General features: G+C 51.7%; 41 protein-coding genes. 19 read left to right on the top strand and 22 right to left on the bottom strand.

Going from position 1 to position 42,889, the window contains the following annotated elements:
• Together PsW74_RS23690 and PsW74_RS30165 are read right to left on the bottom strand one after the other, a co-directional pair.
• Nucleotides 1–424: RsmD family RNA methyltransferase (locus PsW74_RS23690; protein ID WP_244277899.1), on the bottom strand; the 424-nt coding region annotated here is incomplete at its 3' end.
• On the bottom strand, nucleotides 421–2,661 hold the full coding sequence (locus tag PsW74_RS30165; RefSeq protein WP_082830692.1) for a pseudouridine synthase: 2,241 nt from the start codon (nucleotides 2,659–2,661) through the stop codon (nucleotides 421–423). The genes PsW74_RS23690 and PsW74_RS30165, both read right to left, overlap by 4 nt.
• A gap of 509 nt (nucleotides 2,662–3,170) precedes the next feature.
• Here PsW74_RS30165 and PsW74_RS23680 point away from each other — a divergent pair.
• Complete coding sequence (locus PsW74_RS23680) at nucleotides 3,171–3,602, top strand: nucleoside deaminase (RefSeq protein WP_063287174.1); 432 nt, start codon at nucleotides 3,171–3,173, stop codon at nucleotides 3,600–3,602.
• 850 nt (nucleotides 3,603–4,452) lie between these two features.
• Here the strand turns inward: PsW74_RS23680 and PsW74_RS23675 are convergent.
• A complete protein-coding gene (locus PsW74_RS23675; protein ID WP_063287175.1) occupies nucleotides 4,453–5,037 on the bottom strand; it encodes a class I SAM-dependent methyltransferase in 585 nt (194 codons plus the stop codon).
• A gap of 81 nt (nucleotides 5,038–5,118) precedes the next feature.
• Nucleotides 5,119–6,009 carry an EamA family transporter gene (locus tag PsW74_RS23670; RefSeq protein ID WP_063287176.1) on the bottom strand — a complete coding sequence of 297 codons (891 nt, stop codon included), beginning with the start codon at nucleotides 6,007–6,009 and terminating at the stop codon, nucleotides 5,119–5,121.
• Nucleotides 6,010–6,217: 208 nt separating this feature from the next.
• Here PsW74_RS23670 and PsW74_RS23665 point away from each other — a divergent pair, with 208 nt between their 5' ends.
• The 3 genes from PsW74_RS23665 (at nucleotide 6,218) to PsW74_RS23655 (ending at nucleotide 9,047) form a co-directional block, all read left to right on the top strand.
• Entirely contained in the window at nucleotides 6,218–6,967 is a 750-nt protein-coding gene (locus PsW74_RS23665; protein ID WP_063287177.1) for an AraC family transcriptional regulator, read from the top strand.
• Between the two features lie 129 nt (nucleotides 6,968–7,096).
• Complete coding sequence (locus PsW74_RS23660; RefSeq protein ID WP_063293716.1) at nucleotides 7,097–7,726, top strand: NAAT family transporter; 630 nt, start codon at nucleotides 7,097–7,099, stop codon at nucleotides 7,724–7,726.
• A gap of 211 nt (nucleotides 7,727–7,937) precedes the next feature.
• A complete protein-coding gene (locus tag PsW74_RS23655; RefSeq protein ID WP_082596673.1) occupies nucleotides 7,938–9,047 on the top strand; it encodes a PLP-dependent cysteine synthase family protein in 1,110 nt (369 codons plus the stop codon).
• A gap of 59 nt (nucleotides 9,048–9,106) precedes the next feature.
• Here the strand turns inward: PsW74_RS23655 and PsW74_RS23650 are convergent, their stop codons facing one another.
• Both PsW74_RS23650 and PsW74_RS23645 read right to left on the bottom strand, forming a co-directional pair.
• Entirely contained in the window at nucleotides 9,107–9,550 is a 444-nt protein-coding gene (locus tag PsW74_RS23650; RefSeq protein ID WP_063287179.1) for a VOC family protein, read from the bottom strand.
• Between the two features lie 560 nt (nucleotides 9,551–10,110).
• Nucleotides 10,111–10,503: a DUF302 domain-containing protein gene (locus tag PsW74_RS23645; protein ID WP_063287180.1), complete on the bottom strand. Its 393-nt coding sequence runs from the start codon at nucleotides 10,501–10,503 to the stop codon at nucleotides 10,111–10,113.
• Nucleotides 10,504–11,012: 509 nt separating this feature from the next.
• Here PsW74_RS23645 and PsW74_RS23640 point away from each other — a divergent pair.
• Nucleotides 11,013–11,447 (top strand): transcriptional repressor, encoded by a 435-nt coding sequence (locus PsW74_RS23640; RefSeq protein ID WP_082830691.1) that lies wholly within the window; start codon nucleotides 11,013–11,015, stop codon nucleotides 11,445–11,447.
• Between the two features lie 321 nt (nucleotides 11,448–11,768).
• On the opposite strand, the gene PsW74_RS23635 is transcribed toward PsW74_RS23640, so the two are convergent.
• Nucleotides 11,769–12,359: a TetR family transcriptional regulator gene (locus PsW74_RS23635; protein ID WP_193775915.1), complete on the bottom strand. Its 591-nt coding sequence runs from the start codon at nucleotides 12,357–12,359 to the stop codon at nucleotides 11,769–11,771.
• Between the two features lie 155 nt (nucleotides 12,360–12,514).
• Nucleotides 12,515–13,099 carry a methyltransferase domain-containing protein gene (locus PsW74_RS23630; protein ID WP_063287183.1) on the bottom strand — a complete coding sequence of 195 codons (585 nt, stop codon included), beginning with the start codon at nucleotides 13,097–13,099 and terminating at the stop codon, nucleotides 12,515–12,517.
• Nucleotides 13,100–13,242: 143 nt separating this feature from the next.
• Between PsW74_RS23630 and PsW74_RS23625 the strand changes: the two genes are divergently transcribed.
• A complete protein-coding gene (locus PsW74_RS23625) occupies nucleotides 13,243–14,682 on the top strand; it encodes an aldehyde dehydrogenase family protein (RefSeq protein ID WP_063287184.1) in 1,440 nt (479 codons plus the stop codon).
• A gap of 138 nt (nucleotides 14,683–14,820) precedes the next feature.
• Nucleotides 14,821–15,213: a DUF2147 domain-containing protein gene (locus PsW74_RS23620; protein WP_063287185.1), complete on the top strand. Its 393-nt coding sequence runs from the start codon at nucleotides 14,821–14,823 to the stop codon at nucleotides 15,211–15,213.
• A gap of 199 nt (nucleotides 15,214–15,412) precedes the next feature.
• Here the strand turns inward: PsW74_RS23620 and PsW74_RS23615 are convergent, their stop codons facing one another.
• From PsW74_RS23615 to PsW74_RS23605, 3 genes are read right to left on the bottom strand one after another with little or no spacing between them, the layout of a single operon-like run.
• The gene (locus tag PsW74_RS23615) at nucleotides 15,413–17,707 is read right to left on the bottom strand and encodes an FdhF/YdeP family oxidoreductase (RefSeq protein ID WP_063287186.1); all 2,295 of its coding nucleotides are present in this window, start codon (nucleotides 17,705–17,707) and stop codon (nucleotides 15,413–15,415) included.
• 46 nt (nucleotides 17,708–17,753) lie between these two features.
• Entirely contained in the window at nucleotides 17,754–18,506 is a 753-nt protein-coding gene (gene fdhD / locus PsW74_RS23610) for a formate dehydrogenase accessory sulfurtransferase FdhD (RefSeq protein WP_063287432.1), read from the bottom strand.
• Nucleotides 18,507–18,536: 30 nt separating this feature from the next.
• Nucleotides 18,537–19,382: a patatin-like phospholipase family protein gene (locus tag PsW74_RS23605; protein WP_063287187.1), complete on the bottom strand. Its 846-nt coding sequence runs from the start codon at nucleotides 19,380–19,382 to the stop codon at nucleotides 18,537–18,539.
• Between the two features lie 215 nt (nucleotides 19,383–19,597).
• Between PsW74_RS23605 and PsW74_RS23600 the strand changes: the two genes are divergently transcribed.
• Nucleotides 19,598–20,365, top strand: coding sequence for a LuxR family transcriptional regulator (locus tag PsW74_RS23600; protein WP_208981725.1), 768 nt, complete (start codon nucleotides 19,598–19,600; stop codon nucleotides 20,363–20,365).
• A 321-nt stretch (nucleotides 20,366–20,686) separates the two neighbouring features.
• Here PsW74_RS23600 and purD read toward each other — a convergent pair whose 3' ends face one another.
• Nucleotides 20,687–21,967: a phosphoribosylamine--glycine ligase gene (gene purD, locus PsW74_RS23595; protein ID WP_063287188.1), complete on the bottom strand. Its 1,281-nt coding sequence runs from the start codon at nucleotides 21,965–21,967 to the stop codon at nucleotides 20,687–20,689.
• 120 nt (nucleotides 21,968–22,087) lie between these two features.
• Here purD and PsW74_RS23590 point away from each other — a divergent pair, with 120 nt between their 5' ends.
• Together PsW74_RS23590 and ubiA are read left to right on the top strand one after the other, a co-directional pair.
• A complete protein-coding gene (locus tag PsW74_RS23590) occupies nucleotides 22,088–22,576 on the top strand; it encodes a hypothetical protein (RefSeq protein WP_063287189.1) in 489 nt (162 codons plus the stop codon).
• A 71-nt stretch (nucleotides 22,577–22,647) separates the two neighbouring features.
• Nucleotides 22,648–23,592 carry a 4-hydroxybenzoate octaprenyltransferase gene (ubiA, locus tag PsW74_RS23585; protein WP_063287190.1) on the top strand — a complete coding sequence of 315 codons (945 nt, stop codon included), beginning with the start codon at nucleotides 22,648–22,650 and terminating at the stop codon, nucleotides 23,590–23,592.
• Between the two features lie 5 nt (nucleotides 23,593–23,597).
• On the opposite strand, the gene PsW74_RS23580 is transcribed toward ubiA, so the two are convergent.
• Nucleotides 23,598–24,197 carry a DUF6101 family protein gene (locus tag PsW74_RS23580; RefSeq protein ID WP_057462260.1) on the bottom strand — a complete coding sequence of 200 codons (600 nt, stop codon included), beginning with the start codon at nucleotides 24,195–24,197 and terminating at the stop codon, nucleotides 23,598–23,600.
• A gap of 317 nt (nucleotides 24,198–24,514) precedes the next feature.
• Between PsW74_RS23580 and PsW74_RS23575 the strand changes: the two genes are divergently transcribed.
• The 6 genes from PsW74_RS23575 to lpxK are packed head-to-tail and all read left to right on the top strand — an operon-like array spanning nucleotide 24,515 to nucleotide 30,007.
• Nucleotides 24,515–25,858: a TldD/PmbA family protein gene (locus PsW74_RS23575; protein WP_063287191.1), complete on the top strand. Its 1,344-nt coding sequence runs from the start codon at nucleotides 24,515–24,517 to the stop codon at nucleotides 25,856–25,858.
• Nucleotides 25,845–26,639, top strand: a complete 795-nt coding sequence (locus tag PsW74_RS23570; protein WP_063287192.1) for a 3'(2'),5'-bisphosphate nucleotidase CysQ — start codon at nucleotides 25,845–25,847, stop codon at nucleotides 26,637–26,639. Before PsW74_RS23575 ends, PsW74_RS23570 begins: the two co-directional genes overlap by 14 nt.
• A 50-nt stretch (nucleotides 26,640–26,689) precedes the next feature.
• Nucleotides 26,690–26,932, top strand: a complete 243-nt coding sequence (locus tag PsW74_RS23565; RefSeq protein WP_057462263.1) for a DUF4170 domain-containing protein — start codon at nucleotides 26,690–26,692, stop codon at nucleotides 26,930–26,932.
• A gap of 48 nt (nucleotides 26,933–26,980) precedes the next feature.
• Nucleotides 26,981–27,676 (top strand): lysophospholipid acyltransferase family protein, encoded by a 696-nt coding sequence (locus PsW74_RS23560; RefSeq protein WP_063287193.1) that lies wholly within the window; start codon nucleotides 26,981–26,983, stop codon nucleotides 27,674–27,676.
• Nucleotides 27,677–27,700: 24 nt separating this feature from the next.
• Complete coding sequence (locus PsW74_RS23555; RefSeq protein ID WP_063287194.1) at nucleotides 27,701–28,990, top strand: 3-deoxy-D-manno-octulosonic acid transferase; 1,290 nt, start codon at nucleotides 27,701–27,703, stop codon at nucleotides 28,988–28,990.
• A gap of 3 nt (nucleotides 28,991–28,993) precedes the next feature.
• Nucleotides 28,994–30,007: a tetraacyldisaccharide 4'-kinase gene (gene lpxK, locus PsW74_RS23550; RefSeq protein ID WP_063287195.1), complete on the top strand. Its 1,014-nt coding sequence runs from the start codon at nucleotides 28,994–28,996 to the stop codon at nucleotides 30,005–30,007.
• On the opposite strand, the gene PsW74_RS23545 is transcribed toward lpxK, so the two are convergent.
• From PsW74_RS23545 to PsW74_RS23525, 5 genes are all read right to left on the bottom strand, one after another.
• Nucleotides 30,004–30,225, bottom strand: a complete 222-nt coding sequence (locus PsW74_RS23545; protein WP_093517470.1) for a DUF2093 domain-containing protein — start codon at nucleotides 30,223–30,225, stop codon at nucleotides 30,004–30,006. The two genes, lpxK and PsW74_RS23545, sit on opposite strands and share 4 nt — an antisense overlap.
• Before the next feature lie 104 nt (nucleotides 30,226–30,329).
• A complete protein-coding gene (locus PsW74_RS23540) occupies nucleotides 30,330–31,694 on the bottom strand; it encodes an MATE family efflux transporter (RefSeq protein WP_063287197.1) in 1,365 nt (454 codons plus the stop codon).
• A 6-nt stretch (nucleotides 31,695–31,700) separates the two neighbouring features.
• Nucleotides 31,701–32,123, bottom strand: a complete 423-nt coding sequence (locus PsW74_RS23535; protein ID WP_057462269.1) for a helix-turn-helix domain-containing protein — start codon at nucleotides 32,121–32,123, stop codon at nucleotides 31,701–31,703.
• 146 nt (nucleotides 32,124–32,269) lie between these two features.
• Entirely contained in the window at nucleotides 32,270–34,048 is a 1,779-nt protein-coding gene (locus PsW74_RS23530) for a monovalent cation:proton antiporter-2 (CPA2) family protein (RefSeq protein ID WP_057462270.1), read from the bottom strand.
• Between the two features lie 114 nt (nucleotides 34,049–34,162).
• Complete coding sequence (locus PsW74_RS23525) at nucleotides 34,163–36,067, bottom strand: monovalent cation:proton antiporter-2 (CPA2) family protein (RefSeq protein ID WP_063287433.1); 1,905 nt, start codon at nucleotides 36,065–36,067, stop codon at nucleotides 34,163–34,165.
• A 217-nt stretch (nucleotides 36,068–36,284) separates the two neighbouring features.
• Between PsW74_RS23525 and PsW74_RS23520 the strand changes: the two genes are divergently transcribed.
• Nucleotides 36,285–37,034: a transglutaminase family protein gene (locus PsW74_RS23520; protein ID WP_063287198.1), complete on the top strand. Its 750-nt coding sequence runs from the start codon at nucleotides 36,285–36,287 to the stop codon at nucleotides 37,032–37,034.
• Nucleotides 37,035–37,101: 67 nt separating this feature from the next.
• On the opposite strand, the gene tldD is transcribed toward PsW74_RS23520, so the two are convergent.
• From tldD to PsW74_RS23505, 3 genes are all read right to left on the bottom strand, one after another.
• Complete coding sequence (gene tldD, locus PsW74_RS23515) at nucleotides 37,102–38,526, bottom strand: metalloprotease TldD (protein ID WP_063287199.1); 1,425 nt, start codon at nucleotides 38,524–38,526, stop codon at nucleotides 37,102–37,104.
• A gap of 115 nt (nucleotides 38,527–38,641) precedes the next feature.
• Nucleotides 38,642–39,247 carry a LysE family translocator gene (locus PsW74_RS23510; RefSeq protein WP_208988123.1) on the bottom strand — a complete coding sequence of 202 codons (606 nt, stop codon included), beginning with the start codon at nucleotides 39,245–39,247 and terminating at the stop codon, nucleotides 38,642–38,644.
• A complete protein-coding gene (locus PsW74_RS23505) occupies nucleotides 39,244–39,861 on the bottom strand; it encodes a LysE family translocator (protein ID WP_208980500.1) in 618 nt (205 codons plus the stop codon). Before PsW74_RS23505 ends, PsW74_RS23510 begins: the two co-directional genes overlap by 4 nt.
• A gap of 196 nt (nucleotides 39,862–40,057) precedes the next feature.
• On the opposite strand from PsW74_RS23505, the gene PsW74_RS23500 reads away from it, so the two are divergent.
• Nucleotides 40,058–40,624 (top strand): DinB family protein, encoded by a 567-nt coding sequence (locus tag PsW74_RS23500; protein ID WP_063287201.1) that lies wholly within the window; start codon nucleotides 40,058–40,060, stop codon nucleotides 40,622–40,624.
• Between the two features lie 104 nt (nucleotides 40,625–40,728).
• Here PsW74_RS23500 and PsW74_RS23495 read toward each other — a convergent pair whose 3' ends face one another.
• Nucleotides 40,729–41,256, bottom strand: coding sequence for an invasion associated locus B family protein (locus tag PsW74_RS23495; protein WP_082830689.1), 528 nt, complete (start codon nucleotides 41,254–41,256; stop codon nucleotides 40,729–40,731).
• Nucleotides 41,257–41,805: 549 nt separating this feature from the next.
• Between PsW74_RS23495 and coxB the strand changes: the two genes are divergently transcribed.
• On the top strand, nucleotides 41,806–42,729 hold the full coding sequence (coxB, locus tag PsW74_RS23490) for a cytochrome c oxidase subunit II (protein WP_063287202.1): 924 nt from the start codon (nucleotides 41,806–41,808) through the stop codon (nucleotides 42,727–42,729).
• The last annotated feature ends 160 nt before the right edge of the window (nucleotides 42,730–42,889 follow it).

The following is a 42,889-nucleotide window of genomic DNA, read 5'->3' as shown; positions in this document are numbered from 1 at the left end:
AGCCACCAGCTACGGCGCTGGACAGAGCCTTCTCGCCGAGTTCATTGCGGTAAGGTGGATCCAGAAACACCAGGTCGAACGGAGCAATGGTTCCCGCTTCCCCTAAAGATGTCGCATCACGTCGCAAGATCTTTGTGGCACCCATCAGTCCTGTGGTCTCCACATTCCGGCGGATCAGACCACGCGGCTCAACAGCCTCTTCAACAAAGACGCAGTACTTGCCGCCACGGCTCATCGCTTCCAGACCAAGAGCGCCGGTCCCTGCAAACAGGTCCAGAACGCGTGCGTCCTGAACCGGATTGTCATAGGAATGAGCGAGCACATTAAAAATGGTCTCTCTCATCCGGTCACTGGTAGGCCGTGTGTTTTGTGTCTTGGGCGTAGCGAGAGCAGTTCCCCGAAAGCGTCCAGCAACAATTCTCACGATTTTCTGCCGCCTTTGTTTCCACGAGGCGCGCCAGAGCGATCACCACCTGGGCGACCACCACGCGCTTTATCGCCGCCAAAGCTCTTGCCGCCGCCACGAGGGCCTTTGCTGAAGCTTGGCTTACCGCCATCACGGCCACCTTCGCGAGGACCTTTGCTAAAGCTTGGCTTGCCGCCATCACGACCACCTTCACGTGGGCCTTTGCTAAAGCTCGGCTTACCGCCATCACGGCCACCTTCACGAGGGCCTTTGCTGAAGCTCGGCTTGCCGCCATCACGGCCACCTTCGCGAGGGCCTTTGCTAAAGCTTGGCTTGCCGCCATCACGGCCACCTTCGCGAGGGCCTTTGCTAAAGCCGCGCTTTTCGCCATCACGGCCACCTTCACGAGGGCCTTTGCTGAAGCCAGGCTTACCGCCATCACGGCCACCTTCGCGAGGGCCTTTGCTGAAGCCGCGCTTTTCGCCATCACGGCCACCTTCGCGAGGGCCTTTGCTAAAGCCACGCTTTTCGCCGTCGCGACCACCATCACGACCACCATCACGACCGCCTTCGCGCTTATCGCCACGTGGTCCCTTATTGAAACCACCACGCTTTTCATCAGAAGGCGCATCATCGCGGGAGCGACGGTTGGAGAAGCGGCGCTCACCCGGTGTTGGACCGGTATCGCCAGAATAACGCGCATTGTCTGCAGGGTTAAAGTCACCACCGCGACCACCGTCACGTTTTGGAGCGTCGGCCTCAGCTGAACGTTTTGTGCCGCCATGAGCCAAATCGAAGTCACCACGCTTGGTGCGGGTGCCAAAACGACGCTCTTCCGGCTTACGCTTCGCAGCGGTTCTGCCTTCGTCCTCATCAAAACTTGGAGTGTATGTATCTACGCTGCCGTCTGCGCTGAACACGCGGCGCGGCTTGATGTAACCACCACGCTCGTTGCTGCCAAAGCGGGAAGGTCCAGCCTGACGGTCACGATCGCCGAATGATTTGCGGTCGCCGCGGTCACGATCACCAAATGGCTTGCGATCGCCACGGTCACGATCACCGAATGACTTGCGTTCACCACGATCACGATCGCCGAATGGCTTACGATCACCGCGATCACGGTCGCCAAAGGATTTACGCTCACCACGGTCTTCAGAAGGCTTGCGGTCACCAAAGGTTGGTTTCACACCAACGCGCTTACGGTCACCAAACGGGTTCTGTTCAGAGCGTTCACCACCACTATCTTTCTGGTCGCTGCCATGGCGCAGTGGTTTACTCTTGTTCTTAGCAAGAACAGCAGCAGCATCTTTTGCGCTGATCCAGCCACCACCGGCACCACCAGAAGATTTCTTTCTCTTCTTCAGTTCGGCTTGTTTGCTGGTCCGGGTATCCATCTGGTTGACGATAGGAGCGTCAAAGTCCAGGTCAGCTTCAGTAACAAGGCGTTCGCCCAGCTGGTCTTGAAGCACACGGCCACGGATTTCCTGCAGTTCACTGTCACCAAGGTCGCCCAGCTGGAACGGACCAAAGGAAATGCGGATCAGGCGGTTCACGGAAAGGTCAAGATGCTCAAGAATCCGCTTAACTTCGCGGTTCTTGCCTTCACGCAGGCCAATGGTCAGCCAAACGTTGTCGCCTTTTTCAGTGTCCAGTGTCGCTTCAATAGCGCCATAAAGAACACCGTCAATGGCAACACCGTCTTTCAGGGCATCCAGCTGCTCTTGAGTCACCTTGCCGTAGGCGCGCACGCGGTAGCGGCGCAGCCAGCCAGTTGCAGGCAATTCAATCACGCGGGAAAGGCCACCATCATTGGTCAGCAGCAGCAGACCTTCGGTGTTGATGTCCAGGCGGCCAACAGTCACAACGCGTGGCATGTCAGCAGGCAGGATGTCAAAAACAGTTTTACGACCCTCAGGGTCTTTATTCGTGGTTACCGTGCCACGTGGTTTGTGGAAGAGCCAGAGGCGCGTCCGCTCACGGGTTGGCAGAGGTTTGCCGTCAACGACAACCTTGTCTTTTTGGGTAACGGTAAAAGCTGGTGTTTCCAGCACGGTGCCGTTGACGCTGACACGGCCAGCTTCAATCCATGTTTCTGCATCACGGCGAGAGCACAGACCAGCACGTGCCATTGCCTTGGCAATACGTTCGCCTGCAACGGTGACTGTCTGATTTGGTTTTTTGTCGCCGGAGGATTTTTTGGTCTGCTCGCCAGATTTGCGGGGGGAGCTAGATGGTTTTTTACCGCTGTTTTTCATTGGCTCTTGCCCGGCGAACCGGGGCCTTTAACTTTCTACACTCTGATCAGATACACTGGATGAGCTCGCATAGGCGTCACCGCCTTGGCTGCCCAGCAGTCTGCCAGATGCCACACAATATTCGAATGTCGTTAGAGTGCATTCCGTTTGATTGCAGAGAACCAGACGATAAGAATTCACTCATAATAAGAAAACGGAGCGCGACGCGTGGATGCATTCAAAACGCGGGCGTGCTCTGCTCCGGTCATAACCTAAGAGGCGCCAGTTGGCAAAGGGGCAAAAGCAGACTCTCGAATTTTTTTCTGATTTTGTTGCCTCAGACTCACCTGACACTTTCATAAATGATGACAGCTTGAGCGATCAGAACATTTGCACGTCGCATAGGTCTAGCTCTTGTTAAACTGCTTTATCTCTTGTTTTTGCGTGTCTTTATCCAAATCTTGCTTCCACTTTTTAGCAATACGCACTAGCTTGGCCCCATGAAGACGCCCACATTGAACTCTACTTTTATGGATCTGGCATTGGAGGAAGCGCGCGCAGCAGAAATGCGCGGCGAAGTCCCCATTGGCTGTGTTGTTGTAAAAGATGGAAGTGTCTTATCCTCTGCGGGCAACCGCACACTGGAGCTGAATGACTCCACCGCCCACGCAGAAGTGCTTGCCATTCGCGAAGCCGGAAAGCAGCTCAGCTCCCAGCGGTTGGAAGGCTGTGACCTCTACGTCACGCTGGAACCATGCCCAATGTGTGCCGCGGCCATCTCCTTCGCTCGCATCCGCAGGCTCTATTATGGGGCAGGGGATGCCAAAGGCGGCGGCGTAGACCACGGCGTCCGCTTCTACTCCTCCCCAACCTGCCACCACACCCCCGACGTCTACTCCGGCCTCGCCGAAACAGATTCCGCCGCCATGCTGAAGGCGTTCTTTCAGGGGAAGCGGGATTGAAGCACCCCAATCTTTGCTCTGTTTGTAACTTGAGCAGGAACGGAAGCAGGGTCCCGGCAACTTCAGAGATGCTTTGAAACTCAGAAGACGGTGCTATCGCAAGTTCTGCTGCTCGCCAGATCATCGACGAATACTGCGGAAAGGCAGAGGAGGCGATGTTTGCGCATGGGAAGATATCTCGGGAGTAAACATTCAAGGCTAACATTTCTGCTTCAAACAGTGAGCGGATAACTCGCTTCATCAACCAGCTGCATACGCGTTTGCGCTCAGCATCGGTTTGAGCGTCATCGAAATGAGTTCGCCAGGATGCAGCCCATTTATGGACTCCATGAAGGTGGGCGATCGCGTGCGGTCCAAGAGATGGGGCAGGCAGCTTATTCAGAATATTTTGCGGTCCAAAGCAATATCCCGAAAAACTGAGTGAAAACCTCAGCCAGCGATACTTGGTGGAAAGCAGAAAATCTTCAGGCTTGATCCATTCCAAATCGATATCTGATGTCTGAGTGATCCAATGGCTTGGAAACAGATTTGGAACTTCTGGACTTTGAGCAAAGATGATCAAGTCTACATCTGAAACGCCTTTGACAAAGGTTTTCCGAGAGGCCGAGCCGCGAAGAGCCAGACTGTGAAACTGTTCGCCCAACTGAGTGTGAAGTTCTTCTGCAACACTGGCTAACTCACTTAGCAATGGTTCTTCGGGAGCTTGGCCAATGACGGGCAGTATTCCGTGCTTGTCAGCGGCAGAAAGTCGCCCAACTGACCTCACGTTTGGTGCTATGGTTTGGAAAGTCTCCATGGTCTCCTACAAGCTCAACCGAACAGCGTCTCAACAACGGTCGTGCTTCAATAATCACTTGGAAGCAGTAATCGCGACCCAACTGGTGGGGGCTTTGTCGAACCCGCTGCCCTCCCAACTCTCATAGGCTATAGAAGACCAAGGGCCAGCCTGTTTCCAAAGGGTATTCAGCTCTTCTTTTGAGATGTAGTTGTAGTAGCGGCCAAAGCTGTCAGTGCCATCATGAGTGCCCACTTTGAAGCTGGCCCATACTGAACCTCCTGAGACCAAAGCGCGATAGATCTTCTCGAAGATAGAAGGCAGATCCTCTCTCAAGGCATGTGTCAGCGAGGCACAAGCATACACGCCATCATAGGTATTCGTTGCGGTCAGCTCATTAAACATCATGACCTTGACTTCCTGACCAAGGCGTTGGGTTGCCAGAGTTGCCAACTCTGATGAGCCGTCAGTCGCATCAAGCTCAAAGCCTGCTTCAAGAATGGCTTGGGCATCAACACCCGCACCCGTCCCAAGCTCCAAGATTCGTCCACCTGCCTTACAGTGTTTGAGGAATGGAAACAGCATGGAGTTAGGCAGGTTCTTGTGCGTCGCATACTCGCTGGCATTATCCTGATAAAACTTAATACTATTATTGCTCATAAAACATCCTATTGAAAAGCCTTGCGATTCGAGTAATGGAGAATAATAGTGCCAGAAATGCAGCGAAATTTGGCCTGAATGTCAGGCCGCTCTTTTCGCCGCGATCAAAGACCCTCCTGCAATCGCCAGCGCTGCGATTACGATGTTAGCGGCAAGGGTGCCTTCTCCAAACGCGATCAACAGAAGCGTTGAGATCAAAGGCGCACCATAGGCGAGGACGCCGAGCAGTTGAACGTTGCCGTGCTTCACTCCAAAATCCCACGTGTAAAAGGCAATGCCCACGGGCCCCAGACCCAAACCAATCACGGCGATGATTTGTGTAAGATCCTGAGGGACAGCAGTGGTCTCCCAGAGGAAATGCGCGAGCCAGCCAAACACGGCAGTTAAAGCACAATAGCCAATCACGGCATCAGAAGAGGTGGTCTTGATCAGTCGGCTCAAAACAGAATAGCTGGACCAGATCAATGCACAACCCGCCGCCGCCACATAGCCAACAACATACTCCCATTGCAGATTGCCTGCTGAACTGTCCCAGCCAAGCAAAACCCAATACCCTGCAAGCGCAACAAGAGCCCCGCCAACATGCCACCTTGTAATGGTTTCTCCCGGCAACAGGGCAGAGAACAATACAATGAGCAGCGGCCAGATGTAGGCAATCAGTCCCGCTTCAACAGCAGGCGCATTCTGCAAAGCAACAAAGTACAGCGCATGGAACCCAAACAATCCGCCAACACCAAGCAACCAGCCGGACAGAGGCAGCTTGAAGGCAGAACGCACATTAGCCTTTCCCGTCAACAGCTTGCCGGAGAGTGTGAGCGTCGCCACCGTAAACGTCATGGCCAGCAGCTGGAACGGCGGAAACTGATCACCGGTCAGCTTGGTCAGCACAGCAAGCGTGCCCCATAGCACAATGGAGATACTCCCGATGGAAGTCGCAGCGCTGACCTTGCCAGCTGTTTGGTTCTGTAGCATTTAAAATTCCGCTTGAAGACTGAGGCCATCACATCGCTGGAGGTTCCAACGAAACCGACCAGATCCTGCCCCATTTCCTGCATATTAGAATTAGGCAAAACAGGAAATAGATTTTCTTTTTGAGATTTTCGAAAGACCGCGGTATCCCTGAGCCAGCAGTCCTCTTAAACAAGCTTTTGGACCAAGAGTGGAGATCTGGAACGAAGTCATGCCCTATCAAGCTGTCATCCGTGAATATGACCGGCTGGAACTCGGACACCACCACGCATTCGCGCAGGCTGTTGTTCCGTTGCAGGGCGAAATGCAGATTGAAATTGGCGGCCACTTCAAGCAACTGACAGTCGGTTCCGTCGGCCTCATAGCGCCAGAAACCCTGCACGACAGCGAAACCACCGCCGGCAGCCGCTTTCTGATCATCGACGTCAGCGACAGAGCGGCCATCTCTCAGTTCTTCCGGCATCCCGGCGACAGCCATCAGGAGCTCTCACCGCTCGCACTGAAGTACCTCAACTTCGTCGCCTCGCTCACAGACACGTTTGAAGTAGACGCAAACGGCGCTGCCTCCATCCTGAACACAGCTCTTGAACTGGCAACAGGCCGAAGCGCAGATTTCATCGACCAAAACGCAATCTCACATCGATTGCAGAGCGTAAAAGAACAGCTGCCCACTCACAACAAGATCTCGGATATCGCGAAAGAGGGCGGCTACTCGGTCAGCAGCCTGCAAAAGAAACTCAAAGCCTCCTACGGCAAATCCCCAAAACAACTCCAATTGGAGATGCGCCTGGACAAAGCACTGACCCTGCTCAGATCAACAGACCAATCCATCGCAACCATCGCCTTCCAGATTGGCTATGAGAACGCCTCATCCTTCACCAACATCTTCAAAAAACACTTCGGCCTGACACCCTCGCAATACAGAGCCCAATACTGGCCCTCCAAAGCCAGCCACAGCTAACCCTCCCTCGATTACAAGAACTCGCGACTATTAAAATCCTTTAAGTTGTATGCTTTTACAGTGATCAGTATGTTGCATGCTTTGCTCAATATCCCCCCTACGTGCAAAGCAAACAACAGAAAGCATATAATGACCGAAACGGCTCTGATCACCTACATTGCTGCGCTTTTCTCCATGATGAACCCCATCGGAAACACGGGCGTTTTCGCGGGTATGACCGCCGACAGAGATGCCGCCACCGCACGGCGCATCGCGTGGACATGCGCAGGTGCAATCGCCCTGACGCTCCTCACCGTCACCTGGACGGGTGGCATTCTTCTCAAGTTCTTCGGCATAACCGTCCATGAACTGCGTGCTGCTGGCGGCGTGATTGTCCTACTGATCGCCCTCTCCATGTTGCGCAGTGACAACAGCCACCGCCAAACCCCGCAGGAAGCAGCCTCCGCAGCAGAGCAGAACCACATCGCCGTAGTCCCACTTGCCATTCCAATCGTTGCCGGACCAGGCGCTATTGCAACAGCCATTGTCGCCGCTGAGCGTCATTCTGGGATCTGGGCCAAGATTGACCTATCCATCGCAGCGGTTGGGCTTGCGCTGTTCACCGGTCTCTTGTTCTCAGTTTCAAAACCCATTGCAAACAAGCTCGGCGAGTCAGGTATGGGCGTCGTAACCCGCCTCATGGGCATGGTGCTCGCCGCAATCGCCATGGGCATGCTCGCCGAAGGCGTCATAGGCATGATCCCGGCACTGGCAAGCTGAGGCAATATCGCGTCTCTCTAAGCAAAGCATGTAAGGCCCGCTCCTGTGGGCCTTGCTCGTTCAAAACCCTCTCATTTTCACCAGCAGCTTTACTCTCTGTTTTATACGGCAGCGATCCGCGCATGCTGCGATCCAAGCGCCAGCTATACTTGCCCCAAAGAAGCACGCCGCGAGCAGGGCGTGCTGAAGCAACGGCAAGTCAGGTGTTTTCATGCTGGAGTTCAACAGCCATACCAACCACAGAAACCCCTCTAGCAGAGCATGGGCGCTGCAGGCGATCCAGAACATTGAGGCGGATTACAACCGCTCGGCTGACACACACCTCATCAAACTGAACATTCCCAAGCTCACCAAGGCGGGGATTGATCTTTACCTGAAAGACGAAAGCACCCACCCAAGCGGAAGCCTCAAGCACAGGTTGGCACGCTCGCTCTTCTTATACGGCATCTGTAATGGCTGGATCAGGGAAGGGACACCAATCGTAGAATCCTCCTCAGGTTCAACCGCGATCTCAGAAGCGTATTTTGCACGGCTGATCGGTAACCCCTTCGTCGCAATTGCTCCCAAGGCCACGGCGACGGGGAAGATAAGGGAGATCGAAGCGCTGGGCGGTGAGGTGCATCTGGTAGAACCCTATCAGATCTATAAGGAAGCGGCGCGATTGGCAAAAGGACTGGGCGGCCATTACGTGGACCAGTTCACCTATGCAGAGCGGGCAACAGATTGGCGCGGCAACAACAACATAGCCCAGAGCCTGTTCTCCCAAATGGAGCTGGAACGCTTCCCCGCACCCAAATGGATTGTCATGAGTGCCGGAACAGGCGGGACAACAGCCACCATTGGCCGATACATCCGGCTGCACACACAGGATTACCCCAAAACACAGCTCTGTGTCGTAGATCCCGAGAACTCCGTGTTTCATGAGTACTACAGAAACAGAGACAAAAGCATCGTCAGGAACAAACCCTCACTGATTGAGGGGATCGGCAGACCACGAGTAGAACCCTCCTTCATGCCGGATGTAATTGACAGAATGATTGATATCCCGGACGCAGCGAGTATTGCGACAATCAGATGGTTGGAAGGGGTTATTCTGCGCAAATGCGGCGGCTCAACAGGCACAAACCTTTATGGTGCGCTCGCATTGGCCAAGGAGATGATGGAAAACGATCAGGAAGGCTCCATCGTCACCCTCATCTGCGATAGCGGAGAGCGTTATCTGGACACTCTTTACGACGACAACTGGGTGGCCAGTAAAAATCTGGACCTCTTACCCTACATGCACAAACTCATAGACTTCGCTGAAATCGACGGAATCTAAAGTGGTTTAACTCTGGAAAGTACGCCGGTACCAACGTCACCAGCGTACTTGCTGCACCATCAAGGCAGATCATAGAATCCTAAAGCATTGCCAGAAGGATCGGCAAACTCCGAATATGTAACGACCTCTGGTATTTCGACTGCTTCACCAGTGTCGATGTTCACTTCAGATCGTGCTTGCTGCGAAGTTGCCATATCGTCCACCAGGAAACGGACAATGGCGCCAGTTGATTGCGCGTCATCTGCCTCGAAGACCTGAAGCCAAACACCCGGTGCAACCTTGAACTCCACGACACCGGGGACTGGTCTGATCACTTCGGTATCAGGACCAAGAAACTTGGCATACCACACCTCTGCTTCTTCCAGAGAAGGCACCGGGACACCAATAGTCACCTCTTGGAACGGTTCTGCCGAGACAATACTCGTGAATGCCAAAGAGACAACAAAGGCCAGCGCAAGCCTGCGCATGATCGTGACTGTATTCTGCAGCGAATTAAACGACATAGTTTCTCCTTTATGATTTAAATATAGTAACTATACTTTATGTACATAACGGCAATTGTCAACATCACCTCTTTTGACCCGAGAACTTTAATAGTGCCACGGTCCCAAGCATGTTCCCTCTTTTGAAGGAAGAGGGGGTGCGGTCCTTGGAATTGTCGTGATGGTTGAAAAGTGTAATCCTGCGCAAGTGCGGCGGCTCAACAGATGCAAATCTTTATGGACCTCTGGCATCGGTCAAAGAGATGATGGAATGCGATCAGAGAGGCTCCGTCCTCATTTGCGACAGCGGAGAGCGTCATCTGAACATCCTTTAAGAAGATGATTAGGGGAGGTGGTACTGACATCCTAAACTACAAGCAGGCTTAGTTCGGGTAAGCTGGAGCTGGTTCTTGCCAGTATGCTTTGGAGAAACACCAGTTGGTTCTGATTGTGTTCGCTATCAGCAGTCGCTGTGTGAACAAGCACCTATAGGTTCGACGTAGATGGCCATTTTTACATATCCAGGGTCGTTTTATAGACCCTGGAATAGACTGAATGTCTTCATCAGTTGTCGAACTCGACTATTTGGCAGCCCTGGAGGTCAGCTTCGCCAAAACACCGCGCATTTTTTCGATTACCGGGGACTTATCGACATTATCCAGATCCTTCATTGTTTCTTTCGGATCTTCGTAAGCCAACCAGACCTGCCCCTCGGAATCCTCATAGACCTGCACTTTAAGTGGCAGGTACAGGCCTGCCCGCGGGTCGATCTCCATCGCAGGGGTACCAAGAACCGGATTACCGAAAATCAGCAACTGGTTCGCTGGAATGGACATGCCTACTTTTTCGGCTCCCGCAGCATGATCAACACGAGCAAAGATTGTTGCCCCCGCCTTTCTAGCAGTAGCCTCCAGCGCATCCATAGTCTCTTGCACTGCTTTATTGGTGTCGACCTTGATAATATCTTGAGCCATGGCGGGATAAAAACTCCCAAGTATCAGAGCTGAAGCCAGAAACAAACTACGCAAATCACTATCCTTCTTGTGAAACTAATTCGATTTGGGGGACATAAAGTTAAATACAACAGAAGCCCAATATAAACTCCAAATTGAAGAAATAGAATTTTCCTCTACCGGAGTTTAATTATTTAACTATGGAAATATTCTGACTACATATAAAATATGTTCACATGATCGTGTCTTCGCGGATGATAACTGCGGAGTAAGGCTCACAACCTCCGACTAAACTTTATTCGCGCTGCAGCGTCGCTTAAATGAGTTGCCTCGATCTCAGGTGGAGTTACTCAAAAGATGGGTCATGACCCGTCGTGTCTCGTTTCCCCTCGTATATTTAGGGTTTTGATTTTTAGTTGCGAATGCTTCTCATTTGCAATAAATTTATCTGTAATAACTCAGGTCGAAGATTTTGACTGCTGAAGACAGAATAAGCCCGGCTTTGCGCATACCATCAGGGAAGGCATCTTATGTCGATAAATACAACTCTAGACACCTCAATCGACTTACCTACTAAATTTCGAAATGCTGGTCTGCGTTTGACGAAGCAAAGGTGCCTCATTGCCAAGCATTTGTTTTCGGGGGGGCATCGGCATCTAGATGCTGCCATGCTGTTTGCAGAACTTCTCGCAGACGGCAAGCACCTGTCGCTTGCCACAACCTATAATGCACTGCGCGATTTTGAGCAGCACAATCTCATCCGGCGCATTGCAGTCTCTACTGATAAAGTGTGGTATGACACCGATATTGGCGATCATCGCCATTTCTATGTTCCCGCTGAAAACCGTATTATGGATTGCCCTGATCAGAAGTTGTCACTCGCAAAGTTTGCTGATCCCCCAGAAGGTTACGAGGTGACGAGTATCGACGTTGTTGTGCATCTGGCACCCCAAAATAAAAGCTGATGCTGACAAACGTAAGTGGCGGGTAGCGTTTTCGGAACGAAATCAGTTTACCATCCCACATCTCATACTTCCCCAAAACAATGAGATCAGGAGCGCCTGCGTGATTTAGACAGCGACACCGGAATAGCCTTACTCGTTGGGGGCGCGGATTGGTTGCCTACGGAGTAAGCGGGTACTAGGACATTCACCTCCGGGAAGTATGAGGCGATGCAGCCCTGTGGCATGTCGTAGAGCATCATCTGAAAAGCGAGGGCACGCCGAATGCCGTCGTCTTCGCTCACCGTTCCGATATCAACTTTCTCGCGCTTTTGAGTGTTTTTCCTACAGTCTGCTTTTCTTTGCTTGTAGTCCGATGATGTATGTGTAGATCGCGTCAAATAGCTCATCTCGAAATGAGAGGTTGAGCCATTCAAGGCCTTCAAACTGAGAAAGCTCTCTTATTGGGTTTGATGGACTGGCCATTGGCCACAGACCTGAAACCAGCAGGGCGGATGTGAATGCAATTTTCTGGCCGTCTTCCTTGCTACTACCATTCATTGCCTCTGCAATTTTGGTCGCAACTCTTTCATAAAGCCCCAAGCCTTGCAGCTTGATCTTTTTGATGGCTTCCAAATGAGTGTTGTGTTCCAAAAATGATGCGGAAATACAAAGCAGCTCGCACAAAAATGGCTGCTCACAATATTGATCAGTTATAATTTTGCTAAGGTCCTCAATCGAGACGGTTCGTTGAGAAACATTGTTTTGAAAATTATCTACAAACAAGCACATTTCCTCATGCATCAAGGTCATAAGGATTTCTTCGCGGCTCCCAAAATAGCGATAAAGATTAGATTTGTTTACCGCTGCGTGTTTGCCGAGTTCGTTGAGCGACCAATTCATCACGCCCTTTTGAGAGCATAGTTCCTTCGCCATTTTGAGGATGTTTTCGCGTCGAGCAGCTTTCTGCTCATCCTTGCGTGCGCGCTTGAAGTCCATGGTTTCTCCGAATAGCTCGCCTTTATCGCCAAATCTAACCCAAGCCTTGATGGGATGTAGCTCTTACCCCATCAATCATTCAAAAAAGTAGCTTAGGGTGCAGCATAAGTGGGTTGATAGGCCCATACGACTGCAGGAGGGATATTTTTCCAGACACGTCGTGACCTGATGGCCTGAACACCTTTTCGCTTTGGAATAGGTGAGATTGTTGAATAGGTAAACTGCACTAATCGTCCACCTGGCTTGAGAACTTCAAGGCAATGATCACGAAACTGTTCGCGTTTTTCTTTCGGGTAAACAAATTGAGGCAGGCTTGAAACAACGGCGTCAAATTGCGTCTTCCCATGAGAAAGATTTTTGAGTGTCTGGTAAGCATCCTGTTGCAACAAAATAGCTGCTGGGAAGTCCCTGGATAACCCTTCAGTAAATGATTTCGACAACTCAATCAGCGTTAAATCTTTTTCTTCAACACCTGCATTCAACAGCGCACGCGTGACGCAGCCTGTGCCGGGACCAATTTCAAGTACCCGGGCGCCAGGTTTGATGGCAGAGGCAAAGACCATAGCTCTGGCTAACTCCGAAGAGCTTGGCAATACCGCTCCTGTGCGCAGGGGAGCTTCCAACCAGTTTTCCGAAAACAACACACAATCAGACTTCTGTTTGAATGTTTGAGACATACCTTCATTCCTCAATCTAGGCATTTCAGGAGAAAATAATTGACTTGAAAAGAACCGATGGTCTTTTATATAAGGGGCTATCAGTCTTTACTAGTCAATAAAGAACGACTTCCGGCGAAATTAAAGAGGGTCAGGTGCAACCGATGAATAAAATTGAGCAGGTTCAGCAGGTCTTTGACTTGCAAAAAAGAAACTATGCCTCATCGAAGTCAGTTTCATTTGAAACGCGAATGGACCGGTTGGGGCGTATCGAGTCTCTGTTCCGCGAAAATTATCCGGCAATGGTGCAGGCGTTGCAGGCCGATTTCGGTACTCGTGATCCTGATGTGGCGTTCATGGGGGACGTCTATTCACCGCTTGAAAATGTCAAAATCGTTCGCAAAAACTTGAAAGCCTGGATGAAACCGGAACGCCAATCAGACGGGTTCATGCGCCTCTTGGGTCAACGCTCCTACATCCTCCATGAGCCTTTGGGCGTGGTTGGGGTCATATCTCCCTTCAATGCACCAATTACACTGGCCTTTGACCCGGCTATCGACGCCATTGCTGCTGGCAACACGGTCATGATGCGTTTCCCGGAAATCATGCCTGAAACCGGAGCTTTGATGACGAGGCTCGTGGCAAAATACTTTGATCCATCTGAAATTGCTGTCGTTACCGGTGATGTTGACGTGGCAAAGTTCCTCTCTTCATTGCCGTGGGATAAGCTGGTCTTCACCGGCGGGGCAACAACAGCTCGTCACATCATGGCAGCGGCAGCCAAGAACCTGACACCAGTCCTTCTGGAACTTGGTGGCAAGTCTCCAGTGCTGGTTATGGAAGATGCTGATTTGCGTTCTGTCGCGCGCAAAACAGTAAAAACGCGCCTCATGAATGGTGGGCAAGTTTGCATAGCTGGAGACTATGCACTGGTGCCAGAAGCCCAGTTCGAAACATTTCTGAACTTGTTGGAAGAAGAGGCCCACTCTATCTATCCGACAGTACTGAAAAATCCGCAGTATACCGCTGTCGTTGGAGAGGCATCTTTTAAGCGGTTGAACTCTTACATTGAAGAGGCGCGGGAAAGCGGCGCTCGTATTCGTGAGATTATCCCTGAAGGAGAAGCTCTGCCTGATCTCGAGAGTCGAAAATTTCCTCTTACGCTTGTGGCCAACCCCAAGCCTGACCTGATGCTATCAAAGGAAGAGATCTTCGGCCCTATCTTGCCAGTTCTTAGCTACAGGACACTGGGGGATGCCCTTGCGATTATCAATAGCAAAGAGAAACCTCTGGCCCTCTACATTCATGGCAATGACCGTACGAGCATTGATCGGATCTTATCTGAAACAAGCGCTGGCGGCGTGACGGTCAATGATTTCCTCATCCATGCCGGTTCGCACACCATGGGCTTTGGCGGCGTCGGGAACAGTGGCATGGGCCGTTACAAGGGAGGGAAGGTTGGTTTCAAGGCTTTCTCCAATCCCAAAAGCGTGCTCGAGCAAGGGTTAGTCAGACGGTTCTCGACCAACTTCTTGCCGCCCCTCTCAGGGAGCCGAGCCCGAAAAATGCTGCTCTCCAGAGTTGGCCTGACTGAGACTTCTTGAAGCTCTCAAAGCTTAAATTTTCAAGCCAAGAATAGTTACCTCGGAGATTGGGCAGGCCACTCGGGCTGTCCCTGGCCTAAGCACTAGTTTGCGATCAGCAACACTTTAAAAACCTAAAATTTGAAAGGGAATACACACATGAAAACTCTCATGCTCTCTAGTGTGATAGCGCTCACCATGTCGTCAAGCATAGCTTTAGCGGCAGATCCGGCAATTGGCGTTTGGGAAACTGGGCTGGATGAAGGCCGATACAGTCATGTCAAAATCGAGCAATGTGGCGACAAGATGTGTGGAACGCTTTTGCGGCTTTTCGAAGAAGATGGGACACCGGTAAATGACGGCAATATCGGCAAGACAATTCTTTGGGATATGACCCCTAAGCCGGGCGGTAAATATCGTGATGGAAAATTCTGGCGTGTTTTTGATGGCAAGACCTATAACGGGAAAATGGACATGCTTGGCAGCCAGCTAAAAGTGTCGGGCTGCGTGATGTTCATTTGCGCAGGCCAAAAATGGAACCGAACTGAGTAGTTTGGAGATTGCATCTCCACCTCACAACTTGCGACTGCCTAAATTATTCAAGCAATTGCAAGCTTGTAGGGGGAATGGTGTGAAGAGCACATACGCTCATTCCTCCTACGAAACGCCATGACAAAGACGCATGGGCAGATTGTCAAAGCCATGCTTACGATAGGCAGTTCAACAAACTCTGACAGTCAAAACAGAAAAATCACCCCCGACGACGAGATTTCGACAGTGACACGGGAATAGCCTTGCTCGTTGGGGTGCCGGACTGGTCGCCTACGGAGTAAACGGGTATAAGGACATTCACCTCCGGGAAGTAAGAGGCAATGCAGCCCTGTGGCATGTCGTAGGGCACCACCTGAAAATCGAGGGCACGCCGATTGCGTCCATCTTCGCTCACCGTTCCGATATCAACCTTTTCGCCCTTGGAAACACCCGCCCGTCGCATGTCGATTGGGTTCATGAACACCACTTTGCGCCCGCCAGAGATACCTCGGTAACGGTCGTTGAGTGTGTAAACGGTGGTGTTGAACTGATCGTTGGATCGAAGGCTCTGCAAGGTGAACGTAAGCTTGGGCGCTCTGGAGGTTTGCTGTGCCGATGTCGCAAGCGGAAGCGAGTAGCCGGAAAACTCAGCTTTGCCGGACTTTGTTGCCCATCTTCGGTCGGCAATCGGATTACTCAGATAAAATCCGCCCGGCGTTCGCACCTGGCCGTTAAACCCGGCAAACTCAGGCAGCACTTCCTCAATCTTTTCCCGAATGCGATCATAGTTCTCGATGTAATGCGTCCAGTTGACCACCTTGTTGCCAAGGGTCGCTCTGGCCAATCCGGCAATAATCGCAGGTTCTGACATCAAAAGATCAGAAGCTGGCGGGTTTACACCAGCAGATCCGTGGATTCTGGAGAGTGAATCCTCCACGGTGACCATCTGCTCACCAGAACGCTGGTCATCATACTCAGTACGGCCCAGACTAGGCAGAATGTATGAGAGGGCGCCTGTCATCAGATGACTTCGGTTCAGCTTGGTTGCAATGCTCACCGTCAGGCGACATTTGCGTATGGCTTCCTCTGTCAGATTTGTGTCCGGCGCAGAGCGGGTAAAGTTGCCTCCAAGGCTCATGAAGACCCGCAGCTTGCCCTCATCCATCATCTTGATGGACTCAACAGCATCAACACCGGCATCCATCGGCGGGTCAAACTCAAAGGCCTGCTGCAAAGAAGTCAGAAACTCCTCTGAAGGGTCAGAGGTAATGCCCATACGGCGAATACCCTGCGTGTTCGCATGGCCCGGCATCGGGCAAGCACCAGCCCCCGGCTTGCCAACGTTTCCGCGAGTGAACAATAGGTTCATGATCTCGCGGATTGTTGCAACAGAGTGTTTGTGCTGGCTGATCCCTGTACCCCACGTAATGATCGGGCGATCTGCCTGCACATAAATCGCAGCTGCTCTTTCAATCTCGTCGCGGGAGAGGCCGGACTGGTCTTCAATCTCTTTCCAAGGCGTCAGTTCAAGCGCTTTTTCATAGCTCTCAAACCCGTTGCAGTTCTCTTCAATAAACACCCGGTCAACATGGCTATGGGTGAGTATCCGCTCATAGTCCCATGCCAGGATGGTCTTCACCATGCCGCGCACCGCCGCCATGTCACCACCCAGCTTCGGGGTGAAGAAATGGCTCGCAACAGGTGCAGAACCAAACCGCATCATCTCTAGTTGGTTCTTGGGGTCCGCGTAGCGTTCCAGTCCGCGCTCTTTAAGCGGGTTAAAGGACACCACATGTGCGCCGCGTTGCGTGGCTGCGCGTAGCACCGGCAACATCCGCGGGTCAGTCGAGCCCGGATTGTGGCCAAAAACGAAGATGGCATCAGCTTTGGAGAAGTCTTCCAGACGAACCGTAGCCAGTCCGCTGCCGATTGCTTCTTCAAGCGCAATACCACTTGCTTCATGGCACATATTGGAGCTGGACGGGAAGTTTGTGGAGCCATAAACACGCCCGAACAGCTGATAGAGAAAGGCAGCTTCGTTACTTGCATGTCCAGAGGTATAAAAAACGACCTCTTTGGGGTCTTTTATGCCCCGCAATTCTGCACCAATTTCCTTGAAGGCCTCAGCCCAACTGATTTCGTTATAGCGATCCGTTATTCTGTTGTAGCGCAGCGGAGCTGTCAGACGGCCTTGGTCCTCAAGGTCAATGTCGGAGAAGGTCTGCAATTCAGAAACCGTGTATTCCTGAAAAAAGGAGTCTGTGATCCTCTTATCCGTCATCTCGGCAGCAACAGCTTTAACGCCGTTTTCACAAAATTCGATGGACGAGGTTTTTTCAGGGTCAACCCATGCACAGCCGGGGCCAATAAAACCGTCAGGCTGGTTGGTTCTCAAAACTGTCTGGATTCCTGAAGTAAGCGACGTGTTTTGCAACAGAGCCTGACCACAGCTCCACACGGCACCCCAGCCACCAGCGGGAGCTGTTGATTTCTTTGCAATAATAGTGTCGGACACGCCGGACTCCTCAGGCTCTTAGAACGCCCACGAACTTGATGAGTCGCTAGCTGTAGCGTGTGAAGCTGTATCCACGGTTGCAACTAAATAGATTTAAACAATTCTCTTGTGCTAACTTGACAGCCAGATCGCTGGGCGTTGCCATGACTGCAAGTGTTCCAACGCGGGCGCTGACTGCTTTTTGCACCAGATCAGAGCTGCACCGGCTCGTTGTGATGACCAGATCAACGGGTTCGCCGCTGCGCACGCCAGCCCCAAGAGCTTTGTCCATGGCGTTGTGCCGGCCAATATCTTCGCGCACAGCTAGTATCTTATCACCACAACACACCGCAGCTGCATGCAAACCACCGCCATAAATGCCATTGAGCGTTTGCTTGGATTGCATCGCTTCAAACATGGCCCCAATGCTCTCGGTTTTGGGAGCAGGCTGCTGGGCAAGCGGGGTGAGGGCGCGTAAGGCGGCACGAATGCTATCAAGCCCGCACAGGCCACAGCCAGACGTTCCTGTCAGCAGGCGTTTGCGCTTCAAAGCGGTGAAGAACAGCTCATCGTCAATATCCAGATTGACGATGATGCCTTCCTCGCCATGCTCATTGAGGTTGATCGAGTGCACATCATTGATGGAGGAGACGATCGACTCGCTGATAGCAAAGCCAACGGCAAAGTCTTCAAGGTCTCTGGGCGTGGCCATAAACACAGCAAAGCCTTCTCCATTCAACGTCACCGCAATGGGGACTTCTGGAGGAAGTTTTCTGCTTTCAGCAATCGGTGTTTGCCACTCAGGGTCCAGAATAGACAACCCAGACTCCACTTCTTTCTATTCTTCTTATCAAGAGATTAGGTAGTTCTCGATCTTTTGGTCAAGCTCAACCTTTACCTCATCACGAAGCCCGGCGCTATCCTCCAATATTTCTCGCGCCTTTAAAAAATCAAGCACTTGATATTGCTTAATGTTTGGGAAGATCGAAAGATCAGGTGCTCGTATTTTCAATTTTTCCTGAGAAATGGTCCGCATGAGGATCTGGGTCGCACCAAACACGCTTTCCGTTGCACTGGGAAACCCGCGTTTTTCATCTCGTTTGGGTGTGCCTACAACATCCACTGCAATCACGATGTCACAATCGCTGGGCAGCACATCAAAAGGCAGCGGGTTAACAACGCCGCCATCAATGAGCACCGTGTCGTTTAGGTGCACAGGCCGGAAGACAAACGGAATGGCGATACTGGCTGAGACAGCATCCACCAGACTACCTTCTGAAAAACGCACTTCCTCTGCCTTATAGTAATCCGCAGCAATAGCTTGAAACGGGATGGAAAGCTCAGAGAAGTCGTTCTTCAATACTTCTCCAACAAAGACTTCCAGCACACGTTTGGAATCAAACTGGCCAATGCTGGACTTACCACCAAGCAGGTCTGCAAAGCGTTTTGGCATGCTCACTTCAACCAGCTTGCTGAGCACCTTCTTCCACTCGCCAAGTGTTTCTAGAGTATATGCCTCAAGTGCGTCTCCACTCACGCCACCTGCATATCCTGCACCAATCAAAGCGCCGATGGAGGTACCAGTAATGGCATGAGGTGTGATGCCCATGTCATCAAGAGCTTGCAAAACCGGGATATGGGAGAGACCACGGGCGCCTCCGCCACCAAGGGCAAGGCCAATCTTGGGAGTGCTCATTGAAAGCCTGATCCTTTAATAACTCTCATTAAAAATATAGGTGCTCTCGCTTGCTTTCCAATTGAAAACCGAGAGAAATAACGTGATAATCATGAATGACGAACATAGATAAACAATAGATGGGCACTGGGGCAAACATATCAATTGATTTGGTGGCAGTTAAGCGCACAACTTGGCTGGTTGATATGAAGCAAGGCTCCAATCTTGCGGTGTAAATGATGAACTATTCCATGGGTTATCCGGCAGGCTTTGATCGAAATCTACTGCAGTTTTCTCAAGATCTATGGAACTGTTCGTCCCTGCAAAGCCGCTGGGAAGAGCTTACCAGTTTTGCTGAAAGACTGGGCTTTGAAAAAGGCGCCTACATCATCGTGCCCAAAATCGAAGGCCGTGTAGAAGACCGGCAACCGATTTGTCTGTCCAATCACGCAGATGACTGGGTCGATCATTACAACAGCCATCATTACTACTTCAAAGACCCTGGTATGGATCATCTGCTCAGCGGTAAGAAAGCCGATCAGCTTTGGACCGATTATACCGTCAGACCAACCGGAAAGATTGATGAAGGCTTCTTCCATGATGTCCGCTCAGCAGGTCTGAAGTTCGGCGTGACCATCCCGGTGGATTGCTCCAACAAGCATTTGGTCGGTGGTGCCAGCTTTGCCTCCTGTGAACGGACACAGCTCGGCTTTGATGCACAGATGACGGCAAAGTATCCGATCCTGAAAGGTGCGGTGCAACTTTTCCATACCTACGCGCAAGAACCTGAAACCCTGAGTGAGTTCTTCGGGTTCACGCCGAGAGAACATGAATGTCTGCTGTGGTTGACGGCGGGGAGGGCAAATAAAGAGATCGCCCACATCCTGAATCTCTCAGAGAAAACCGTAGAACATCACATCAAACGGGCCTGCAAAAAGCTGCGAGTAACGAACCGGACGCATGCCGTTGCTCGTGCTATGACCTTTCAGTTGCTTTCGCCCTAGGCCTTTGCAACTTTAAGGCATCAGGGAAAATCCCCCATTGTTATGAGTTGTGCATTTATGCATAATCAAAATTGCTAGAGGTTGCACTTTAGCTCCTGCATGGCAACTTTTCGCCTCGTGCAGTTGTTTGTGGTAGTTTATCAATTTGATCTGTTGGTTGGGCACAGGCTGTCGTTGTCCGACTGAAAGTGTAGATAAATATAACTCCTCCGAAGTTCGCTTCGGAGGATTTTTTTTGGCAATTAAATTCATTCGGCACAAAAAAAGAGCAGCTCGAAAAGCCGCCCTTTGTAAATATGTCTAGTCCTGCAAAAGAGCGGATCAGTCCTGCTGTTCACGCTCAACAGCACGCCAGCCAATATCTTTGCGGTAGAACCCGCCCGGCCAGTCGATCTTCTCTACAGCCGCATATGCTTTTTCACGCGCTTGAGACACAGTCGCCGCACGCGCTGTGATGTTCAGAACCCGCCCGCCATTGGACAGCAGTTTGTCATCAGTAGAAACAGTGCCGGCATGGAAAATCTCCACATCCGGGTCAGCAGCAGCCTCAGTCAGGCCTTTAATCTCGCTCAACTTCTCATAGGAACCCGGATAGCCATTGGTCGCCATCACAACAGTGATCGCTGGATCTGTATGCCATTCCGCATCCACCAGATCCAATGTCCCTTCAGCGCAGCCAAGTAGAATCGGCAGCAGATCAGTCTTCAGGCGCATCATCAGAACCTGACATTCCGGATCGCCAAAGCGCACGTTATACTCAATCAGCTTCGGGCCGTCCTTGGTGATCATCAGACCCGCATAAAGCACGCCTTTGAACGGGCAACCCTGCGCTTTCATGTCCGCAATGGTTGGGTGGATGATCTCTCTCATCACCCGGTCCATCATCTCCTCGGTCATCACAGGAGCAGGGGAGTAAGCACCCATGCCACCGGTGTTCGGGCCTTCATCACCATCGAACGCCCGTTTGTGATCCTGTGCTGTCGCCAGCGGGAGAGCATTCTTACCGTCTGAAAGAACAAAGAAGCTGGCTTCTTCGCCTTCAAGAAATTCTTCAACAACCACTTCTGCGCCAGCAGCTCCGAAGGCACCGTCAAAGCAGCTGTCGACTGCATCGAGTGCTTCCTGCTCGTTCATGGCCATGATGACGCCCTTACCTGCAGCAAGGCCATCTGCCTTCACCACGATCGGAGCGCCTTGCTCACGAATGTAGGACTTGGCAGCCTCGGCATTGTCAAACCGGCCATACGCAGCGGTTGGTACACTTGCGCGGGAGCACATGTCCTTGGTGAAGCCTTTGGACCCTTCCAGCTGCGCAGCAGCAGAAGATGGACCAAATACACGAAGGCCAGCATGGGTAAGGCTGTCAGACAGGCCATCAACCAGTGGAGCTTCCGGGCCAATTACAACAAAATTGATGTCGTGGAGGCGGCAGAACTCGATAACACTGCGATGATCAGTCGGGTCCAGTGCAATACACTTGGCAAATTGTTCGATGCCTGCATTGCCCGGGGCAACAAACAGTTCGTTTAACACCGGAGATTTCGCCAGAGACCATGCCAGCGCATGTTCACGCCCGCCAGAACCGATCAGCAGAATATTCATTGAAGTAGACCCTGAAAATAAGAAGGGAACAGGTTCCCCAGTTGTGCGTCTAGGATGTGATGCAGCCTGTAGCATGAGTATGGCTCACAGTAAACGAACAACAGCTCTGGAGAGACCAAAATGCCCCGTCCATCAGTCGAACTGTTGCTGGTTACACCACTGTTTATGAATGAATTCTTCGGGCTGCTGGCAAAATGGGGAGAGCAAGACACCCTTTCAGAGCCGGTTCGTTCGCTGGAAGAAACTGCCCGCAGGTTGCTGGTAGACCCAAGTGCAGGGCAGGCATGGTTGATCAGAAGCTCGGGAAAAAGCCTTGGGTTTGTGCTTGTAAGTTACCGGTACAGTGTCCGGGCCGGTGGCAAAGTCGGGTTCATAGAGCAGGTGGCACTCGCTCCAATGGAAGGGATTGAGCGGCTGTTACCGCCTGTACTGCAGGCACTGGAGGATGATCTGGCACAAAAGTCGGTCGTTAAGATGGAAGTTTCGCTGAAGAGACCGGAGCGAAAGACCAGAAAACAGTTCTTCGAGGAATTTGGCTTCTTGACGCAAAGTGTTGATCTGTTGGAAAAGACAATTCACTACGAAGAGGAATTTCCTCTCAGCTTTTAAAGCGAACTTGGAACTTGCTGCGTGAAGGGAAACAAGCGCAGATAAGCTCCAGACATGACGGTGAGGTGGCAATGTTCAATACCAAAGACACTGGTCCAGTTGCAGATGCAGTAAAGCGTCATTGGGTTGATACGCGCTTGCCGCCAGGCCTTCGCCCCTTTGCTCGCCTTGCCAGGTGGGAACGGCCAATCGGCTGGTATCTGCTTATGTGGCCGTGTTTGTGGTCTCTGGCCCTTGCATCGAATGCAGCAGGATCTGCCATCCCAAACATCTGGTACGCCGTGCTGATGTTTATCGGCGCAGTGGCAATGCGCGGTGCAGGTTGCACCTACAACGACATCGTCGATAAGGATATTGACGATAAGGTTGAGCGCACACGTTCGCGTCCAATCCCCTCAGGTCAGGTCTCCAGCAAACAAGCCAAAATCTTTATGGCACTGCAAGCGCTCGCCGGTTTGGTCGTACTGCTGCAGTTCAACACCTTCACCATCGTCCTGGGGATATCCTCTCTGGCAATTGTTGCTGCCTATCCATTCATGAAACGCATCACCGACTGGCCACAGTTTGTGCTTGGTCTGGCGTTCTCCTGGGGCGCATTGATGGGGTGGGCCGCTGTCTTTGGCAGTCTGTCACTGGCACCGGTGCTGCTGTATTGCGGGGGTATCCTCTGGACAATCGGCTACGACACCATCTACGCCCATCAGGATAAAGAGGACGACGCTTTGGTCGGCGTGCGCTCAACAGCGCGATTGTTTGGCGAAAAAACCCGTCAGGCTCTGGTCATTCTTTATGGTGCAACAGTTGTTCTGTTTGCAGGAGCCTTCATCGCAGCAGGCAGTGGCCCGCTTGCATTTGCCGGATTGGCGCTTGGTACATTCCATTTGCTGAACCAGATCCGCGTGTTGGACATAGATGATGGCGACCAGTGCCTTCAGCTCTTTAAGTCCAACTCAACCTTCGGCTTGATCTTGTTTATCGGATTGGTGCTGGACGGCCTTGCAGCCTATTACCTTTAAGAATTTCAGCGCCGCAAAGATGTGAAACGGCGGGAGCTGGCAAATATCTTCTGCAGCCGTGTTGGCTTGCCTGTTTCGCGGCCAACAAGAAAACGCGGACGTCGTCCAGTCAACGCTCGAAGCTTTCTGCGTGGCAGTGCCTCACCTTTGGAGCATGTGTTAAGCCCAAGACGTGCCAGTTTGGAGGTGCCATCGCTGTCGATCATGAGAAGCGGCAGTGCCAAAACATCTGACCAGGCTTCCCAATAATCCGCTGTCAGCTCCATATCTGTGCTGGTATAAAGCGGAATGCTTAAAGCATGATCGCGATGCAGCAAAATGACCTGATACTCCAGCTCATCGCTGATCTCGCTGACTGTCGCTCTCGCCCCAACACCAGAGTAAGACCCAAGCGGAACGGTTAAAGTAAGCGGAAGCCCACCCATCTCACGGCGAATAAGCACCTTGTCCGGATCAATGCGAATATCGGATCTGTTAACACCCGGTGTTTCAAGAAGATCATCAGGAAGGTCCGCCTGCATGCGAAATGGCAGCGATACACTCACACGATTAATGTGGTTGTCGTTGCTCGCAAGGCCCAAAAACTGCGATTTGTAGTTGATCACGGAACTGCCCCTCCCTCCACAGGTGTGGAGGTTTCAATTCATCTTCTTTTCAAACTAGAGGAAAATTACAGGGTAGAATCTGCGTAAGTTCTTAATTCGAATGGTTAAAAATCTCTGATTTTAAAGAGGCTTAGCGAACCTCTTCCGAACTTGCTAAAATTCTAACTATCTTTAAGTGGGCTCATTTATGCGCAAAGTCATGCGCGGCACGCCGCTGCAATTTCTGCGTACAGCCCCGCGATTATTGGCAGGTGTGCTTGCTCTTAAGACAGGCACGCCCTAAACACGAAGAGCAAGAAAACAGGAGGTCCATGCGAATGTCTGACGCAATTGCCAATTCAAAGCTTGAAGAGCAGGCAGTGAGCTTGGTGGAAGCTGCAAAAGCAGCCGGCGCCGATGCAGCAGACGCAATCGCAGTTACGGGCATGTCATTGTCTGTATCCGTGCGCGAAGGCAAGGTTGAAAACACCGACCGCGCAGAAGGTAACGACGTGACACTCCGCGTATTTGTGGGCAAGCAGGTTGCCAGCATTTCTTCCAATGCCAGTGACGACCCCGCTGAGCTTGCAGCTCGTGCCGTTGAAATGGCGAAAGTCACGCCGGAAGATCCATACGCTGGGCTTGCTGAACCTGAGCGTCTCCTGAAAGACATCCCGCAACTGGACCTGATAGATCCACGTGAGGTGAATGCCGAGGAACTGACCAGAACCGCGCTCGAAGCAGAAGCTGCGGCTCTCGCAGTTGAGGGCGTTTCCAAATCAGGCGGTGCTGGCGCAAGCTGGGGGCTCTCTGGCATCGTACTTGCCACAAGCCACGGATTTGTTGGTGCTTATCAGCGTTCTCGTTCTGGCTTCTCCATGACAGCTATTGCTGGTGAAGGCACTGGCATGGAGCGTGATTACGAATTCGATTCCCGCACCTATTGGGATGATCTGATGTCTGCGGAAGAAGTTGGCCGGATTGCAGCAGAGCGCACCGTGCGCCGCCTCAATCCACGCCAGCTGGAAACCCGCAAGGCGCCAGTGGTTTATGAACCACGCACAGCGCGCTCCCTGCTTGGTCACTTTGCAGGCGCGATCAACGGAGCCTCAATCGCCCGTGGAACCAGCTTCCTGAAAGATAAAATGGGCCAGCAGGTCTTCGGGAAAGGCATTACCATCTCCGATGACCCGTTTAAGGCGCGCGGCGGTGGCACAGCTCCGTTTGATGCGGAAGGCACCGGTGCTGAATACCTCAACATGATTGAAGATGGTATTCTGGGCCATTGGTTCCTTGACGGATATGCAGCGCGTGAGCTTGGCCTGACCTCAAATGGCCGTGCACGCCGTTCCGGGTCCTCCACCTCTCCAAGCGCAACCAATCTGACGCTTCAGGCGGGTGAGAAAACACCGGAAGAAATCTTAAGAGATATCGGCGAAGGTTTGCTGGTAACGGATTTGATTGGTCACGGTGCAAACGGTGTAACAGGTGACTACTCCCGAGGAGCCTCAGGCTACTGGGTCGAAAATGGCGAAATCGCCTATCCAGTGAGCGAAATCACCATCGCAGGCAACCTCAAGGACATGTTCCTGAACCTGACACCGGCATCTGATCTGGACGAACGATATGCAGTGGCCACGCCAACAGTGGTTATCGAAGGACTGACGATTGCCGGAAGCTAACAAATATAGCGTGCAGGAAGATTTAGAGCTGCTGGTTTCAGCAGCTCTGGAGGGCGGCAAGATCGCCCTCTCTTATTTTGGGAATTCACCAAAAAGCTGGACCAAAGAAGGCGACTCGCCTGTATCTGTCGCTGACATCGAAGTTGATCAGTTTCTGGCATCTAAATTGCACGAAGCACGCCCCGACTATGGCTGGCTCTCGGAAGAAACCGAAGACGATCTGGTCCGTAAAGATTATGAGACAGTGTTTATCATCGACCCGATTGATGGAACTCGTGCGTTTTTGAATGGACGTGATGAGTGGTGCCTGTCGCTGGCAGTGGTCAAAAATGGTCGCCCCACAGCTGGTGTAATTTTTTGCCCGGTGCGTGATGAGCTCTACACCTCCGTAGAGGGAGGAGGCAGCTATCTCAATCAGGAAAAGATTGCGGTTTCAGATCGCCCGTCCGTCACCGGCGCCTACATCGCAGGCCCCGTCAGCTTCCTTGAAAAAGAAGGCGTAAAGAGTGAGCAGATTCGGTTCAGTCCTTATCTGGGCTCACTTGCCTACCGTTTTGCACTGGTTGCCTGTGGGAAATTGGATGCAGGTCTGGCGCGTGCAAGAGCCCGCGATTGGGACCTTGCCGCAGCGGATTTAATCATCAGTGAGGCTGGCGGCCAGTTAGTAGACTTGTCTGGATCGACCCTCTACTACAATAAAACTAGAACAAATCACCCCGGACTAGTGGCATCTTCTGCCAAATTGTTTAAAAGGCTTCAGGGAATATCCGTAGAGGATTAATCCTTATCGGTTTCCGGTCGGACTCTCTGTGAAGAAGGTGAGCGAACACTATGAGTGCTCAAGAAGAAAACCAACAGCTACTTCACCTCGTGTTTGGTGGTGAATTAGAAGATATCAGCAATGTTCGCTTTAAGGATCTTAAGGATCTGGACATTGTAGGCATCTACCCGAACTACGCTGAGGCACACGTCGCGTGGAAAGCAAAGGCGCAAGGTACCGTTGATAACGCATTGATGCGTTACTTTATTGTACACATGCACCGTCTGCTTGATCCGGGCGCAGAAACCAAGTAAGTACTGCGCCTCCCGGGAATTCTGCCCGAACTCAAATGGGCTTGTGAAATGTTGAAAAAACTAGGCAAACACCCGCTTGTCATGAAGCTAGCGGGCACTGCCATGGCGTATTATCTGCTCTTTGTCTACAAGAGCAGTAAACTCACCATTGATCCTCCAGAGGTCTATGAGGAACATGAGGAGGGTGCACCATTCATCGCGTCCATGTGGCACGGTCAGCATTTCATGTTGCCCTTTGCATGTCCAAAGCACTGGGACATCAGGGTTATGATTTCTCGCAGTGCTGACGGCGAGATGCAAGCGGTTTGCGCATCAAAACTGGGGCTCGGTACGATCCGGGCCGCTGGTGCGCAGCGCTCCAACCAAATCAAGAAACGTGGAGGCATGCGCGGTTTTATTGAAGCTGTGCGCGTACTCAAAGCAGGCGCCACAGTCTCCATGACGGCAGACGTGCCCAAAGGTCCTGCGCGTAAGGCAGGCAAAGGCATCGTACAGCTGGCCAAGCACTCCGGTCGGCCAATCCTGCCCGTAGCAATGGCAACAAGCCGCCATTATGACCTTGATACTTGGGATAAGGCATCCATCAATTTGCCGTTCAGCCATATTGGGTTATGCTTTGGTAAACCTATTCCGGTGCCGGCTGATGCAAGCGATGAACAGGTCGAGGAAATTCGTCAGCGTCTGGAAAACAGCATGAACGAAATAACTGACAAAGCTTATGCAATCGCCAAATCAGGCAAATAATAAACACTGGCAGAACTGGGTCCCATGAGTTCAGTGATCTTCAGAGTCTATCAAGGTCTTGGCCGTCTGGCCGCGCCGCTTCTTGTTGGCTTGTATAAATTGCGCGCCCGCCAGGGCAAAGAAGATCAGAACCGCAAAGGGGAACGGTTTGGTGTCGCCTCGAAAGAGCGCCCATCTGGAAACCTGATCTGGATCCACGCAGCAAGTGTAGGGGAGGCCAACGCCGTCCTGCCACTTGCAAAGCAAGTCGTCGACGGTGGTTCCAAAGTACTGCTCACAACAGCGACACTGACATCTGCACAGGTGGTTGAAGCCTCTGCGCCAGAGGGCGTGATCCATCAGTTTGTTCCTTACGATACGCGCGGCAACATCAAGAGATTTCTGAACCACTGGTCACCTTGTCTGGCAATCACAGTTGAATCAGAAATCTGGCCGGCAACATTCCATGAGTTGGAAAAGCGGCAAATCCCACTGATCATCGTCAATGGACGCATGTCAGAAGGCTCCTTTTCAAATTGGAACCGTGTTCCCTCCTTTGCCCATTCAGTCTTTGGAACTGTCGATTGCGTGCTCGCTCAGTCAGATGATGATGCGGCCCGGTTCAAGCAACTGGGAGCAATCCGCGTCAGACCTACGGGCAATATCAAGTTTGATGGCAATATTCCTGAGTGTGATCCGGTAGAACTCGCTGACTTCAAAGATCAGCTCGAAGGTCGCCCACGATGGCTTGCAGCCAGCACGCACCCAGAAGAAGAAGTTGAAGTTGCCAAGGCTCATCAAGAGCTCAAGCACAAGTTTGATCGCTTGCTGACGATTATCGTTCCAAGGCATCCGGTCCGGGCACAGGAAATCCGCGAAGAGCTGGAGCAGATGGGCCTTGTGTGCACTCAGCGCTCTCGGGGCGAAGCCATTACTAATGCGACCGATATTTATATTGCTGACACGCTCGGCGAGCTTGGCTTGTTCTACCGTGTTGCGCCAATCGTGTTTATGGGCGGTTCCCTGAGGCCAATCGGTGGGCACAACCTGCTTGAACCGGCTCAAGTAGGCTGCGCAATCCTATCTGGTGTGCACACCCAGAATTTCGCATGGATCTATCGCCACTTCTCAAAGGAAGAAGGCGTTCTTCTGGTACACAACACCAGTGAGTTGGCCGATCAGATCGAAAACCTGCTTCACAACCCTGCGGATGTTCAAAAGCGTGCTGACACAGCAAAAGCGCTGGTCGAATCTGGACGGGGCGCTCTGGCAGCGACCCAGCTTGAGCTGCAGCAGTATTTGCCTGTAAAGCAGCCAGCAGCAGGGAAGGAGTAGACGATGAACGCTCCTGACTTTTGGTGGACGAAAAACGGAACCTGGCAAGCCAAACTCTTGAGCCCTTTGGGCGCGCTCTACGGCTACATGGCGACACGTCGTTTCAGGTACAATCCCAGATACAAAGCCCGTCAACCTGTCATTTGCATTGGCAACTTTACAGCAGGCGGAACCGGTAAAACACCATTCGCGCTGGCGTTGAATACTCTGTTGAAAGAGGCTGGCCACAAACCCGGTTTTCTTCTGCGTGGCTACGGAGGTTCGATTAAAGGACCGCTGCTCGTAGAGCCGTCAAAATATGCCGCCGCAGAAGTTGGCGATGAAGCGATGTTATTGGCACGCCGTGGCCCAACAGTGATCTCTGCTGATCGCACGGCCGGTGCCAAGCTTCTGGAAGAACAGGATATTTCTGTCATCATTATGGATGATGGATTCCAGAACCCGTCTTTGCATAAGGACTTCTCCATCGTTCTTCTGGATGCGAAGACCGGTATTGGCAATGCCAGATGTATTCCGGCTGGTCCATTGAGAATGCCGTTCAGGAAACAGCTGCAGCGGGTTGGCCTGCTGATGGTTGTGGGTGAGGGCGATGCGAGTATCGCTCAGCAACAGGTGGCACGCCAGGCTGGGATCGATTTGATGCACGCTGCAATCCGTCCTGTGTCCGCAGATGCCTTAGACGGGGAGCGCGTGCTTGCATTCGCGGGAATTGGTCGTCCTGAAAAGCTATATGCCAGCTTGAGGGAGGCCGGAGCTGATGTCGTTGAGACCATGTCCTTCCCGGATCATCATTACTTCACGAAAGACGACGCGCGCCTGATACTGCGTGAAGCTGAAACGCAGGACTTGCTACCAATCACGACCACAAAAGATTACGTGCGTTTGGATGGCCGCGAAGAGCAATCTATTGCGCGGCTTGCAAGCGTGGCAAGTGTGCTGGAAGTGGAGATGAAAATCGCTGATCCAGACGCCCTCATTGAGCGCCTGAAACCTGTGTTGGGCTGCGGAAAGCCTTAGGCTTGTAGGCCGTTGCTTTCATAGGCTTTAAGGGCAGCATCTGCATCAATGTACGCTTCCTGGCGAGATACACTCCAGTACTTGAGTTCTTCAAGCATGATCGTTTTGCCAGTGATCGCACACTTCACAAAGTTACCGGGTGCTTTCACCTGATAATCACCATCCAGATATTGGATACGTGCTTCTGTTGGAACGCGTGGCTGTTCAAAACGGTTCATTATTTCAGCATCCAGAGTTGTTGCGTTTTTCCTTTCTTACCGCTCAAACCTTAAAAAGGCCAGCGGTAAGAACATGCATCTTATGCAAATAAATCTGGCAGCATTTATGCCGCTGCCAGTTTTTCCTTGCGGATTTTCTCAATCGTGCGCCAGCAAACATATTGGGCCAGAAAGGCGAAAACAACACCGCCGATGGCTTGTCCTGCCAGAACACCGTTTGCTTGATAGAAGTACGCACCGGCAATGGTGAACGGGATAGTCCCAAGAGTTGCTCTGCCCCAGTTAAACAGCATGGAGTAGATTGGGAAGCCCAGATTGTTGAACACAGCATTGGTGACAAACAAAGCAGCATTGAACAGGAAACCAGCTGCCGCAAATGTGCAGAAGAAGAAGACCAGTGAAGCGCTGTCACCCTCAGCATTGAAGAACTGCACCAATGGCCCCTGCAACACAAACAGCAAACCCCAGGCTGACAGCGTATAAACCACGATCAGCAAAAGAGAATCCTTCACAACCTTGCTAAGCCGGTCGAACTCCAGGGCTCCAAAATTCTGGCCAATAATAGGACCAACTGCACCGGAAAGAGCGAACAGAGCACCGAAAGCAACAGGAATAATCCGGCCAACAATCGCAAAGCCTGCAACTGCTCCATCGCCAAACTGAGCCATTTCCGCAATAATCCAGGCATTGCCTGCTGGTGTTGCAATGTTGGTCAACATGGCTGGTGTCGCCACCTTGAACAGATCGACCGTATCGCTGACAGTCTTCGAGATCTCAGGCTTGCCGAGCATGTTGTGCTTGATGATCAGGATATAAAGGCCAACACCAACCATCACCAGACGAGAAACAACAGAAGCGATTGCAGCACCAGTGATGCCCATATCAAACCCGAAAATGAGGATCGGATCTAAAATGGCTGTCACAAAGCCGCTGGATAAGGTCACAAACATCGCACCACGTGCATCGCCCACGGATCTCAACAGTGCAGAAAGTACCATCGCACCAACGAGGAACGGCATGGAAGGCACGACGATGTAAAGGAAGAGCAACGTAAAATCGAGCGTACGCCCAGACGCCCCGAGCAACATCGCCAGATCATCCAGAAACGCCAGACTACCAGCCACGACAGCGAGTGATATCAATGTTGATATTATAAGCGACATGCTCACAAGGCGGTGTGCGCCTTTCACATCACCTTGCCCGATACGCCGGGCAACGGAAGCACTGGCGGCAATGGAAAGTCCAATGCCAATTGCAGAGTTGAAAAACATGATGGTTCCGGCATAGCCAATTGCCGCCGCAAGTTCTTCAATACCCAACTGTGCGATGTAAAAAAGGTTTGCAAAATCAACGAGAAAAATAGCAATCAATCCGACTGAGCCGGTGGATGTCATCACCAGCACATGGCGCATAGTCGAGCCATAGGTGAATTTTGCATCCCGTGTGCCGGATGAAGTTGGTCTGGACATAAAAACTCACTTTTGGCGATGCTGATAGCAATCGCAGGAGAGGGCCTCAATGACCCTGCAATCGTGTATCTTTCCGCTGGAACAGTGTTTCAGCATCTTCTTCAGCTCGGTTTGTAGACTTTGGAGACGAATAATCTTGTCTTCCACCTCAGTCAGGTGAGCCCGTGCAATCTCGTCCGCGCCCTCGCAGTCATCCTCCGGATGTTCCTTAAGCAGCATAAGGCTCTCGATCATTTCCAAAGAGAAACCGAGATCACGGCCATGACGGATGAAAGAAAGTCGGTTCAGGTGGTCTTCGCCATAACGACGCTGACCGCCCTCAGTGCGCGGAGGTTCCGGAAGCAGTTTTTTTTGCTCATAAAAACGAATGGTCTGGACTTTAACGCCAGCCTTCTTCGCAAGATCACCGATTGAGTACTCACCAGCCATATCGAACCATAGGGATTAATGTGGTCTCTGCGAGAAAGCAGTGCCGCAGATCACGAAATGTTGAAATGAGAGCGCACCACGCCCACGCAATAAATGTGCTTCAAGTCAACCAGCGTCAAGAGCAGTGCTCTGATAACTTGATTTAATCAGTCAGGTTTTTCTGATTTGCTTTCATCGCGTGGCGTGCGCTGGTGTAACTTGTCAGAGCCAGCAAGATCACCACCGGCAAGCTGCATTGTCAGGCGTTCATCGTCTCGTTTGCGAACATCATCTTCGACTTCGTCAATACGGTCTGACGGCAAACCAAGAAACTCAAGCGCTTTCCGACCAAAGGTCAGGCTGGACTCAAAAGTCTCGCGGATCTGATAGTCAACGCCAAGACGGGTGAGATCAAGTGCATGAGCCCGGTCCGTGGCACGGCAATAAAGGGCTGCATTGGGGAACGCGGATCTGATCTGCAAAATTGCCTGCTTCATGACGCGGTCATCTTCAATGCAAAGAGCAATCAAGGTTGCATTCTCACCACCAGCTGCCTTGAGCACGTCGGGCCGCGTCGCATCCCCGTAATAAACCCTGTAGCCATATTGGCGAGCATAGTTGATCCGGTCCGGCTTGTTGTCGAGAGCTGTGACGGAAATTCCTTCAGAAGTCAGCATCTGCGCAACCATCATACCAAAACGCCCAAATCCGACGATCAATACGCTCGGACATGCATCCTCAAAGGTCTCGATTTTATTGGTCGTATCGCCATGTTTCTTCATCCGCTCCGCAACAAAATCCAGACCTACCGCACCAAGCGGAGTGAGCAGCATCGTCAAAATAACAATAGCGCTGAGGATATTCGCAGATTCCTCTGGCAAGATTGCCGCAGCAGTTGCCGTTGAAAACAGCACAAAGGCAAACTCCCCGCCTTGTGGCAGAGTAACTGCCACGCGCAGAGCATCAGAGTTGGAAGAGCCAAACAAACGCGACAGGCCCCAGAGCAGAACACCCTTGGTGAGCATCAGTAACACGACCGCAGAAACGACACGCTGCCAGTTTGCGACGATCAGATCAAGTTCGAGCGCCATCCCCACAGTCATGAAGAACAGACCCATGAGCATGGTACGGAAAGGCTCAATATCCGCTTCCAGCGTATGTCGGTAGCTGGATTCCGCCAGCATCACGCCAGAGAGGAAAGCCCCCAATGCCATGGAGAGGCCAACAAGGCTCATCAAACCTGCACTGCCCAGAGCAACCAGCAGTGCTGCAGCAATCATCAACTCACGAGCGCCTGAGGCCGTCAAAAGCTTGAAAAGGGGAGAAAGCAGGAAGCGGCCCGCAAAGATCACAAAGCCAACAGCAGCGACAACTGTGATCACCTGCATAGCAATGGAAGCTTCTTCCACATCCGCTTCAGCAGGGGCTAGAATGCTGACCATGGCAAGCAGAGGCACGATTGCCATGTCCTGCAGCAGCAAGATGCCGAAGGCCCGTTGGCCATACTTGGTGCTCAGGTGTCCGCGCTCCTGCAGCATTTGCAAAGCGAAGGCCGTGGATGACAAAGCAAGACCAAGCCCGGCGATCAAGGCAACCTGCCAGGACAGGCCAAACACCATAGCACCCAAGGTCAGTATCAAACCCGAGATAACAACTTGTGCTGTCCCAAGCCCGAATATGTCTCGCCGCATGGTCCATAATCGGGCAGGCTCCAATTCCAGCCCGATCACAAACAACAGCAGAACGACCCCAAGCTCAGCGAAGCCCAGTATGCGCTCAGGTTCATTGAAAAAGCCGATTCCATATGGGCCAATTGCCATCCCAGCTGCGAGGAAGCCGACCACAGCACCAAGGCCAAGTCGTTTGGTGATTGGCACAGCGATAACTGCAGCGGAAAGAACCACAATGGTTTCGATAAAGAACGGGGGGACGTGAGCTTCTGCCATTGGCATCCTAAAAAGCGGAATTCAAACTATTAAAACAGACATTTCTGATTTCAGTCGATTTTGAGGGGAATACCTTAATTCTATCTAAGAGAAAATGTAGTTTTCCGTATAAAGCTAGTCTGAAGATGGCTTGTGTGGTGATGTTTTTTCAGAATTCTCTGATTGTTCCTTCTCTGCCTTCTTTTCAGCCTCCGCAAGGCGGCGTGCTGGTTCGTTCAGGGCAGTTGATTCTGATTTCGGTTTGATCAAAGGTTTCACTGGCACATCGGGCAGTTTGAATTGCTTGTAACCCGCATACAGCCCACCCACCTGCTGCAACGCCAAAAGTTCAGCATCTCTACGCCGCACATCTGCAAGAATTTCATAGGTGCGGTCTTCATCCTCGCCCAACTCCTCCAGTATTTCTCGCCCGAACTGTAAAGCAGACTCCAGGGTCTCACGCAGCTGATAGTCAGCGCCCGCTGTCACAAGTTGAATAGCGTGACGACGATCGTGGGCGCGGGCGAAGATTTTGGCGAGTGGGAACTGTGTTTTCGTCATGCGCACAATCTGGCTCGTCGTTTCGGCCCGTTCGGTACAAACCGCAATCACACTGGCATTTTCCGCCCCTGCTGCCCGCAAAACATTCAGTCGTCGCCCATCTCCGTAGTAAATCCGGTAACCAAACCGAGAGGCCTCCCGGATATGCTGTGCGTCTGTATCCAGAACCGTCACAGTTGATCCCTGCGCAATCAGCATCTGAGAGGCAAGCTGCCCAAAACGCCCAAATCCTATCACTAGCACATTGGTGCGGCCTCCCTCTGTATTGGGTATATCCGGTTTCACGGGCTCAGGCCTCAGCTTCACGCCAAACCATTGCGAGAGCCAAACGCTCAGCAGAGTAAACGCCATGGTGAAAGAGATGATTGCGGAGAGCAGGCTGCTCTGATGCGGGTTCAGCAAATCAACGGCGACAGATGCTGAGAAGATGACAAAGCCAAACTCTCCAGCCTGAGCCAGCAAACCACCAATCTGCAAACTGTTTTCTGGTGTGTGGCCAGACAGGCGGGTGACAGAAAAAATGCTCAGACACTTCACGACCATCAAACCAAAACTGCAGGCAAGCACCACCACCCAGTTCTGATAGACAAAGTTCAGGTCGATGGACATGCCGACCGTGATGAAGAAGAACCCGAGCAACAAGCCGCGAAAAGGCTCCAGATCAGCCTCAAGTTCATGCCGGAAAGAACTTTCTGCCAGCATCACACCCGCAATAAACGCGCCCAATGCACTCGAAAGACCCACCGCTTTCATCAGCGTTGCTGCGCCAAGCACTGTGAGCAATGCAGAGGCTGTCATCATCTCGCGAGCACCAATACGGGCAAACAGCCGAAACAATGGGGTGAGCAGGTAGCGGCCAACAGCAACCAACAGAAGCACGGTCGAAGCCATAATCAGCGCCGTCTCCCAACCTGGCCGTTGGCCCGTATCGATAGGAACAGGTGCCACAATCGCCATCAGCGCGAGAATGGGAACAATCATCATGTCCTGAAACAGCAAGATTGCGATAGATGTTTGCCCCATCGGCGTCGTGCGATCACCGCGGTCTTGCAAAATACGCAAGGAAAGGGCCGTTGATGAAAGCGCGAGCGAAAGGCCAATAATGAGAGATTTTTGCCAGGTCAGTCCCGCAAAATAGATAGCAAGCCCAATAAGAAGCGCGGAAAACCCTACTTGAGCTGACCCTGAGCCAAAAATCTCCTTACGCAAAGACCAAAGACGGCCAGGATTCAGCTCAAGCCCGATCAGAAACAGCAGCATGACCACGCCAAGCTCACCAATGGGCCGCAGCTCATCAGGAGCGCTAAAGGGACTGCCAAGATACTGCCCAATCCCCCACGGCCCTAAAATAACGCCCGCTATCAAATAGCCGACGATGGTTCCAACCCGGATCAACTTGGCAAACGGCACCACCAGAATCGCCATGCTTAGAAACAGCATGATGTCTGTCACAAAATCCAGTTGGTGGAGTGTGATCATGAAAGGGTGCGGCTCATTATTATTTTTGAAAGAAGCTACAGACCCAGCGTAAATTCGGTTTGAATGCAATACAGACAAGCTGAGGTAAATCTTCAGCACCCTTAACGAAGTGCCAGTTTGAGCTCTCAGGTTGTAGCGTAAATAGATGCAATTTAGACCTTGAACCTACAGTGACTAGAGCCTTTACAGTCGACTCATTCTCGATTGGAGGCGCAAAATGCTAGACAAACCAAACACTCACTTAAACATCCTGCTCAAGGAAACCCCACTACTCAACTTTAGTGCGCCAACAATCCGGCAGCTCGTTGATCAAAGGAAATGGAAGGATCTATCTTCCTTTGATCGTGCTGGAGCAGTCTACGATTTCGTCCGCAATGAAATCCTGTTTGGTTACAATAAAGCAGACAATATTCCGGCAAGTCAGGTGCTGGCTGATGGTATAGGTCAATGCAATACCAAAGGCACATTTCTCATGGCATTGATGAGAGCCGTTGGGATTCCCTGTCGTCTGCACGGCTTCACAATCCATAAAGAACTTCAGCGCGGAGTAGTGCCCGAACTGGTCTACCAGATCGCCGCAGACAACATTTTGCATTCCTGGGTGGAGATCAATCTTGAGGACCGCTGGATTAATCTGGAGGGCTTTATTCTGGACGATGCGTTTCTCTCTGCTCTTCAGCAGAAGTTTGCCCCAAGCAGACAATCCCTTTGTGGCTACGGCGTTGGCACCAACTGCCTCAGCGCGCCTCAGGTCAATTGGCAGGGGCAGGACACTTACATCCAGAAAACCGGCATTAACAATGACTTTGGAATCTATAATAGCCCGGATGATTTCTACACTGAACACATGCAGGCGTTCTCGCCAATGATGAAGGTGCTATATGAGAACGGGATCCGTCACGTGATGAACTGGAGAACCAACCGCATCCGTGCGGGGAAAGTACCTGCAATTCCTTTGCGGGATTAGAAGCGTCACCACAAAGAAAAAGGGGCATCTCTGCCCCTTCCAAACTCATAGAACCTGTTTGAACCAATCAGGTCGCAGTGCCACCAATCGTCATCTCGTTGATGCGCATAGTTGGCTGTCCAACACCCACTGGCACGCCTTGTCCGGCTTTGCCGCAAGTTCCGATACCTGGATCCAGCTTCATGTCGTTGCCAATCATGGACACCCGTTTGAGCGCATCTGGACCGTTTCCGATCAACATCGCGCCTTTCACTGGAGCACCAATCTTTCCGTTCTGGACACGGTAGGCTTCAGTACAGGAGAACACAAACTTGCCAGAGGTGATATCAACCTGACCACCACCAAAGGAAACAGCATAAATGCCGTCTTCCAGGCTTTCGATGATCTCTTTTGGATCCTGATCACCATTCTCCATGATGGTGTTGGTCATGCGTGGCAGAGGCTGGTGTGAGAAGGATTCACGGCGACCATTACCAGTTGGTTCAACACCCATCAGGCGTGCGTTCTGACGATCCTGCATGTACCCAACAAGGACACCATCTTCGATAAGCGTGGTTCGGCCAGTCGGCGTGCCCTCATCATCAACGGAAAGAGAGCCGCGACGTTTGGAGATGGTGCCGTCATCAACAATGGTCACACCTTTTGCGGCAACCTCCTGTCCCATCAAGCCTGCAAACGCCGATGTTTTCTTGCGGTTGAAGTCACCTTCAAGGCCATGCCCAACTGCTTCGTGCAGCAAAATGCCCGGCCAGCCGTTGCCAAGCACCACGTCAAACGTACCAGCAGGAGCTGGGATTGCCTCCAGATTGACCAGAGCCTGACGCAGAGCTTCTTCAACAGCATGTTGCCAGCTTGTCTCAGCAACAAACTCACCAAACCCTTCGCGGCCACCAGAGCCAAAAGAGCCAGTCTCCTGCTTGTCGCCGTCACCAGCCACAATCGAAACGTTGAGGCGCACAAGCGGGCGTACATCACGAATACGGTGACCATCAGCTCGCAGGATGTCCACTGTCTTCCAGCTGCCTGCCAGCGAAACAGTTACCTGCTGTACGCGCGGGTCTTTCGCACGGGCATACGCGTCAATTTCCTGCAGCAGCTGTACTTTTTCAGCAAAACTTGGGCTGCCAATCGGATTTTCATCCGTGTAGAGCTTCTGATTGGTACGAGCTGGCGGAGCTGCATAGGTACCGGAATGACCGCTCTGGACTGAAGCAACCGCATCAGCAGCGCGTTTCAATGCAGCCTCAGAAATATCGTCGGAATGGGCATAACCAGACGCTTCACCCACAACAGCGCGCAGGCCAAATCCCTGGCCTGTGCTGAACGTGGAGGATTTCAGGCGTCCATTGTCGAACACAAGCCCTTCGTTCTGGCTGTATTCCAGATAAAGTTCCCCATCATCAGCGCCTTTCAGCGCTGCCGCAGTAATCTGGCGCGCTGTCTCCTCGTCCAGTCCTGAGGTCTGGAGAAGATCAATAGGTTTATCGCTCATGGGTAAAACTCCGAAATAAAGGATTTGCTCTGTTGTGGCGAACAATCCGTGCACTTTCAAGGCTTACTATTCAATAAAGGAGGCGGGAAGGCCATCGCTCCCAAGTATTTGAGGGTCAATGCAGGAAAGCGAGCACCAATCCGGCACACACCAGAACGGCGCCAGAAACTCTATCAAGCCTGAATCTTGCGGAAGGAGCAGACAGCCAGTTGCGGGAATACCCGCCAAGAACGGCGATCAGTCCGTCAATTAAAATCGCCATCACAAGATAAGTCACACCCATCACCGTCAGCTGCGGATCCGCTGGATAAGCCTTGTCAATAAACTGCGGGAAAAATGCCGCCATGAACAGCAGTGATTTTGGGTTTGAAAGGCCAACAAAGAAGCCAACTTTCAAATGCTTATGGCTTCCGCTCACTGCCCTGTCATGCCGCCCCGCACGCAACCAGCTAGAGATGCCCAGGTAGATTAAATAGGCCGCTCCTCCAAGCTGAATAACCTCAAAGGCATCAGGGTAGGTGTGCACCACCCAGGAAAGGCCAAGCACGACAGCAATGATCTGGACAGCTTGTGCGATCGTCATGCCGGCCATAACAATCAGGCCCGCTGAAGTGCCTTCGCGAGTGGATTTAGCCAGTATCATCATCACGTTAGGCCCGGGGATAGCCAGTAAGATGAATGTCGCTACAATAAATCCGAGGTAAAGGCTGATATTCATCATCTGAAAACCAATAGTCCCATAAGGAAAACTCCGGCAGTGAGCAAAACGCCACTGTTGAACCGCTTCAGCACACCTTCAACACGTGGAGATCGAAACAACCGCTCAACCAGTCCGCCACCCACCACAAGCGGTAGATCCAGGCAGGTCGCAATCAGAAGAAAAGTTGTACCCAGAACAACAAACTGGGCATCTACCGGATGAGCGTGATTGAGAAAATGAGGGAAAAGAGCTGCGAGAAAAATGAGAGTTTTGGGATTGGCAATGCTAATCATGAAACCTGTCAGAAAGTCAGAGCCCTGGCTGGTGGGTTCAGCAATCCTACGGCTAGCAGCTCTCCATCTTCGAAGGCCGAGATAAATCAGATAAGCCGCCCCCAAAACGGTCACAGTCTCAAAGACATAGGGATAACTGACAATGAGCCAGGAAAGCCCAAAGGAAACCAGCACCACCTGAATAGCTTCTGCTGCTTTAACGCCAATGAGTGTAAAGAGACCAGCAAAAGTTCCTCCGGATGCGGATCTGGAAAGGATCAACATTTTACTGGCGTCAGGCACCGACATGATAATCAATGTCGTGACAACAAACGCAATATAGACATGCATTGCTATGGGCACGGATCACCTGCAAAGGTCCGGTCTGTTTGCATCAGGAGGCTGACGCTGCCGCAATCAAACAGAATGTGCTCCCATAGAAAACAGCACACCGGAATTAAGGTGCAAAAACCCTTTGCTTTGCGTGCCTCATTTTAGGAAAACTAAGAGGTCTCTTTGAAAACTGCAAAGACTGATCTCAAATTTTTAAGTGACGGAAATGACAGTGCTTCAATATTTTCAAGCGCAGGCCAAAAACAACACTTGGGCGAATTATCGGCTACTTTCCAGTTGCAAGAAGCTCTCTGAAGACGAGCTAGCTGCAAAACGGACAAGTTTTTTCCCTTCAATCCTGATGACACTGAATCACATCCTCACAGTGGATTGGTTCTATATCAGCGCTCTGGAAGGAGCGCCGCTCGGGATTAATGCATTTGATCCTGAGTACCCTTTTGAGCACCTATCACTTCTTTTCGAGGCTCAAAGAAACTCAGATCAGAAATTAATTGCACACATAGGCTCAATGGATCTCGCTGACCTCTCCAAAATACATGTGCTGAGAGTCGACAAGCCTCTGAGTGAACGAGCAGACAGGCTTCTTTTGCATCTCTTTCAACATCAGATGCACCATCGCGGGCAAGTGCACGCCATGTTGAGCGGAACTTCAGTTGCACCACCTCAGCTCGATGAATTCTTTCTTAGCAACGAGATGGAGCAGCAGGCCCGTAAGGATGACTTCGCCGCACTCGGGTTCTGTGAGACAGACATCTGGCCAGATCGTGGGTGATCAGATAGTTAGGCAGGGTCTTTCCTCGCGCCTGAAAAGACAAAAGCCGAGGCGATTTTCATCATCTCGGCTTTCAGATTACATTCGAGGGCAAGCACTTACACTTAAGGCAGAGCCGCGATTGCTTCTTTCAGACCAACCAGTGAGATCGGAATACCGATACCTTCTTCTGGTGTCTCAAAGATGATGAAAGTTGCAGTCTGACCTGTTGTGAGCTTGTCGATCAGATCCTTTTCCAGCATCGCTTCAGAAACGCAACCGCTTGGGGCAGGCAGACAGCGGATGAATGGCATCCGGCCAACATCTTTACCATCTACATTCAGACCAAGTTGCATCGGTAGCAAAACGCCAAGTGGAGCGAGAATGCGCAAAACGGTCGCTTGCTGGTCAGCCGTCTTAAGAATAATCGCTGTCAGGCCTACAGTATCACGTGCAGAATCTGTCACACTTTGAATAAGAGCACACTGCTCGACGTTAGAACCTGGGGATTTGGCGCAACGCTGCTGCCAATCACCAAACTCGCCTTTGAGTTCGCCAAGCGCTTGTTGAGCATGACCAGCTCCGGAAAATCCGGCGGCACCCGCCACTGTCATCGCAACTGTTAGAGTCAGCGTGCGTAAAAACTGCTTCAAAAAACCTTCCTCCAGTTCACCGGCTGTGCAGTGTCTGTCTCCCCAGCCAGCCAGCGTGGGGTGTTTCCCTAAAATATTGGAATACCGCTCCTGACGTCAAAGCGCAAACTGGCATTCTTGGCTGTCCACTTAACTGACGAGGAAGGAGGGATCCGACTCACATTGTTCACGCCGAGGTAACGTTCCTTTTTGCCGATAAAGTGACGATTTAGTGAGTGAAATTGGACGCATGGATAGAAAAGATCGATTTTCGATATAGGGAAAAGTAACTAGGTGAAAACAGCGGAGATCGTTCAAAATCCAATTGCATCTGCGGATTTCTTATGTTTTTTGTCCAACTCATTGATTCAAGTCAAATGATACTGCGACTTATAGTCGCTATAACGTTAGGGGAATCGCGTAGAAACCCTTATTGGGTTATTATGTCGCAGGTATTCACGCAGGTGTGAGGACTGGTCGGACGGGCCAAAGTGGGCACCCCACATGTGTGGACAAGAAGAGGATTGCCGTTTCGGCGGCATTTAAGAGGGACAGGGAGCGCAAGACGTGATGAAGCTCTTGAAGCATCACCTGGCGACCATTGCCGCAACTATGGCAATCGGATTGACGGGTTTTATGGCAGGTGCAGCCAATGCAGCACAGCCAACGCCGTGGCAGATGGGCATGCAGCCTGCGGCGACGACAGTGATGGAAGACATTCGCTGGTTTAACGATTTTACCCTGATCATTATGGCCGGCGTGACGGTTTTCGTAGCACTCCTGCTGCTTGTTGTGATCATCAGGTTCCGCAAGAAGGCGAACCCAACGCCATCTCGCACTTCACACAACACTATGATCGAGGTTGTTTGGACGGTTGTCCCAATCCTCATTCTGGTGATGATCTCAGTTCCGTCTTTCCGTTTGCTCTTCAAACAGCTTGATATCCCTGAATACGAAATGACCATCAAGGCAACTGGCTACCAGTGGTATTGGGGTTATGAGTACGCGGATGAAGGCATGGAAGATGTCTCATTCGACGCCTTGATGATTCAGGATGATGAGCGTGCAGACATCATGGCTGAAAAAGGCCTGACAAACGCTGAGCTTCCTCGCCTTCTTGCGACGGACTACAACATTGTTGTTCCAGTCGACACCACAGTGCGTGTTCAGGTAACCGCAGCAGACGTGATCCACTCATTTGCTGTTCCTGCATTCGGCATCAAGATTGACGCTGTTCCATACCGCCTCAACGAAACCTGGTTCCGTGCTGATAACACCGGCATGTTCTACGGCCAGTGTTCAGAGCTTTGCGGTAAAGACCACGCGTTTATGCCAATCGCCGTGCAAGTCGTGACCAAAGAGCAGTATCAGGCCTGGGCCGAAGCTGCGAAGTCCGACGTCGACGAAGCAAACACACTTCTCGCAAAACTGATTGCTGATGAGAAGAAGGTTGCTGCCACCGCAGCCACCGACGTGAAGGTTGCGTCCCGTTAATCGGGACCACTGATTGAGCCGAGTATGCGCGCGTCAAGGGCTGCTGCGCATACGAGCAAGAACTTTACGAGGGAGCACAACTATGTCTGCGTCTGAAACGCATGCACATGACCATCCAACTGGATGGGTGCGGTGGGTCTACTCCACCAACCACAAGGAT

This window comes from Pseudovibrio sp. W74 (assembly GCF_001623085.1).
Lineage (GTDB): Bacteria > Pseudomonadota > Alphaproteobacteria > Rhizobiales > Stappiaceae > Pseudovibrio.
This window is presented reverse-complemented; position numbering and strand designations above follow the sequence as displayed.

What these genes read in the sequence shown, in the direction of transcription:
- PsW74_RS30165 (WP_082830692.1), bottom strand. Translation starts at nt 2,661, where the DNA reads ATGAAAAACAGCGGTAAAAAACCATCTAGCTCCCCCCGCAAATCTGGC.
- PsW74_RS23680 (WP_063287174.1), top strand. Translation starts at nt 3,171, where the DNA reads ATGGATCTGGCATTGGAGGAAGCGCGCGCAGCAGAAATGCGCGGCGAA.
- PsW74_RS23675 (WP_063287175.1), bottom strand. Translation starts at nt 5,037, where the DNA reads ATGAGCAATAATAGTATTAAGTTTTATCAGGATAATGCCAGCGAGTAT.
- PsW74_RS23670 (WP_063287176.1), bottom strand. Translation starts at nt 6,009, where the DNA reads ATGCTACAGAACCAAACAGCTGGCAAGGTCAGCGCTGCGACTTCCATC.
- PsW74_RS23665 (WP_063287177.1), top strand. Translation starts at nt 6,218, where the DNA reads ATGCCCTATCAAGCTGTCATCCGTGAATATGACCGGCTGGAACTCGGA.
- PsW74_RS23660 (WP_063293716.1), top strand. Translation starts at nt 7,097, where the DNA reads ATGACCGAAACGGCTCTGATCACCTACATTGCTGCGCTTTTCTCCATG.
- PsW74_RS23655 (WP_082596673.1), top strand. Translation starts at nt 7,938, where the DNA reads ATGCTGGAGTTCAACAGCCATACCAACCACAGAAACCCCTCTAGCAGA.
- PsW74_RS23650 (WP_063287179.1), bottom strand. Translation starts at nt 9,550, where the DNA reads ATGTCGTTTAATTCGCTGCAGAATACAGTCACGATCATGCGCAGGCTT.
- PsW74_RS23645 (WP_063287180.1), bottom strand. Translation starts at nt 10,503, where the DNA reads ATGGCTCAAGATATTATCAAGGTCGACACCAATAAAGCAGTGCAAGAG.
- PsW74_RS23640 (WP_082830691.1), top strand. Translation starts at nt 11,013, where the DNA reads ATGTCGATAAATACAACTCTAGACACCTCAATCGACTTACCTACTAAA.
- PsW74_RS23635 (WP_193775915.1), bottom strand. Translation starts at nt 12,359, where the DNA reads ATGGCGAAGGAACTATGCTCTCAAAAGGGCGTGATGAATTGGTCGCTC.
- PsW74_RS23630 (WP_063287183.1), bottom strand. Translation starts at nt 13,099, where the DNA reads ATGTCTCAAACATTCAAACAGAAGTCTGATTGTGTGTTGTTTTCGGAA.
- PsW74_RS23625 (WP_063287184.1), top strand. Translation starts at nt 13,243, where the DNA reads ATGAATAAAATTGAGCAGGTTCAGCAGGTCTTTGACTTGCAAAAAAGA.
- PsW74_RS23620 (WP_063287185.1), top strand. Translation starts at nt 14,821, where the DNA reads ATGAAAACTCTCATGCTCTCTAGTGTGATAGCGCTCACCATGTCGTCA.
- PsW74_RS23605 (WP_063287187.1), bottom strand. Translation starts at nt 19,382, where the DNA reads ATGAGCACTCCCAAGATTGGCCTTGCCCTTGGTGGCGGAGGCGCCCGT.
- PsW74_RS23600 (WP_208981725.1), top strand. Translation starts at nt 19,598, where the DNA reads ATGATGAACTATTCCATGGGTTATCCGGCAGGCTTTGATCGAAATCTA.
- purD (WP_063287188.1), bottom strand. Translation starts at nt 21,967, where the DNA reads ATGAATATTCTGCTGATCGGTTCTGGCGGGCGTGAACATGCGCTGGCA.
- PsW74_RS23590 (WP_063287189.1), top strand. Translation starts at nt 22,088, where the DNA reads ATGCCCCGTCCATCAGTCGAACTGTTGCTGGTTACACCACTGTTTATG.
- ubiA (WP_063287190.1), top strand. Translation starts at nt 22,648, where the DNA reads ATGTTCAATACCAAAGACACTGGTCCAGTTGCAGATGCAGTAAAGCGT.
- PsW74_RS23575 (WP_063287191.1), top strand. Translation starts at nt 24,515, where the DNA reads ATGTCTGACGCAATTGCCAATTCAAAGCTTGAAGAGCAGGCAGTGAGC.
- PsW74_RS23565 (WP_057462263.1), top strand. Translation starts at nt 26,690, where the DNA reads ATGAGTGCTCAAGAAGAAAACCAACAGCTACTTCACCTCGTGTTTGGT.
- PsW74_RS23560 (WP_063287193.1), top strand. Translation starts at nt 26,981, where the DNA reads ATGTTGAAAAAACTAGGCAAACACCCGCTTGTCATGAAGCTAGCGGGC.
- PsW74_RS23555 (WP_063287194.1), top strand. Translation starts at nt 27,701, where the DNA reads ATGAGTTCAGTGATCTTCAGAGTCTATCAAGGTCTTGGCCGTCTGGCC.
- lpxK (WP_063287195.1), top strand. Translation starts at nt 28,994, where the DNA reads ATGAACGCTCCTGACTTTTGGTGGACGAAAAACGGAACCTGGCAAGCC.
- PsW74_RS23545 (WP_093517470.1), bottom strand. Translation starts at nt 30,225, where the DNA reads ATGAACCGTTTTGAACAGCCACGCGTTCCAACAGAAGCACGTATCCAA.
- PsW74_RS23540 (WP_063287197.1), bottom strand. Translation starts at nt 31,694, where the DNA reads ATGTCCAGACCAACTTCATCCGGCACACGGGATGCAAAATTCACCTAT.
- PsW74_RS23535 (WP_057462269.1), bottom strand. Translation starts at nt 32,123, where the DNA reads ATGGCTGGTGAGTACTCAATCGGTGATCTTGCGAAGAAGGCTGGCGTT.
- PsW74_RS23530 (WP_057462270.1), bottom strand. Translation starts at nt 34,048, where the DNA reads ATGGCAGAAGCTCACGTCCCCCCGTTCTTTATCGAAACCATTGTGGTT.
- PsW74_RS23525 (WP_063287433.1), bottom strand. Translation starts at nt 36,067, where the DNA reads ATGATCACACTCCACCAACTGGATTTTGTGACAGACATCATGCTGTTT.
- PsW74_RS23520 (WP_063287198.1), top strand. Translation starts at nt 36,285, where the DNA reads ATGCTAGACAAACCAAACACTCACTTAAACATCCTGCTCAAGGAAACC.
- tldD (WP_063287199.1), bottom strand. Translation starts at nt 38,526, where the DNA reads ATGAGCGATAAACCTATTGATCTTCTCCAGACCTCAGGACTGGACGAG.
- PsW74_RS23510 (WP_208988123.1), bottom strand. Translation starts at nt 39,247, where the DNA reads ATGATGAATATCAGCCTTTACCTCGGATTTATTGTAGCGACATTCATC.
- PsW74_RS23500 (WP_063287201.1), top strand. Translation starts at nt 40,058, where the DNA reads ATGACAGTGCTTCAATATTTTCAAGCGCAGGCCAAAAACAACACTTGG.
- coxB (WP_063287202.1), top strand. Translation starts at nt 41,806, where the DNA reads ATGAAGCTCTTGAAGCATCACCTGGCGACCATTGCCGCAACTATGGCA.